This window comes from Neorhizobium alkalisoli, assembly GCF_002968635.1.
GTDB classification, from domain to species: domain Bacteria; phylum Pseudomonadota; class Alphaproteobacteria; order Rhizobiales; family Rhizobiaceae; genus Neorhizobium; species Neorhizobium alkalisoli.
Genome location: NZ_PVBN01000002.1, coordinates 1 through 57,181 on the forward strand (window position 1 = coordinate 1; position 57,181 = coordinate 57,181).

A 57,181-nucleotide genomic window follows, 5' to 3' on the forward strand; every position below is an offset into this window, starting at 1 on the left:
CCGAACGGCAGTTCTCACCGGCCACAACCGCCGCCACAACACGCTCGCGAAGATCATTCGAAAGAGCTCGTGTCATCAGATGCTGGCCTCCGCCCAGCCAGCACCTTGAATCACAAAACCGGCCCACAGGGAATCCCATCAGATTCAGTCAAGCGATGAAACGCTCTAGTTGCCAAGCTCGCCGATGATCTTCTCGGCGTTTGCGGCGAGCACTCCATTGTCTTCCATCTGTCCGGAATGCGGCTTCAGCGGCAGCCCTTCGTAGCGCGGTATGATGTGGAAATGCAGGTGGTAGACGGTCTGGCCGGATGCCGGCTCGTTGAACTGGATCACCGTGACGCCGTCAGCCTCGAAAGCTTCCTTGGCGGCCTTGGCAAGTTTCTGAACGATCGGGATCAGCTTCGAAAGCACTGTCGGATCGGCGTCCAGGATGTTGCGGGACGGGGTTTTGGGGATGACCAGCAGGTGACCCGGTGACTGCGGCATCACGTCCATGAAGGCCAGGGTGTCGTCATCCTCATAAATCCGGTGACAGGGAATTTCGCCGCGCAGGATCTTCGCGAAGATGTTGTTGGTGTCGTAGATCTGGCCGCTCATCTCGGGTCCTCTCCTTGTGTTCTCGTCAATCTTCCTGCTGGCGCTCGCCTTTGCGGAACGGGCTGTGCTCGGACAGATATTCGTTCATATATTCCACCTCGTGTCGCTCCCGCTCCAGATAGTCGGCAACCGCGCGGCGAAGCCCTGGATGGGCGATATAGTGCATGGAATGGGTGGTGACAGGCAGATAGCCGCGTGCCAGCTTGTGCTCCCCTTGCGCGCCGGCCTCGACCCGTTTGAGGCCCCTGGCCAGCGCGAAGTCGATCGCCTGATGATAGCAGACCTCGAAATGCAGGAAGGGATGGTCCTCGATGCAGCCCCAATGCCGGCCGTAGAGTGCGTCCCCGCCGATTAAGTTGATTGCGCCTGCGATGTATTTTCCGTCGCGTTTCGCCATCACCAGCAGGATGTCTTCCGGCATGCGCTCGCCGACCAGAGAATAGAATGAGCGGGTCAGATACGGCTGCCCCCATTTGCGGCTTCCCGTGTCCATATAGAAGTGGAAGAACTGGTCCCAGATATCTTCGGTCAGATCTCGGCCGGTCAGCCAGTCGATCGAAATGCCGTTGTCTAGCGCGGCGCGCCGCTCTTTCCTCAACGCCTTGCGTTTGCGCGAGGCAAGCGTTTCCAGGAACTCCTCGTGATCGGCATAACCTTCGTTGATGAAGTGGAATTGCTTGTCGGTCCTGTGCAGATAGTCGGCATCCTCGAAGGCGGCGAGCTGGTTCTCCGGAATGAAGGTGACATGCGCGGACGAAATTCCAAGCTGGCGTGTCACCTCCTGGAGACCGGCGGCCAGTGTCAGTTCGATTGCTTCCCTGTCGTAACCGGCCGAAACAAGCAGCCGCGGCCCGGTCGCCGGGGTGAAGGGCACGGCGCACTGCAGCTTCGGATAATACCGGCCCCCCGCCCGCTCGAATGCGTCCGCCCAGCCATGGTCGAAGACATATTCGCCCTGGCTATGGCTTTTGAGATATCCGGGAACCGCGCCGATCAGGGCGCCCTTGTCGTCCTCGAGCAGCAGGTGATGACCGTGCCAGCCGGTTCTGGCCGTAGCCGAGCCGGATTCTTCCAGCGAAGACAGGAAGGCATGCGAGAGGAATGGATTGTAGGGCGTTTCGAAAGGCGAGGTTCTGGAACTACCCGAAAGGCGCGACCAGCTTTCGGGGCTGATCGCGCAGAAGGACTTTTCGATGCGGATGGTGAGATTGCCGGTCATATTCTTAAATTAAGCGGCGGGAACCTCCCGCGGGTCAAAACCTTCAAACGTCATCTGGTCTGCATATTTATAGGTATGTTCGCGGCCGTTTACATCCCTCACGGTCCAGGTGATGACCGGAATTCCGCTTTGTCTCTGGGCGGTGATGAAGGTGTTTGGCAAGTGGGGGTAGTGGTAGGAGATGAAGTCGAGGCCGAGCTGCATGGCGTCGTCGTGCCGGAAGAACTCCTCCGGCTTGTCGCCCATGGCGGTCAGGCCGAGCGGATAGGGTGATCCGGCCTTCTTTAGGTCGCGCAGAATGTGATGATCGAAGCTCATCAGTGCCACCTTGCCCTGGTAGCCTTCCAGAATCTCCAGCACCGCCTCTGCAAAGCCGTCGTCCTCGCCTTCGCCGTCGCGGCCCTTGATCTCGATCACCAGCGGCACTCTGCCGGCCACCAGATCGAGCATTCGTTTCAGTGTCGGAATTTTGTCCTTCGTGCCGCCGACGGAAAGCATCCCGAGTTCGGCCGATGTCCGTTCCCGCACGTCGCCCTTGATGCCGCAGAGGCGTTCCAGGTCGTGATCGTGAAAGATCACCGGCACGCTGTCGGCGGCGAGCTGAACGTCGCATTCGATCGCGAAGCCGGCTTCGGCGGCACGATCGAAGGCGGAAAGCGTATTCTCCCAGACCTGTTGGTTCATGTCATGATAGCCGCGATGGGCGACGGGAAGGTCCTTGATCCAGGATACGGCGGTCATGCTTCGATCTCGATGATGGCGTCGACTTCGACGGCGGCGTTCAAGGGCAGGGAGGCCATGCCGACGGCTGCGCGGGCATGTTTGCCTGCGTCGCCCAGAACGTTGGCGATCAGGTTGGAGGCGCCGTTCATGACGAGGTGCTGTTCCACGAAATCCGGGGTGGAGGCGATGAAACCGTTGAGCTTGAGAATGCGGCGGATTCTGCCGAGCTCGCCGCCGAGTGCCGCCTTCGCCTGGGCGAGAATGTTGATGGCGCAGAGTTCGGCGGCCCGCTGCGCGGCAGGTACGTCCACGTCGCGACCGACGAGACCCGTCACCGCCACTTTGCCGCCCTCGAGCGGCAACTGGCCCGAAAGATAGAGCGTATTGCCGCTGATGGTGTAGGGTACATAGTTGGCGGCGGGTGCTGCTGCGACCGGAAGAGTGATCCCCAGTTCCTTCAGGCGCGCTTCGATGGCTTCGGTCATTTTCGACTCCCGTTTTGTTGTAAATTCTTCAAAAATCCTGCATCTAGGCCTTAGCTTGGTCAGATGGCGTTCTTATAACACCGCCGACTGAGTCCAATAGGAGATTATGAATGTTGCGCATGAGCCTAAGGGTGATCCTTGCCGGCGGCGTCAGCCTTTTGGCCTGCGTCTCCGCGGACGCCAACAGCGATAGCGCCTCCCGTGCATTGGTGCCGCACCGCGCAATTTACGACCTGAAGCTCAAGGACGCCTCCGAACGTTCCGGTATCGAAGGCATGGTTGGCCGCATGGTCTACGAGTTCACCGGCTCGGCCTGCACCGGGTTCTCGACCAGTTTCCGGCTCGTCACCAAGATCAATACGGGCGAGGAGACGCGTCTCAGCGACCAGCAGACCACGACCTTCGAGGACATGGCCGCCCGCCAGTTCCATTTCGAGACCAAGTCCTTCACCGACGAGCAGCTCGACAAGCAGATCAGCGGCGATGCGAGCATGGCGGAAAACGGCGTGAAGGTGGAAATCACCCAGCCGGACGGTCGTGAAGTCGATCTGCCCGCGAGCGTTTTTCCGACCGGCCATATGCTGGACGTCATCCAGAATGCCAAGGACGGCAAGAATTTCTTCGAAGCACGCGTCTTCGACGGCTCCGAGGACGGCGATAAGGCGCTGCTCACGACGACCGTCATCGGCAAGCGGCAGGAGCCGGAAAAAGACGATGTCGACGCCGACAAAGCCGGCGAATTTTCCCGGGCGCCGTTCTGGCCGGTAACGATCGCCTATTTCAACGAGGCTGCCCAGGGCGATCCGACACCCGTCTACAATATGTCGTTCAAGCTCTATGAAAACGGCGTCACCCGCGACCTGACCATGGATTATGGCGACTTCGTTCTTTCGGGCAGCCTCACCAAACTGGAACTGCTGAAACAGCAGCAGGATCCGTGCCCGGCCCCGGCCAAGTGATCCGGTCCTATCGTTGCGGCCCGGCCCGGCGATGATCCGAGCTTTTTTGCCGATACCCTTGCTTTTCCGATAAATCGCATGTATGGGCACCGGCATTCCACACGTAAGGCATGGGATCGTCCGGGAGAAATCCGGGCTTTTCCGCCGGTGGCATTCCTGAAGGGTTTGCTGTTCGCCTTGCGGAGGTTCAACCGGAAAAGGAGAAAAAGGCATGGCATTGCCTGATTTCAGCATGCGCCAGCTTCTGGAAGCTGGCGTTCACTTCGGACACCAGACCCATCGCTGGAACCCGAAGATGAAGCCGTATATTTTCGGCGATCGTAACAACATCCACATCATCGACCTGGCTCAGACCGTTCCGATGCTGTCGCGCGCCCTGCAGGTCGTGTCCGACACCGTCGCTCGCGGCGGCCGCGTCCTGTTCGTCGGCACCAAGCGCCAGGCTTCGGAACTCATCGCCGATTCCGCCAAGCGTTCGGCTCAGTATTACGTCAACTCCCGTTGGCTCGGCGGCATGATGACGAACTGGAAGACCATCTCGAACTCGATCCAGCGCCTGCGCAAGCTCGACGAGATCCTCGGTTCGGAAGCTTCGGGCTTCACGAAGAAGGAGCGCCTGAACCTCGAGCGCGAACGCGAGAAGCTCGAAAAGGCTCTCGGCGGTATCCGCGACATGGGCGGCGTTCCGGATCTGATGTTCATCATCGACACCAACAAGGAAAAGATCGCCATCGACGAAGCGAAGCGCCTGGGCATCCCGGTCGTCGCCATCATCGATAGCAACTGCGATCCGGACCTCATCGACTATCCGATCCCGGGCAATGACGACGCTTCGCGTGCCGTCGCTCTTTACTGCGACCTGATCGCTCGCGCCGCCATCGACGGTATCGCCCGTCAGCAGGGCGCCTCGGGCCGCGACATCGGCGCATCCGCCGAAGCTCCGGTCGAGCCCGCCCTCGAAGGCGAAGCCGAAGCTTAAGGCCTGTTTGGAGCGGCGCCTGCCGCTCCGCTTTACGAGTTCGACCGAGGCCAGAGATACCGCTATCCCTGGCCTCAGTTGTTTAAGATTAAGACGATGGTCTCCGCCGGCCTTGCGCCAATCGTCGAGACGATCTCTGTCGTGATGTCCTTCATCACGCTGTCATACTTCCGGGTACATTCGTCCCAAACTTTGGTGTCGCCGACGGTTTTCCGGCAATACCCAACTTAAACCGACAAGAGGCATGAAAATGGCTGAAATCACCGCTGCATTGGTCAAGGAACTGCGCGAAAAGTCCGGCGCAGGCATGATGGACTGCAAAAAGGCGCTCGCTGAAACCAACGGCGATATCGAAGCGGCGATCGACTGGCTGCGCGCCAAGGGCATTGCCAAGGCCGACAAGAAGTCCGGCCGTACCGCTGCCGAAGGCCTGATCGGTGTTGCCAGCGCCGGCACCAAGGCAGTCGTCGTCGAAATCAACTCCGAAACCGACTTCGTGGCCCGCAACGATGCCTTCCAGACCATGGTTCGCAGTGTTGCCGACGTAGCACTCGGCACCAACGGTGCCGTCGATGCCGTCGGCGCGGCGACCGTTCCGGCGACCGGCAAGTCGGTCACCGACACCATCAAGGACGCGGTTGCCACGATCGGCGAAAACATGAGCCTGCGCCGTTCGGCACTGCTCTCGGTCGAGGACGGCGTTGTCGCGACCTATATCCACAATGCTGCTGCCGATCGCGTCGGCAAGCTCGGCGTTCTGGTCGCCCTGAAGTCGACCGGCAACAAGGACGCGCTGAACGCAATTGGCCGTCAGGTTGCCATGCACATCGCAGCGACCAATCCGCTGGCGATCCGTCCGGAGGAAGTCGATGCCGCTGTAGCCGAGCGCGAGCGGAACGTCTTCATCGAGCAGTCCCGCGCCTCCGGCAAGCCGGATGCGATCATCGAGAAGATGGTCGAAGGCCGCATGCGCAAGTTCTTTGAGGAAGTTGCTCTCCTCTCCCAGGCTTTCGTCATCAATCCGGACCTCACCGTCGGTGCTGCCGTGAAGGCTGCCGAAAAGGAAGTCGGCGCTCCGATCGAAGTAACGGGCATGGCCCGCTTGCTGCTCGGTGAAGGCGTCGAAAAGGAAGAGACGGATTTTGCGGCCGAGGTCGCGGCGGTCGCCAAGGGCTGACATCCGCTGATAGGGCTTCGGGAAGTGCGCTGCGCCTACCGGAGCATCGGGAAAACAAGGGGATAGAGTCGCTTATCAATTCTGTGAAAAGATGAGCGGCCGTCTCTAAAGCGATTAAAAACGGAAGGGCACCGGGTGACAAGCCGGTGCCCTTCGTGTATCCGCAAGCCGTTTGTGTCCTCCGCAGGCAATTTTGATTTCAAGGAGCCTTCATGTCGCCCAAGCCAATCTATAAGCGCGTATTGCTTAAGGCCTCCGGAGAAGCCCTTATGGGCAGCCAAGGGTTCGGGATCGATGTCAATGTCGCCGACCGCATCGCTTCGGATATTGCCGAAGCCTGCGCCATCGGCGTCGAGGTTGGTGTGGTCGTCGGCGGCGGCAACATCTTTCGCGGGGTCGCCGTGGCGTCAAAGGGTGGCGACCGGGTGACCGGCGACCACATGGGCATGCTGGCGACGATCATCAACGCTCTGGCGCTGGCAACATCGCTTCGCAAGCTGGATGTGGAGACCGTGGTCCTGTCGGCTATTTCGATGCCGGAAATTTGCGAGAGCTTCTCACAGCGGCGCGCGGTGCACCATATGGCTCAGGGCAGGGTGGTCATCTTTGCCGGCGGCACGGGGAACCCCTTCTTCACCACCGATTCGGCTGCGGCACTGCGCGCCGCCGAAATCGGCGCCGAGGCGATCTTCAAAGGCACGCAGGTCGACGGCATCTATTCGGCCGATCCGAAAAAGGATCCCGCCGCGACGCGTTTCGAGACATTGACCCATGGCGAGGTACTCGGCAAGGGATTGGCGGTGATGGACGTGGCGGCGGTCGCGCTCGCCCGCGAAAACTCTATCCCGATTATCGTGTTCTCGATCCATGAGAAGGGCGGTTTCGCTCAAATCTTGACCGGCGGCGGCCGTAAGACCATCGTAACGGACAATTGAGGCGCGGCGCTGAAAGCCGCCAGATAATGATACGGGAGTAGACGGATGAGTGGAGCAATCGATCTCAACGACATCAAGCGCCGCATGGACGGCGCCATTGCCGCTTTCAAGAGCGATATCGCATCGCTGCGGACCGGCCGAGCCTCGGCCAACATTCTCGATCCGGTGACGGTCGAAGCCTATGGCTCTCGCGTGCCGCTGAACCAGGTGGCCAACATCACCGTTCCGGAGCCGCGCATGCTGGGCGTGTCCATCTGGGACAAGTCGATGGTCAACGCCGTCGACCGCGCGATCCGCGAATCGCATCTCGGCCTCAACCCGATCGTTGACGGCCAGAACCTGCGCATCCCGCTTCCTGAACTTAACGAAGAGCGCCGCAAGTCTCTGGTCAAGGTTGCGCATGATTATGCTGAAAAAGCCAAGGTCGCGATCCGCCATGTACGTCGTGATGGCATGGACGGCCTGAAAAAGGCCGAAAAAGACGGCGTAATCGGTCAGGACGACAGCCGGTCGCAGTCGGAAAGGGTGCAGAAGATGACGGACGATACGATTTCCGAAGTCGACCGCTTGCTTGCCGACAAAGAAAAGGAAATCATGCAGGTCTAGCGCAGGCGCCTCTCCAGCCTGATCCTGGCCGCTAAAGGAACCGCATAAAATATGGCGAATCCCGAACTTGCGATTATTCCTCAACACGTTGCGATCATCATGGATGGCAACGGCCGCTGGGCAAACAAGCGTGGGCTTCCTCGTACGATCGGTCACAGCAAAGGCGTGGAGGCGGTTCGGGAAACTGTACGTGCCGCTGGTGAGGCGGGCGTCAAATACCTGACGCTTTTTGCGTTCTCTTCGGAAAACTGGAGCCGCCCCCATTCGGAGGTCAATGACCTCCTTGGCCTTCTCAGGCGCTTCATCCGCCGCGATCTGGCCGAACTTCACCGTGAGAACGTGCGCATCAGGGTGATTGGCGATCGCGATAACCTGCGGGGCGATATCCTGCCCTTGCTCGTGGAAGCCGAGGAGACGACGCGCCACAATACCGCGCTGACGCTGGTGATCGCTTTCAACTACGGGGCCAGAGACGAGATCGCCAGAGCCGTGGCAAAGCTCGCCCGTGATGTCGAATCGGGCGTTTTGAAAGCGTCGGACATCGACGCCGACATGATCAGCCAGAACCTCGATACCGTCGGCATTCCCGATCCCGACCTCATTATCCGCACAAGCGGTGAGGAACGGCTATCGAATTTTCTGCTGTGGCAGGCCGCCTATTCGGAGCTGGTCTTCCTGCCGGACTACTGGCCGGATTTCGATCGGAATCTGTTTTTTGACGCATTGAAGGTTTTTGCATCCCGCGATCGCCGTTTTGGCGGTCTGTCGAGCAAGGCAGCCGCGGTGGTTGGTTGATGAGCAATGAACTCAGGCTTCGGATCATCTCCGCCCTGATTCTGGCGGCGATCGTGCTGGGGGCAACCTGGACCGGCGGCTTTCCCTTTCGTCTCGTCGCCGCCGCCATGGCGGTTCTGATTTATTACGAGTGGTCGACGGTTACCCGGCTCGATGAGCGGGATTTTCACACCAATGCCTTCAGCTGGGTCGCCGTCCTGCTGATCGCCGTCAATATCGTCTTTGGAGAGAGGGATCTGGCGATCCCGCTGCTCGGCGGATCCGTCATCACCGCGATTCTCCTGGTTCTGTGGCGCAAAGGCAGCTGGTGGTCGCCCGGCGGCATTGTCTACGCGGGGCTGAGCGGCATCTCGCTTTCTGCCATCCGCGCCGACGACCAGGCCGGATTCGTGGCGACGATCTTTATTTTCGCCGTCGTCTGGGCGACCGACATCCTGGCCTATTTCGTCGGCCGTGCGCTCAAGGGTCCCAAGCTGGCGCCGAAGATATCACCCGGAAAAACGTGGTCCGGCGCGATCGGCGGCGCCGTTGCCGGTGTTGTTGCGAGTTCGGCGGTAACCTTGGCCGTCTTTTCGCGACTGTCCTTCTGGACGATCGCGATCGCGTTCGCGCTGTCGGTGGCGAGCCAGGTCGGGGATCTCTTCGAATCGTTCATCAAGCGCCGCTTCGGCGTCAAGGATTCCAGCCACCTCATTCCCGGCCACGGCGGCGTCATGGATCGGGTGGATGGCCTCGTTTTCGCCTGTTTCGCGGCGTTTCTGCTAACTCTTGTCTATACGGCCGCAACAGGCCATCTTGATATACCGGTGGCCGGTTTTCTTTTCGGGCTTTGAGAACTTGTCGCCGTCGCATTTGAAACGGAAACTTTGATGGCCATCCTCAGCTTCGTCACCGGCTATATCATCCCCTTCATTCTCGTCCTGTCGCTGCTCGTGTTCGTGCATGAGATGGGGCACTATCTGGTCGGACGTTGGTGCGGGATTAGATCGACCGCCTTCTCGGTAGGCTTCGGCCCCGAGCTCCTGGGCTTCACCGACCGCCATGGTACACGCTGGAAGATTTCAGCGATTCCTCTCGGCGGTTACGTCAAATTCTACGGCGACGAGGATGTTGCCAGCCTGCCGGACGCCAGCGGCCTCGTCGGCATGACGGAAGAGGAGAAGGCGCAGACGCTGGCCGGCGCGAAACTGTGGAAAAGGGCGGCGACGGTAGCGGCCGGGCCGATCGCCAATTTCCTGCTGGCGATCGCGATCTTCGCCGTATTGTTCAGCGTCTACGGCAAAGTGGTTGCCGATCCTGTCGTTGCCGAGGTTCAGCCCAACAGCGCGGCCCTGGCCGCCGGCGTTCAGCCCGGCGACCGGCTGGTGGCGCTGGACGGTGCACGCATCAGGACCTTTGACGACGTGCGGCGTTACGTTAGCATTCGTCCGGAAACACCGATTGTCGTAACGGTCGACCGCAGCGGCCAGGAAATCGATCTGCCGATGCTGCCGAAGCGTACCGAGATCACCGACCAGTTCGGCAACAAGGTCGAACTGGGGCTGATCGGCATCGTCACCAACGAAGAGCGGGGCAAATTCCGGGTCGAGACGTTCAGCCCGCTGCAGGCGGTGGCGGAAGGCGTCAAGGAGACGGGCCATATCGTCACGGGCACAGTCCGCTATATCGGGAATCTCGTGACGGGCCGCATGAGAGCCGATCAATTGGGGGGGCCTGTGCGCGTTGCGCAGGCTTCCGGTCAGATGGCGACGCTCGGCTTTGCCGCGGTCGTACAGCTTGCAGCCGTTCTGTCCGTTTCAATCGGTCTTCTCAACCTGATGCCGGTTCCAGTTTTGGACGGTGGACATCTCGTTTTCTATGCAATAGAGGCGGTACGTGGCAAACCGCTGGGAGCCGGTGCGCAAGAAATTGCCTTTCGCATCGGTCTCGCAATGGTGCTCAGCCTGATGGTCTTCGCGACCTTCAACGACATCAGCAATCTTATTGGCTGATGCCCTTAAAATCGTTGAAGGAAACTGTTTATTCACCATGTTTGCAACTCTTGCGTGGCCATTGGGTCACGCCTGAGAAGGAAGTAAATAGAAATTAACGCGATACCTTGCTTGTAGGGCAAAAGAAGGTAAAACGACACACGTGGCCGGAGTCGGGCTCCACCCGCCGAGGGACAACGGGAAAAGGTAAGAATTGAAATGAAGGCTGGTTCAAGGTTTTTGAACGCAGTGTCGGCGTTTGCGCTGTCTGCTAGTGTTGTTGCCTCGGGTGCAGGTGTGCTGGTACTTGCTTCCGCACTTTCCGCCGAAGCGGCGGTGATCCGGAGCGTCCAGGTTCGCGGTGCCCAGCGCACGGGGGAAGAAGCCGTTCGTTCCAATCTGACCATTCGTCCTGGTGTCAGCTTTTCGAACAATGATATCGACGAGTCTGTGCGCAAGCTTTATGCGACCGGGTATTTCTCGGATGTCCGCATCAGCGTTTCCGGCAGCGCGCTCGTCGTAACGGTCAACGAGAACCAGCTCGTCAATCAGGTGGTCTTCAACGGCAACCGCAAGATTACCGACGAAAAGCTGCAGGCGGTGGTTCAGACCCAGCCTCTGGGCCCGTACAGCGAAACCATGATCAATGCCGACATCGAGCGCCTGCGCGAAGCTTATCGCGCGATCGGCCGCAGCGATGTCGAGATCACGACGCAGACCGCACCGGTCGGACAGGGCCGTGTCAACCTGGCCTTTGTCGTCAACGAGGGCGATCGCACCAAGATCGCCGACATCAATTTCGTGGGCAACCAGGCCTACGGCGACGGTCGCTTGAAGTCCGTCATCATCACCAAGGAATCCAGCCCGCTGTCGTTCCTGACCCGCAAGGACGTCTACAGCGAGGACAAGCTGCGCGCCGACGAGGAAACGCTGCGCCAGTTCTATTACAATCACGGCTATCCCGATTTCCGCGTCATCTCTTCTGAAGCGGTTCTCGACGAGGCGAACAACAAGTACAACATCACCTTCACCGTAGAAGAAGGCCAGCGTTATGCTTACGGCGGCGTTGGCGTCGAATCGACGGTGGAAGGTGTTGGCAGTGAAGAGCTGCAGGGTCTGGTCGAGACGCGGGAAGGTCGTACCTATGACGCCCGCGAAGTCCAGAAGACCATGGAGGCGATCTCCAAGCGTGTCGCCGCGAAGGGGTATCCCTTTGCACGCGTGACGCCGCGTGGCGACCGCAACATGGAAACGCACACGATCGGCGTGACCTATCTCGTCGATCAGGGCGAGCGTGCCTATGTCGAGCGCATCGAGGTTCGGGGCAATACCCGCACCCGCGACTACGTCATCCGCCGCGAATTCGACTTCAGCGAAGGCGACGCATTCAATCAGGAAATGATTTCGCGCGCCAAGCGTCGTCTGGAAGCCCTTGGTTACTTCACCACGGTCAATATCTCGACCGCTCCGGGCAGCGCTCCGGACCGCGTGGTCGTCGTGGTTGATGTGGAAGACCAGTCGACCGGTTCGTTCGGTATCGGTGCCGGTTATTCCGCCGGCGGCGACGGGTTCATGCTGGAAGCCTCCATCGAGGAAAAGAACTTCCTTGGCCGTGGCCAGTTCATCCGCGTCGCGGTTGGCGGTGGTCTCGAAGAAGCTCGCAGCTACAACATCTCGTTCACGGAACCTTATTTTCTGGGTTACCGTCTCGCGGCAGGCTTCGATCTCTTCAAGAGCTCGACCTCTTCGAACGAATATTACGACTATGACGAGCAGGGCGTCACTTTGCGTGTGACGGCGCCGATCACCGAGGATCTGGCGACGACCTTCCGTTATACCTACAAGGAAATCGATTATAGCCCAGACGGCGATTGGGACGATGTCGGCGGCCCCGGTCCGGAAGATGACAATCTTTCCGCGCCCTATCGCGATCTTGTCGAAAAAGGCGATTTTGTTCAGTCGACGATTTCGCAGACGTTGACCTACAACACGCTCGACAATCAAACGCTGGCGCGCGAGGGGATCTATGCGACCCTTACGCATGAATATGCCGGTCTTGGCGGAGATTCTGAGTTCTACAAGATCTCGGGCCGTGCACGTTACTTCCATCTTCTCTCGACGGAAGCCGACCTCATTGGCTCCGTTGCCGTCGGCGCGGGTCATGTCGTGGGAACGGGTAGCGATCTGAACGTGTTCGATCAGTTCACCATCGGTGGCCGCCAGATCCGCGGCTTCGAGAATGACGGCATCGGTCCGCGTATGCCGAACGGCGATGCGCTGGGCGGCACGACCTACTTTACAGCCTCGGCTGAAATGTCCATGCCTATGCCGGTCTTCCCGGAAGACTTTGGTTTGCGGGCCGCTGTGTTTGCTGACGCCGGGACGCTTTACGGCAATGACGTAGGCAACAGTGCCGGTGCAGTCGGCACGGATATGTCCTGGCGCGCATCCGTGGGCGCCGGCGTGATGTGGGCTTCGCCGTTCGGCAACATTCGCTTCGACTATGCCATTCCGGTCGTCAAGGAAGACTTTGACGAGACCCAGGAATTCCGCTTCAGCATGGCGAACCAGTTCTGATCGTTTCCGCCCGTCTCGACGGGCGGAAATCTGTTCCGGAGCTCTGGCTTTATGGACCAAAACGAATTCTTTCCGCCCCATGATGGCGTGAGCCTGCGCGAGCTGGCCGCCCGTCTTGGGGCCGAACTGCTCGATGAGAGCGCCGGTGGTCGACTGATCCGGTCGATCGCACCGGTAGCCCGCGCTGGTGAGGGGCAGCTCAGCTATATTCTCTCTCGCAAGAGCCGTCATGAACTGGAAACATGTCAGGCCTCCGCCATTCTCTGCGATACGGCGATTAGACCGATTGTTCCGGACCACATTCCAGTTTTGCTTTCCAAGGCGCCTTTGACGGCCTTTGCGATGGCCGGTGCTATTCTGCACCCCATTGCGATGCGACCGGCGCCTGTCACATCCGCACCATCAGGTATTTCGCCTGCGGCCTATGTCGATCCGACGGCGATGCTCGAGCCGGGCGTCGAAGTCGAGCCCATGGCCGTGGTCGGCGCCCGCGCCGAAATCGGCAGCGGCACGCGGATCGGTGCGGGCAGCGTGATCGGCGCGGACGTCAAGATCGGCCGCGATTGTACGATCGCGGCGGGTGCCAGCGTTCTTGCGGCTCTGATCGGCAACGGTGTCATTATCCATAATGGCGCGCGTATCGGCCAGGATGGTTTCGGCAATGCGCCAGGCCCCAGGGGCATGCTGAAGCTCGTTCAGATCGGACGCGTCATTATTCAGGACAATGTAGAGATCGGTGCCAATACCACTGTCGATCGCGGCGCGATGGACGATACCGTCATCGGTGAGGGCACAAAGATCGACAATCAGGTGCAGATTGCGCATAACGTCCGCATTGGTCGGCATTGCGGCATTGCGGCTGGCGTTGGCATTGCTGGATCTGCGAAGATCGGCAATGGCGTGTTGATCGGTGGCGCGGCGGCAATCAACGGGCATATCACCATTGGTGACGGCGTCCAGCTCGCTGCGTTTAGCGGCGTGATCGGTTCGGTGCCTCCCGGCGTTGTCTATGGTGGCATTCCGGCGCGGCCGATGAAGGATTTCCTCCGCGAAATGGCGGATAAAATGGCACAGTCGGACGAGCGCGCAAAGCGCAAAGGAGAGAAGAAAAATGACTGATGAGACCAAGCCGATGCTCGGCGCGGCCGATATTCAGGAAATCATGAAGCTGTTGCCGCACCGCTATCCGTTTCTTCTGGTCGACAAGATCGTTGAGATCGACGGTGACAATTCCGCGATCGGCATCAAGAACGTGACCGCCAGCGAGCCGCATTTCACCGGCCATTTCCCCGATCGGCCGATTATGCCGGGCGTGCTCCTGGTCGAGGGCATGGCCCAGACGGCCGGTGCAATCTGTGCGCGCAAGGAAGGCGAGGGCGGCAATCTGGTGTATTTCATGACGATCGACAACGCCCGCTTCCGCAAGCCGGTGATACCGGGGGATCGGGTGGAATATCATGTCACGAAGCAGAAGCAGCGTGGCAATATCTGGAAGTTTCATTGCGACGCCAAGGTCGATGGCGCACTCGTCGCAGAGGCTGATATCGGCGCGATGATCGTGCGTAAGGACGCGGAATGAGCAAGATTGCTGCCAGCGCGCGGATACACCCCCTTGCTGTGGTCGAGGACGGCGCCGAGATCGGCGAGAATGTCGTTGTCGGCCCGTTTTCGCATGTGGGGTCGCGCGTGGTATTGAAGGATGGCGTCGAGCTGTCCTCGCACGCGGTAGTAGCCGGTAATACGCAGATCGGTCGCAATTGCCGCATTTTTCCGATGGCTGTGATTGGCGGCGTCTCGCAGAGCCTTCACGAGGCGGGAGAGGATTCCTCGCTCATCGTCGGCGACAATTGCACGATGCGCGAAGGCGTGACCATGAACTGCGGCACGGTCGGCGGCGGCGGCAAGACCGTGGTCGGCAGCAATTGCCTCTTCCTTGCCAATTCGCATGTGGCGCATGATTGTCAGCTCGGCAGCGACATCATCATGTCGAACAATGTCATGCTGGCTGGCCACGTCCATGTAGGGGACAAAGCAATCCTCGGCGGCGGCTGCGCCGTGCACCAGTTTACCCGCATCGGCCGCCAAGCTTTCATCGGGGGACTTTCGGCTGTCAACTACGACGTGATCCCATACGGAATGCTGAACGGCAATCCGGGGATCCTGGGCGGCCTGAACGTCGTAGGCATGACACGCTCGGGCGTGGAGCGCGCGACGATCCATACCGTACGCCGTGCCTACAAGCAGATCTTTGAAGGCGCAGGGAATGTCCGCAACAATGCAGCGGCAATCCGCGACGACTACGCCGATTGCAAGGAAGTGATGGAGATCCTCGATTTCATCGCTGCTGACAGCGAGCGCGCACTTTCTTCCCCCTTCCGCAGCAAGAGCTGATCGGCCATGCCGGGCCTCCCGAGCCTTGCGCCGAAGGGGCGACTGGCGATCATCGCGGGGAATGGATTTCTACCGACCTATCTTGCCGAGGCTGCACGGGGCGGCGGAGAAAACCCTTTCATCATCTCGCTCCGCAATGAGTCCGATCAGCGCTTCGATGATTTCGAAGCGGCTACGGCCAGCATTGCCGACATCAAAAGCTTCGAGAGGATCTTCAAGGAAAAGGGCATCGATCGGGTCGTGCTGTCCGGCGGTGTGACCCGAAGGCCCGACTGGCGAGATATCCGGCCGAACTGGAAGGTGCTGCGCAAGCTGCCACTCTTGCTCCGTACGCTGGTCTCCGGTGGAGATGATGCGCTGCTGCAGGTGGCAATCGGCATCATCGAAGCGCAGGGCTGCCGCGTCATAGGTGCCCATGAGGTTGCGCCAGGGCTTCTGGCCAGAACCGGCCGGCTCGGTGCCCATGCTCCTTCGCAGGACGATATTCGCGATATCGAAAAGGCGGCCGAGGCCGCGCGCAGACTGGGCGAACTCGATATCGGCCAGGGGGGCGTGAGTGTCGGCGGTCGCGTCGTGGCGCTTGAAGGCGTCGAGGGAACCGATCGCATGCTCGAGCGCGTTACCGCTCTGCGCGCAGAGGGGCGCATTTCGGCTCGTCGCAAGGGTGTCCTGGTGAAATTGTGCAAACCCCAGCAGGATATGCGCGCGGATCTTCCCACGATAGGTCCTTCCACCGTGGAGAATGCTGTGAAGGCAGGGCTTGCCGGGATCGCCGTGGAGGCCGGGCGGGCACTGGTGCTCGAAGAGCAGAAGATGGTTGCCGCTGCGGACGCTGCGGGTATCTTCGTCTGCGGCATCGACCTTGGTCTGCCGCAGGGAGGATTGTGATGGCGAAGAGCTTGAAGGTTGGCGTCGTCGCCGGTGAAGTCTCGGGCGACCTCCTGGGCGGCGATCTCATTGCGGCGCTGAACGCCGCCCATGAGGGACCCGTCGAATTGGTAGGCGTCGGTGGCGATGCGCTGGCGGCGCAGGGGCTTGCCTCGCTTTTCGATTTTTCCGAACTGTCGATCATGGGACTGACCCAGGTGCTTGCCCGCCTGCCGAACCTGATCAAGCGGATCACCCAGACCGCCAATGCGATCATTGCCGCCAAGCCGGACGTGCTTGTCATCATCGACAGTCCGGATTTCACCCATCGGGTTGCGAAGAAGGTTCGGGCAGCTCTGCCCGATCTGCCGGTCGTGGATTATGTCTGCCCGAGCGTCTGGGCCTGGAAGGAATACCGGGCAACCGCCATGCTTGCCTATGTAGACCATGTTCTGGCGGTTCTGCCGTTCGAGCCGGAAGCGATGAAGAGGCTCGGTGGGCCTGAAACCACTTTCGTCGGCCACCGCCTGACGGACGATCCGGCGCTGCTCCGCGTTCGGAGCATCCGCGCGGAACGCCCGGTGAAGTGGAAGGGAGAGGAAAAGACCATCCTGCTTCTGCCCGGTTCGCGCTCTGCCGAGATCAAGGCGCTTCTGCCGGTTTTTGGGGAAGCCGCGCGTGAATTCGTCTCCCGCAATGGCCCCGCGCGTTTCCTGTTGCCAACGGTGCCGCGACAGGAGGGACTGGTACGCGAGATTGCCGCGGCTTTGCCGATCAAGCCGGAGATCACCGTGGATGCGGATAGCAAGTGGACCGCCTTTACCGAAGCCGACGCCGCAATCGCCGCGTCGGGAACCGTGATCCTTGAGCTTGGCCTGTCGAACGTGCCGGTCGTGTCGGCCTACAAGGCCGATTGGCTGATCACCTTGATGTCGAAGCGCATCAGGATCTGGTCGGGCGCGCTGCCCAATCTGATCGCCGATTATCCGGTGGTCCCGGAATATATAAACGACGTCGTACGCCCGGGCAGTCTGTGCCGCTGGGCCGAACGCCTCTCCTCGGATACCGCCCAGCGGCAGGCGATGATGGAGGGTTTCGATCTGGCCTGGCAGCGCCTGCAGGTGCCGGTCCCACCCGGTGAAGCGGCGGCCGGCATCGTCCTCCAGGTTCTGGACACGAAAAAACCCGGTCATCGCTGACCGGGTTTTTTGTTTGCGCGGCGTTTGGATCAGCGCTTGGAGACCGGCACGTAGTCGCGCTGCGGTTCGCCGGTATAGAGCTGGCGCGGACGGCCGATGCGCTGCTCCGGATCTTCGATCATTTCGGCCCACTGGGCGATCCAGCCGACGGTGCGGGCGAGAGCGAAGAGCACCGTAAACATCGTGGTGGGGAAGCCCATCGCCTTCAGCGTGATGCCCGAATAGAAGTCGATATTCGGGTAAAGCTTCTTCTCGATGAAGTATTCGTCGGTGAGCGCGATGCGCTCCAGCTCCATGGCGACCTGCAGCAGCGGGTCGTCCTTGTGGCCGAGTTCGCCGAGAACCTCATGCGTCGTCTTCTGCATGATCTTGGCGCGCGGATCGTAGTTCTTGTAGACGCGGTGGCCGAAGCCCATCAGGCGGAACGGGTCGCTCTTGTCCTTGGCGCGGGCAATGTATTCCGGAATGCAGTCAACCGAGCCGATTTCCGTCAGCATGTTGAGCGCTGCCTCGTTGGCACCGCCATGCGCCGGACCCCAGAGGCAGGCAATGCCGGCCGCGATGCAGGCGAACGGATTGGCGCCGGAGGAGCCGGCGAGGCGGACCGTCGAGGTCGATGCATTCTGCTCGTGATCGGCGTGCAGGATGAAGATGCGGTCCATGGCGCGCGAAAGCACCGGGTTGACCACATATTCCTCGCAGGGCACGGCAAAACACATGCGCAGGAAGTTGGACGCATAATCCAGATTGTTCTGAGGATAAACGAACGGCTGACCGATGTGGTATTTATAGGCCATCGCAGCGAGCGTCGGCATCTTGGCGATCATCCGCAGGCTGGCGACCATGCGCTGGTGCGGATCGGTGATATCCGTGGAGTCGTGATAGAAAGCCGAGAGCGCGCCAACACAGCCGCACATGACTGCCATCGGATGAGCGTCGCGGCGGAAGCCGGTAAAGAAGCGGCTCATCTGCTCATGGACCATCGTGTGATGGGTAACGCGGTAGTCGAAGTCCTTTTTCTGGGCAGCCGTCGGCAATTCGCCGTAAAGCAGCAGATAGCAGGTCTCCAGGAAGTCGCCATGCTCGGCGAGCTGCTCGATCGGATAACCGCGATGCAGAAGGATGCCCGCGTCGCCGTCGATATAGGTGATCTTGGACTCGCAGGATGCCGTGGAGGTGAAGCCCGGATCGTAAGTAAAGGCACCGGTCTGCTTGTAGAGCGAGCCGATGTCGATCACATCAGGACCGATCGAGCCAGACTTTACCGGCAGGTCGACGTGCTTGTCACCGAGTGCCATATTTGCGCTTTTACCCGTCATGCTGATCCTCCAACCTTTTGGCGGCGTGGCGCCTAAAAAGCGCCACAAGAATTAAGCGTCCAATGCCTTGCTATATGATCCGAAAGCTCATGCCAAGCAGTCCTTGGTAGCATTTTGTGCAGCGCGGCAGGATATGAGGCAGCCCTATATAATTGGGCATCCAACTTCCTAGTGCAACCCGACCGAGCTCTTTGGGATTGCTTAGCTTTTGCCGCCAGTTGACGGCGCGCGAGGAAACGCGCAGGTTGTATTATCGCTCAGTCGGGGCAAATTGGGTCGAGCGTTTCATGCCGGAAGACACAGCGTTTCCGAAGTTGGTGGGGAGCAGGGGGGCGATCTTCCGGCAGGCCCCCGCTTTGCCGGATGCGGGCGCATCCGGACCTCATGCCTTGGAACCCTTTTCGGAACTTCGCCCACGTCTGGAGAAACGCTCGGCGACGTATACCCGCAGCCATTCGCTGCTGCGCGGAATCCGCCGGCTGCACCTCAGTTTTCCCCGCATGTTGGAGGAGGAGGCAGCCCACGGACACGCCTTTCTTTTCGTCCCCGTCCTGGTCGGCGCCGGGGCCGCCGTCTGGTTCGCGCTGCCCGACACGCCGCCGTTCTGGCCTCTCTTCGTAGCCTTCCTCGTCTGCCTGATGCTGGCGGTCGCCACGCGTCATACCTCCGGCATCTTGCGTATCCTTCCTCCCGCTGCCGCACTTTTTCTTGGCGGGACGATGCTTGCTGAACTCGAGACCTGGCGCCGGGGTACCGTTGTTCTCGATTCCCCTGTGACGACCGAGTTGACCGGCGTGGTCGAAAGGCGGGAGGTCGATGCCCGCGGGCGATGGCGTTATATCGTACGCGTCGAGCGTACCTCCGGTCCTGAAATCCGGCGCCCGCCGGAGCGCGTGTCGCTGCTCGCGCGGGCGCGCCACGAGGCGGTGCAGACGTCAGATACGATTAGCGGCAGGGTCCGTTTGTCGCCTCCATCCGGACCGGCGCTTCCGGGCCTCAATGACTTCGCCTTCTCCTCCTATTTCGACGGGATCGGCGCCGTTGGTTTCTTTTACGGAGCTCCGAAAAGGGGCGGCGATCCAGGACTGCCGCATGGATGGCTTTCGGAAGCCGCGCGCCGCCTCTTCGATCTGCGCAGCATGATCGCCGGCCATATCCGCGCTACAGTGCCCGGCGACGCAGGCGCCTTCGCGGCGGCGATCGTCACCGACGAGCGGCGGGCGATTTCCGAGGAGACCGTCGAAGCGCTCAGGCTTTCCGGCCTTGCTCATATCGTCGCGATCTCCGGGCTCAATATGGCGCTTGCCGCGGGTATCTTTTTCGTCGGCGTGCGCACGGTGCTTTCGCTGTTCACGCCACTTGCCCAGGCTTTCCCGGTGAAGAAGCTTGCGGCTTTGGGCGCTCTCCTCATGGCGACCGCCTATTATCTTATTTCCGGCTTCGGCGTCTCCGCCGAGAGGGCCTATATCATGATGGCGGTGATGCTCGTCGCGGTCCTCTTCGACCGGCCGTCCATCAGCCTGCGCAATGTCGCGCTCTCCGCGTTGATCATTATCGCCGTATCTCCCTCGGAAATCCTCGGCCCCAGCTTCCAGATGTCCTTCGCAGCCACCGCTGCGCTGGTCGCCGGTTACGCGCTTTGGAAACATCGATCGGAAAAGCGTGATCCGGAGCGCCTGCCGTTCCGTCACCCTGTGATCATGCCGATGCTGGCCGTCTGGAATTTCACCGCCGGCATTTTTGTCACCTCATTGATTGGCGGAATCTCGACGGCGATTTTTTCAGTCGAGCATTTCCACCGCATCGCCACCTACGGCTTGGCTGCCAACCTCGCCGCCATGCCGGTCATTTCCTTCGTGGTCATGCCGTCGGGGTTGATCGGCATGCTGCTGATGCCCTTCGGGCTCGATGCGCCGTTCCTGAAGCTCATGGGTCTCGGCCTGGAAGCCGTGATCGCGATCGCCAGGCATGTCGCGGCCTGGGGCGGGGACGTGGGCATTGGCCGGCAGCATCCCTGGTTCCTCGTCGTCGCAACGGCGGGTTTCCTTCTGCTGACGCTGCTGAGAACCCGGTTGAGATATCTCGGCATTCCTCTTCTCGCAGCCGGATTGCTGCTGTCATGGCAGGAGCGGTCAAAACCTATTCCGGATATCCTGATCTCGGACGATGGAACCATGATTGCCCTGAAGGGTAGTCCCGGCATCGCCACCAATCGCAGCCGTCCTCCGGACTTTGTTTATGATCAATGGAAGCGGGCGCTTCTGCTTGGAGACCCGGTGAAACCGGAATTGCTGCCCGCGAAAGACAGGTCTCCGGCCGGAGACAAATTGCCGGAAAGCAAGACTGGAGGAAATCCGCTGGCTTCGAACAGCTCCGGCGAGCGCGACGAACTGACGAAGGACGAGGAAGAGACGGCAAGCCGCCAGATGAGGGAGGCACCTGTCGGGCGGTTCATCTGCGCGCCGCGAGCCTGGTGCGCATCAAAAACCGCCGAAGGCGTGATTGTCGTTCATGTGGAGGATGGCCGTTATGCCGGCACTGCCTGTGATGCTGCGCGCATCATCGTCGCTCCACGCGCCCGATTTGACCGCTGCCGTTCCGGAGCGCTGATGATCAACGGCAAAGCGCTCAGGACCGCGGGGGCGCTCGAATTGTTTCTGGACGGTTCCCCGGACATTCGCCGCTGGCGGCTTCACGCAGCGCTCCTTGGTGAGGAGCGCCCGTGGACCCGCCATCGCCATTACGACTGGCGACGTCAGATCTTCGATTCGTCCCTGCCGGAACCGCTCGGCAAGCTGGTCAGTGATAGCGGCGGATGAGGCCGACCAGCTTGCCCTGGATCTTGACCCGATCCGGCGGGAAGATGCGCGTTTCATAGGCCGGATTTGCTGCTTCGAGCGCGATCGATGCCCCACGGCGACGGAAGCGCTTGAGTGTCGCTTCCTCCTCGTCCACCAAGGCGACGATAATATCGCCCGGATTTGCCGTATTGCCGTTTCGGATGATCACGGTATCGCCGTCGAGAATGCCGGCCTCGATCATCGAATCGCCCTTGACCTCGAGCGCATAGTGCTCGCCGGATCCGAGCATCTCGGCGGGGACGGCAATATCATGCGTATTGTTCTGGATGGCAGAGATAGGAACACCGGCGGCGATCCGGCCCATCACGGGAACCGTGGTCGAATTGGAGCTGTCGTCGTTGGCGGCTGGCTTCGCAGGGGCGGCGGCCGGTTGCGGCTTGCCAAGGCTGCCCTCGATGACGCTCGGCGAAAAGCCTCGGCGTGGCTGAAGGCTGGGCGCATAGGCTTCCGGCAACTTGATGACTTCCAGCGCGCGCGCCCTGTTCGGCAGGCGGCGAATGAAGCCGCGTTCCTCGAGCGCGGTGATCAGCCGGTGGATGCCCGACTTCGACGCGAGGTCGAGGGCATCTTTCATTTCGTCGAAGGAGGGCGGTACGCCGGATTCCTTCATGCGTTCGTGAATGAACAGAAGCAATTCCTGCTGTTTGCGCGTGAGCATCGTCGGCACCCTCAAGAGTCGGAAACAAATCAAGAACGAACACTATATGTTCCATATGTGTTCCGCAAGTCCCTAAATTTTCGTGAAGTATGATGATTTTTTCTTCATAGATGTCTGTAACATATCTGCTGCGTTACCACTTGCGCGCGGCGCGCCCGCTGCCATTTTAGCTTCGCGATTCTGAAATTCCTGGGGGCCCAGCTTGAACGCAAGATCGATCGATCATCTCGTACTGCCGGTGGCGGACCTTGCGTTCGCGCGTTCGCGGCTCACCGATCTCGGATTTACTGTTGCGCCGGATGCATTTCATCCTTTCGGCACCGCCAATGCTTGCGTGTTTTTCTCCGATGGCACCTATCTGGAGCCGCTGGCGATCGACAACCGCCGTCACGCGAGCGCTGCTGCGAAGCGGGGCAATGTCTTCACGGCACGCGATCTCGCTTTTCGAAAAGGCCGCAACAAGCAGGGATTTTCGGCCCTGGTCGTCGCGTCACAGGATGTTGCAGCCGATCATGCCCGCTTCAGGCTGCGCGGAATTTCCGCCGGTGACGTTCTGGAGTTTTCGCGCACGGTGACGATGCCCGACGGTTCTGAGACCGAGGCAAGTTTCCGGCTGGCGTTTGCGGGCGATGACCGGGCGCCCGATTTCTTCCTGTTCTCCGTTCAGCGCCTTGTTCCGCTGCCGTCCGACCGAGGCGAATTGGAGCGACATGCCAACACGGTTATCGGCCTGAGCGAGATCATCCTGTCCGCTCCGGCGCCGTCCGACTTCGCTCCTTTGGTCGAGGAAGTGCTGATGGCGCGAGGGGAGGCGGAGCCCGGTTTTCTGAAGCTGGCCGCCGCAAATGCTCGCATCCGGATCTTGGGAAATGAGGATCTGGAGGCGGAATTCGCGCTTCCGTCGGTCGCCGGTGCGGACGGTTTGCATGGCCGCGCGATCATCTTCAAGACGGCCGATCTTGCCGTGACAGAAATCATCCTTGCTGCTAATGACGTGGCATTCGTCCGCCGCGAGGGCCGCGTTCTGGTCTCGGCGGCCCCCGGCCAGGGTGTTTTGTTCGGCTTCGAGGAATAGATTTATGGAAGTTTCTGCCAATCCGCGCGTGCTAGTCGGCGAAGGGGACGGCCAGGTGGTTTTCGCGCAGGATGCGCGCCTGTCGCTGATCGCAGGTCCCTGCCAGATGGAAAGCCGCGACCACGCCTTCATGATCGCCGGCACGCTCAAGGAACTCTGCGGCAAGCTCGGCCTCGGCCTGGTCTACAAGTCGTCCTTCGACAAGGCAAACCGCACTTCGATTGCCGGCAAGCGCGGCATCGGGCTGGAAAACGCGATGGAGATCTTTGCCGATCTGAAGAAGGAATTCGGTTTCCCCGTCCTGACCGACATTCACACCGAAGAACAATGTGCGATGGTCGCCGGGACCGTGGACATCCTGCAGATCCCCGCCTTTCTCAGCCGTCAGACGGACCTCTTGATCGCCGCCGCCAGAACCGGCCGCGTCATCAACGTCAAGAAGGGCCAGTTCCTTGCCCCCTGGGACATGAAGAATGTGCTGGCCAAGTTCACCGCGAGTGGCAATCCGAATGTGCTGCTGTGCGAGCGCGGCGCGTCCTTCGGTTACAACACGCTTGTTTCGGACATGCGGTCGCTGCCGATCATGGCGGCCCTGGGCTCGCCGGTGGTGTTCGATGCCACGCATTCGGTCCAGCAGCCGGGCGGGCAGGGCGGTTCAAGCGGCGGCCAGCGGGAGTTCGTGGAAACGCTGGCGCGCGCCGCCGTTGCGGTCGGTGTTGCCGGGGTGTTTATCGAGACCCACGAGGATCCCGACAACGCCCCGTCCGACGGCCCCAACATGGTGCACCTGAAGGATATGCCGCGGCTGCTTGAAAAACTTCTCGCCTTCGATGCCATCGCAAAGGCGGCCTGAGAAGGTTCTCAGCCAGCCAGTCTCAAGCCCGTCTCTGGCCGGTGACTTCCGGCTGTCGCGGACGCCAGCTTGAAGCGGGATAGCAGGCGGTTGAGCTTGGCCGCCTCCTCGCCGAGTTCATGGCAGGCCGCGCTTGTCTCCTCCACCATCGCAGCGTTCTGCTGCGTCACCGTGTCCATACGGTTGATCGCCGTGTTGACCTCCTGGAGCGCCGTCGACTGCTCCGAGGAGGCACGCATGATCGAGCCGATGTGCTCGGTGACCTTGGCGACCTGGCCGTCGATGTCGCCCAGCGCCTCGCCCGTGCGGTTCACCAGCGAAACCCCGGCTGCCACCTGGTTCGCGGAGGTTTCGATCAACCGCTTGATTTCGTGGGCGAGGTTCGCCGAGCGCCCGGCGAGATCGCGGACTTCCTGCGCGACGACCGCAAAACCCTTGCCGGCCTCGCCGGCGCGGGCTGCCTCGACGCCGGCATTGAGGGCCAGCAGATTCGTCTGAAACGCGATCTCGTCGATCACGTTGATGATGCTGCTGATCTGGGCGGAGGAGGCCTCGATCTGTTCCATCGCCAGCACCGCCTCGCGCACGACGCCCGCAGAATGGGCCGCACCCTTCTGGGCGGCCGTCATCATGGTATTCGCCTCCTGCGCCCTCGCGGTCGCGTTTTTCATGGTGACGGTAATCTGATCGAGCGCCGAGGCTGCCTGCTCCAGCGAAGCCGCCTGATGCTCGGTGCGCTGCGCCAGGTCGTCGGTGCCGTTGGCGATCGCGCCGGAACCCGTCCGCACCGTCTCCGTCGCGCCGGAGATTTCCTGCATCACGGAATAAAGTGTCCGGATGCTGGAGTTGAATTCCTCCCGCAATTCCTCATAGGCCGCCTGGAACGGGTGGTTGATCTGCACGGTCAGGTCGCCGTGCGACAGGCGGGAGAGACCTTCCCGAAGATGTGAAATGACACCCTCTCTTTCGGCCTCTTCGTTCGCTTTGTCCTTCGCGAGCGCCAGGTCCCGTTCCGCCTGCGCCTGCCGATCGGCTTCCTGCCGCAGGCGGATATTGTCGCGCTCCTGCCCGGATTGGCGGAAGACGGTGACGGCATGCGCCATTTCGCCGATCTCGTCCTCGCGGCGGCTGAACGGCACCTCCCGGGAGTAATCGCCGCCTGCCAGCACCGTCATATAATCGCGCATGACAGAGAGGGGCACGATGGCGCGACGGCGAAAGAGATAGAGCCCGCCGACCAGAAGAAGCAGGGAGGTCGCAGCCGCGACAAGCGTGATCGAGGAAAGAAGCTTGGTCTGTTCGGTCGCATCCTTCTCCGCCTCTGCGAGGAAGACATTCGCCATCTCCACGAGTTCGTTGACCGCCGCCTCATGCACATGAAACTGCGTGGCAAGCTTTTCGAAGGCGGCGCCGATGACAGGCGTATTTCCAGCGAGGATTGCAGGCGACAGCTCGTCCTTCATCGTCTTCCAGAAGTCGTCGCCCTTCACAAGCACATCAGCGAGAAGCTTTTGCTTGAGGTCGGCGCTGAGTGCCGTTTCCTGCCAGTATTTTCGGCGGTCCTCGTAGGCCGGCTTCAGGACGGCCGCAACACGCTCGAGATTGGGTTTGGCGGCAGCCGGTCGCTGGACCGCTTCGAGCGCCAGCATATAGCTTTCCACCAGATAGAGAGGTGGCGGCAGGATATCGGCGACGAGGTCCTTGCCGTAGATGATCTGCCGGTACATCTCGCCGTTGACGCGAAGCTTGTTGAATGCGTGATTTTGAATGCCGATCGAAATGACAAGTCCAGTAGTGACCACCCCGGCAAAGATTGCCAGGCTACGCGCGATATTGAGTTTCATCGTTGCTCCCCCACAGAGCCCCTATGGACGGACCGTCCGTCCGCTTGAATGAAAATGCATTTTTCAAACTGCAATCGAGATGACGGGCGGCATTACGCGCCGCATGCCTTGCCGGCTTTTGCTTCTCACCTTCTGTTAACCATAAAACCCAATGGTTAATTCTGAGATAAGCTCGACTTTTGCCAGGCTGCCGCCCTTCAGTCGACCGCCTTCAAAGCCGTGACATATTCTTCCGATACCGCTCTTTCGCTCGGGGCCAGTCCGCGGATTGTATTTTGCACGTCTTCCATTAAGACAGGTTCCCACCAAACCACCACAGCAGGAAGAGCCATGACCGCCATCACCGATATCATCGCCCGTGAAATCCTCGACAGCCGCGGCAACCCCACCGTCGAAGTGGATGTCCATCTCGAAGATGGCTCGATGGGCCGCGCCGCCGTCCCCTCTGGCGCTTCTACCGGCGCGCATGAAGCGGTTGAGCTGCGCGATGGCGGAAAGCGTTATCACGGCAAGGGCGTCGAGAAGGCAGTTGAAGCCGTCAACACCGAAATCTTTGACGCGATCGGCGGATTCGATGCCGAGAGCCAGATCCATATCGACAAGACAATGATCGCCCTCGATGGCACGCCGAACAAGTCGCGCCTCGGCGCCAACGCCATCCTCGGCGTATCGCTCGCCGTCGCCAAGGCAGCGGCCGAAACGACCGGCTTGCCGCTCTATCGCTATGTCGGCGGCCCGAACGCGCACGTGCTTCCCGTACCGATGATGAACATCATCAACGGCGGCGCGCATGCCGACAACCCGATCGACTTCCAGGAATTCATGATCATGCCGGTCGGCGCCGATACCCTGCGCGATGCCGTGCGCATGGGTTCGGAAATCTTCCATGTTCTCAAGAAGGAGCTTGCGGCCCAGGGCCACAATACGAATGTCGGTGACGAAGGCGGCTTTGCGCCGGGCCTGAAAAGCGCTCCGGAAGCTCTCGATTTCATCATGAAGTCGGTCGAAAAGGCCGGTTACAGGCCGGGCGACGACGTCTGCCTCGCACTCGACTGCGCCTCGACGGAATTCTTCAAGAACGGCAAATACGAGATGGAAGGCGAAGGCCGCACGCTGGAGCCGGAAGCCATGGCGGATTACCTTGCCGAGCTTGCAGCAAAATACCCGATCATCTCGATCGAAGACGGCATGGCCGAAGACGATTGGGATGGCTGGAAGTACCTGACGGACAAGATCGGCTCCAGCGTCCAGCTCGTGGGCGACGATCTTTTCGTTACCAATTCCGCTCGCCTTCGCGACGGCATCAAGATGGGCGTGGCAAATTCCATCCTCGTGAAGGTCAATCAGATCGGCTCGCTGTCGGAAACGCTCGACGCGGTCGAAACGGCGCATAAGGCAAACTACACCGCCGTCATGTCGCATCGCTCCGGCGAGACGGAAGATTCGACCATTGCAGATCTTGCCGTCGCCACCAATTGCGGTCAGATCAAAACCGGCTCTCTTTCGCGCTCGGATCGCCTTGCCAAATACAACCAGCTTATCCGCATCGAGGAAATGCTGGGTCCGCAGGCGGCCTATGCCGGCCGCTCCGTCCTCAAGGTCTGAGCCTGCTCTTATTGTTTATTAGTGACTATGAAAGCCCGCGCCGAAAGCGCGGGCTTTTGCATCGAGGCATTGGAAACGATTGCTTAAGCAAGTTCTGCGAATTTTACCTTCTGTTCCGGATCGTTCGCGTGATCCGGCGAATGTGGCAAGGCGTTGAACGGCATGTGGACCAAGCATCATAAAAAAAGAAAATTTGGCCGCCTTGTTCTTCCTGCCATCACCATCGCCTTTCTTTCCTACTTCGGCTATCATTCGGTGCATGGCGATCTGGGGCTGATCGCCACGGAGGAATTCGAACGTCAGCGGCAGGCGCGCGCGGAGGAACTCGGCAAGCTGACCGCAAGACGTGAGGCACTCGAGCGGCAAGTGCGGCTGATGAGTGATGGTTCGCTGGAGAAGGATATGCTGGACGAGATCGCGCGTTATCAGCTCAATGTTTCGCGCCCTGACGAAATCGTCATCTTCGACAGCTACTTCTGAATTAACCAAAAATCAGTTAATTTTACCATTCGTCAATCTTTTCAAGGGGTTGTACGGAATGTGAGCCATGCATTTATGGCATTGCTGGGGCGCGGTTTCTTCCCTATGGTACGCCCCGAAACCAGAATGGGATTCCGGCGATGCAAGCCTCGGCGTCTGTTCCATTCTAAAACGCAGCACACAGGGAGGGATGAATGGCGCCGACTAAAACCGCGTCTGTATCCGGCCGCAAGCCCGCGGCAAGGTCTGCTACCAAAACCAGCTCCAAGCCAGCCAAAAAAGATTTCAACGGCGGCATTTTCGCCGAATTCAACAAGGACCAGGAGCTCACCGCTTATCGCGATATGCTGCTGATCCGCCGTTTCGAGGAAAAGGCCGGCCAGCTTTACGGCATGGGCTTCATCGGCGGTTTCTGTCACCTCTATATCGGCCAGGAAGCTGTCGTCGTCGGCATGCAGATGGCGCTGAAGGAAGGCGATCAGGTCATCACCGGTTATCGCGACCACGGGCACATGCTGGCGACCGGGATGAGCGCGCGCGGTGTCATGGCGGAACTGACGGGTCGTCGGGGTGGCTATTCCAAGGGGAAGGGCGGCTCCATGCACATGTTCTCCAAGGAAAAGCAGTTCTACGGCGGCCACGGCATCGTCGGCGCGCAGGTGTCGCTCGGCACCGGTCTCGCCTTCGCCAACAAATATCGCGGCAACGACAATGTCTCGACCGCCTATTTCGGCGACGGTGCGGCCAACCAGGGGCAGGTCTATGAAAGCTTCAACATGGCCAATCTGTGGAAGCTGCCGGTCGTCTACGTGATCGAGAACAACCGCTACGCCATGGGGACCTCCGTTGCCCGCGCCTCGGCCCAGACCGATTTCTCGCAGCGCGGCGCCTCCTTCGGCATTCCAGGCTTCCAGGTGGATGGCATGGACGTGCGCGCCGTCAAGGCTGCGGCGGATGAGGCAGTCGCCCATTGCCGTGCCGGCAAGGGTCCGATCATCTTGGAAATGCTGACCTACCGCTATCGCGGTCACTCGATGTCCGACCCGGCGAAATATCGCTCCAAGGACGAAGTGCAGAAGATGCGCTCCGAGCACGATCCGATCGAGCAGGTGCGCGCCCGCCTTCTCGAAAAGGGCTGGGCAACCGAGGACGAGCTGAAGGCGATCGACAAGGACGTGCGCGACATCGTCGCCGACTCGGCCGATTTCGCCCAGGCCGATCCGGAGCCGGATGTTTCCGAGCTCTACACCGACATTCTGCTCTGATCGAGGGGAGGGAACTTCATGCCTATCGACATCCTTATGCCCGCCCTTTCCCCGACCATGGAGGAAGGCACGCTCAGCAAGTGGCTGAAACAGGAAGGTGACAAGGTCACCTCCGGCGACGTGATCGCCGAAATCGAGACCGACAAGGCGACCATGGAAGTGGAAGCCGTCGATGAAGGCGTGATCGGCAAGCTGCTGGTTCCGGCCGGCACCGAAAACGTCAAGGTCAATACCAAGATCGCCGTGCTGCTCGCCGAAGGCGAAAGCGCCGATTCCATCGGTTCTTCCGCGCCGGCCGCGCCGAAGGCTGATGCGGACACGCCTGCTGCGACGTCCGATGCTGCCGGCGGCAAGGCTCGTCAATCGGCCGAAGAGCCGACGGCTGCATCTGACAGCAAGGTCCCGGCCCAGCCGAAGCTGGACGTCGCCTCCGATCCGGACATTCCGGCCGGCACCGAAATGGTGACGATGACGGTCCGTGAAGCGCTGCGCGACGCGATGGCCGAAGAAATGCGCCGCGACGAAGACGTCTTCGTGATGGGTGAAGAAGTCGCCGAATATCAGGGCGCCTACAAGATCACCCAAGGTCTCTTGCAGGAGTTCGGTCCGCGCCGCGTGGTTGACACGCCGATCACCGAACACGGTTTTGCCGGTGTCGGCGTCGGTGCGGCCATGGCCGGCCTGAAGCCGATCGTCGAGTTCATGACCTTCAACTTCGCCATGCAGGCGATCGACCACATCATCAACTCCGCCGCCAAGACGCTTTACATGTCCGGCGGCCAGATGGGCGCACCGATCGTCTTCCGCGGCCCGAACGGCGCGGCCGCCCGTGTCGCGGCCCAGCACAGCCAGGATTACGCCGCCTGGTACAGCCAGATACCGGGTCTCAAGGTGGTCATGCCCTACACGGCTGCCGACGCCAAGGGCCTGTTGAAGGCTGCTATCCGCGATCCGAACCCGGTTATCTTCCTGGAAAACGAAATCCTCTACGGCCATTCCTTCGAAGTGCCGAAGCTCGATGACTTCGTTCTGCCGATCGGCAAGGCGCGCATCCACAAGACCGGCAAGGACGTAACCATCGTCTCCTGGGGCATCGGCATGACCTACTCGGTCAAGGCGATTGCGGAACTGGAGAAGGAAGGCATCGACGTCGAGCTGATCGACCTCAGGACCATCCGGCCGATGGATCTGCCGACGGTCATCGAATCGGTCAAGAAGACCGGCCGCCTCGTTACCGTGGAAGAAGGTTATCCGCAGTCGTCCGTCGGTACCGAGATCGCCACCCGCGTCATGCAGCAGGCCTTCGATTATCTCGATGCGCCGATCCTGACGATCGCCGGCAAGGACGTTCCGATGCCTTACGCGGCGAACCTGGAAAAGCTCGCTCTGCCGAATGTCGGCGAAGTCGTCCAGGCGGTCAAAACCGTCTGCTACAAATAAGGGGAGGAGGTTCCGATGCCGATCAACATCACCATGCCTGCCCTTTCGCCGACCATGGAAGAGGGCAATCTTTCCAAATGGCTCGTCAAGGAAGGCGACAAGGTCAAGTCCGGCGATGTGATCGCCGAGATCGAAACCGACAAGGCGACCATGGAAGTGGAAGCCGTCGATGAAGGCACCGTTGCCAAGATCGTCGTGCCGGCCGGCACCGAGGCGGTCAAGGTCAACGCCCTGATCGCGATCCTCGCCGGCGAAGGCGAGGACGTATCGGCGGCTGCGTCGTCGGGCGGTGGGGCTGCTGCCCCGGCGCTGAGGGCCGAGGCTGCGCCTGCTCCCAAGGCGGAAGCGGTTCCGGCACAAAAAGCCTCCGAACCGGCTCCGGCCGCCGTTGCCGCTCCGGCACCGGCTGCTCCCGGCGCTCGCCCCTTCTCTTCACCGCTCGCCCGTCGTCTGGCCAAGGACGCCGGCCTCGACTTGTCGGCGGTTGCCGGCTCCGGTCCGCACGGCCGCGTCGTCAAGGCCGATATCGAAAAGGCTGTCGCTTCCGGTGGCGCAAAGGCCGCTCCGGCAGCAGCCCCGCAGGCAGCTCCCGCCGGTGCTCCAGCTCCGGCAATGGCCAAAGGTCCGTCGGATGAAGCCACGCTCAAGCTCTTCCCCGAGGGCTCCTACGAGCTTCTGCCGCATGACGGCATGCGCAAGACGATCGCCTCGCGCCTTACAGAGTCGACCCAGACGGTTCCGTCCTACACCATCTCGATGGATTGCGAGATCGACGCGCTTCTGAAGCTGCGCGCCGAGATCAACGCGTCGGCACCGGTGAAGAAGACCGAGAAGGGCGAAGTCCCGGCCTTCAAGCTGTCGGTCAACGACTTCATCATCAAGGCGATGGCGCTGGCACTGCGCGAAGTCCCGATGGCGAACGCCTCCTGGACCTCGACTGCCCGCGTCAAGCACAAGCACTCGGATGTCGGTGTTGCCGTATCGATCCCGGACGGCCTGATCACCCCGATCGTTCGCAAGGCGGAAACCAAGACGCTGTCCGTCATCTCCAACGAGGTGAAGGATCTCGCCAAGCGCGCCCGCGACAAGAAGTTGAAGCCGGAGGAATACCAGGGCGGCACGACATCCGTGTCGAACCTCGGCATGTTCGGCGTCTCCTCATTCACCTCGATCGTCAACCTGCCGCAGGCCTCGATCGTCTCGATCGGCGCCGGCGTCGAAAAGCCGGTTGTCAGGAGCGGCAAGATCGAGGTCGGCACGGTGATGACGGCAACCTTCGCCTTCGACCACCGCGTCATCGATGGCGCGCTCGGTGCCGAACTTGCTTCGGCCTTCAAGCGCTACATCGAAAACCCGATGGCGATGCTCGTCTGAGCTGGAGGGCGGCCTCGTGAAGACCGTTCTCTGCTTCGGCGATTCGCTCACCTGGGGTTACGACCCGGAAGCACCCGGCCGGCATGCCATTGAGGACCGCTGGCCGAGCGTTCTGGGTGCGGCGCTCGGCGATCAGGTGACAATCATTGCCGAAGGCCTGAACGGCCGCACGACCGGTTATGACGATCATCTCGCCGATTGCGACCGCAACGGCGTCAGAAATCTGCCGACCGTGCTGCATACCCATATGCCGCTCGATCTGGTGGTCGTCATGCTCGGCACCAACGACATGAAGCCGATGATCGCCGGCACCGCACATGCCGCGCGCGCCGGCGTTCAGCGGCTGGTGGCGCTGATCCGCCGGCACGACTATTCCTTCGAATACGAGGTGCCGGAGATCCTGATCGTTTCGCCGCCGCCGCTTTGCGAAACCGCCGACCCGGTGTTTTCGGCGATCTTCCGGGGCGGCATCGAGCAGTCCGCCATGCTCGCATCGCTATATCGCGATCTTGCGGACGATCTCGGTTGCGGCTTTTTCGACGCTGGATCGGTCGCGAAGACGACGCCGATCGACGGCGTACATCTGACTGCGGAAAATACCCGTGCCATCGGACGCGGCCTCGAGCCCATCGTCCGGATGATGCTTGGGCTTTAGAGAAAATTCCAGAGGCGGGTCGCGTCAGGCTGGCCGCCCAATGAAAAGGCAGGAAAGCAATGGCTCAGTCCTACGACGTCATCGTTATCGGCTCCGGTCCGGGAGGCTATATCGCCGCAATCCGCGCGAGCCAGCTCGGCATGAAAGTTGCTGTCGTCGAGCGCGAACATCTCGCCGGCATCTGCTCCAATTGGGGCTGCATCCCGACCAAGGCGCTGCTGCGCTCGGCCGATGTCATGCACACCGCGAGCCATGCCAAGGATTACGGCCTGACGCTCGAAGGCACGATCAAGCCGGACGTCAAGGCGATCGTCGCCCGTTCACGCGGCATCGCGCATCGCATGAACAACGGCGTCGGCTTCCTGTTCAAGAAGAACAAGGTCGATATCATCTGGGGCGAGGCTAAGGTCACCAAGCCCGGCGAGGTCGTCGTTTCCAAGCCGACCAAGAAGCCGGTCGAGCCGGTCGGCCCGGTGCCGAAGAATACGCTCGGTGAGGGCACCTATACCGCCAAGCACATCATCGTCGCCACCGGCGCCCGCCCTCGCGCGCTGCCAGGCATCGAGCCGGACGGCAAGCTGATCTGGACCTATTTCGAGGCGATGAAGCCCGAGGAGATGCCGAAGTCGCTGCTTGTCATGGGTTCTGGCGCGATCGGCATCGAGTTCGCAAGCTTCTACCGCACCATGGGCGTCGACGTCACCGTCGTCGAGATCATGAGCCAGGTGATGCCGGTCGAGGACGCGGAGATCTCCGCCGTCGCCAAGAAGCAGTTCGAGCGCCAGGGCATGAAGATCCATCTGGAGGCGAAAGTCGCCAAGGTGGAGAAGGGTGCAAACTCGATCACCGCCCATGTCGAGAAGAAGGACGGATCGGTCGAGAAGATCACCGCCGACCGGATGATCTCGGCCGTCGGCGTGCAGGCCAATGTCGAGGGTATCGGCCTTGAGGCGATCGGCGTGAAGACCGACCGAGGCTTCATCGTCATCGACGGCTACGGCAAGACCAACGTTCCGGGCATCTACGCGATCGGCGATGTCGCCGGCCCGCCGCTGCTCGCGCACAAGGCCGAACACGAAGCGGTCATCTGCGTCGAAAAGATTGCCGGCCTGCCGAACGTTCACCCGATGGACAAGCTGAAGATCCCGGGCTGCACCTATTGCAACCCGCAGGTCGCCTCTGTCGGTCTGACGGAAACCAGGGCGAAGGCCGAGGGCCGCGATATCCGCGTCGGCCGCTTCCCCTTCGTGGCCAACGGCAAGGCAATCGCGCTCGGCGAGGACCAGGGGCTGGTGAAAACCATCTTCGACAGGAAGACCGGCGAGCTCATCGGCGCGCATATGGTCGGTGCGGAAGTGACGGAACTCATTCAGGGCTTCGTTGTCGCCATGAACCTGGAGACGACGGAAGAGGAACTGATGCACACCATCTTCCCGCATCCGACGATTTCGGAAACGATGAAGGAAAGCGTGCTCGACGCCTATGGCCGGGCGCTGAACGCCTGATACTCAAGCATTGCGAACGGGCGGGCTACCGCCCATATCTTCTGAAACAACTTTGAACGGGGTAATATTATGGGTGTGGGTTGGTTGGCGGCGATCATTATCGGCGGCCTGGCGGGATGGCTTGCGGGCAAGCTGATGGACGTCCGTTTCGGCATCTTCATGAACATCGTGATCGGCATTGTCGGCGCGATTCTGGCGAACGCCATTTTCACCCGCGCAGGCATCTATGTCGCCAGCGGATGGCTGGGTTACCTGGTCACGGGTTTCATCGGCTCGTGCATTTTGTTATTCGTTGCCAAACTCGTCAGACGCTGACGACATTCCGCGACAATCGCGGTTGAAAGCAGGTTCCTAATGGTCACGATTCTCGACAGGACGACGGTAGGCGAGGAAAAGCGCGTGCGTCATCCGGAAAAGGCGCATCGTCCCGATACGGAGGTGATGCGCAAGCCGGACTGGATCCGCGTGCGGGCGCCGACCTCCAAGGGGTATGCCGAGACGCGTTCGATCGTGAAGGAAAACAAGCTCGTCACCGTCTGCGAGGAAGCCGGCTGCCCGAATATCGGCGAGTGCTGGGACAAGAAGCACGCGACCTTCATGATCATGGGCGAGATCTGTACGCGCGCCTGCGCCTTCTGCAATGTGGCGACCGGCAAGCCGAACGCACTCGACATGGAGGAGCCGGAAAACGTCGCCAAGGCCGTCAGGCAGATGGGGCTTTCCCACGTCGTCATCACCTCGGTCGATCGTGACGATCTGGAGGACGGCGGCGCCGAACATTTCGAAAAGGTGATCTGGGCGATCCGCGCGGCCTCCCCGATGACCACCATCGAGATCCTCACCCCAGATTTCCTGAAGAAGCCGGGTGCATTGGAGCGTGTCGTGGCGGCCAGGCCCGACGTCTTCAACCACAATATGGAAACCGTCCCCGGCAACTATCTGACGGTCCGCCCCGGCGCTCGTTACTTCCACTCCATCCGGCTGCTGCAGCGGGTGAAGGAGCTGGATCCGACCATGTTCACCAAATCGGGCATCATGGTTGGCCTCGGCGAGGAGCGTAATGAAGTGCTGCAGCTCATGGACGATCTGCGCACCGCAGACGTGGATTTCCTGACCATCGGCCAATATCTGCAGCCGACGCGCAAGCACCACAAGGTGATGAGCTTCGTCACCCCGGAGGAGTTCAAGTCCTACGAGACGGTCGCCTATACCAAAGGTTTCCTGATGGTGGCGTCGAGCCCGCTGACCCGCTCATCGCACCATGCCGGCGACGATTTCGCGCGGTTGAAGGCTGCCCGCGAAAAGAAGCTCCTGGCTGCCGCCGAATAGGCGGCATGCCGGATTATTCGGCCGCGTCGATCTTTTCGGTCTTGCTCTGGCCGCGCCGTCTTCCCCGCAGGGTGAAGCGCTGACCGCGTGCTTCGCCTTTCGCCATTTCAATGAGATAGGCAAGCATGGGGAGCTCGTTCATGTCGGCGAGCTGCTTTGCGGATTCGAGCAGCTTTATCATCTGAGAAAAATCGTCCATGGATGCTTCGTTCGATTACGCCAGTGGGTCGCTTGAGTGTGCTCATTGTACGCGTGATTTGCGGCAATGCACCATTGAGTTCGAAATAGCACATTAAATTCCGTTAATCAGAATTTGTTTGCCTAGAGGAGAGACTGGGGCCGCCCGTCCCGGTGTTGAAATCCCGGCGCCAGATGCGCGAACTCCTTGATCTTCTGGAAGCGCGCGCTTAACTGCGGATCATGCCAAAGTTCGAAATCCACCGCCCCGTGAAGCATAGCGCCGACCAGATGTACGCGCTCGTTGCCGATGTCGAGAAATATCCGGAATTCCTGCCGCTCTGTGAAGCGCTGGCAATCCGGTCCAGCAAGGAGCGCGACGGCAAGACGCTTCTGGTTGCCGATATGACGGTCGGCTACAAGGCGATACGCGAGACTTTCACGACCCAGGTTCTGCTCAATCCGGCCGAGCGCGCGATCGACGTCAAATACATCGAGGGACCGTTCAAATATCTCGACAATCGCTGGCGCTTCGCCCCCCCGGCGGATGGTTCTTCGGCCGGCTGCGTGGTGCATTTCTTCATCGACTACGAGTTCAAGAGCATGATTCTCGGCGCCCTGATGGGGTCGATGTTCGACCGCGCTTTCCGAATGTTCGCAGAAGCCTTCGAGAAGCGTGCGGATAAAATCTACGCCTGATTTGCCGGGTTCGTACTGGCGGCGTCGATCAGCATCTCCAGCGCGGTTCTGACAGTTGCGAGACGCACCGCCGTTCGGCCGATATCGCCGTAGCGCATCTCGCGGTGGAAAGTGATACCGGAGCGGTTTCTTGCGGCAAGATGCACCAGGCCGATCGGCTTGTCTGCCGATCCGCCGCTAGGCCCGGCGATGCCCGTCACCGCGACGGCAAGGGTTGCCCTCGATCGGAACAGCGCGCCATGCACCATCTGCAGCGCCGTTTCCCTGGACACCGCGCCGAAAGCGGCCAATGTCGCTTCGGTAACGCCGAGCATATCCATCTTCGCCTGGTTGGTGTAGGTGACGAAGCCGCGGTCGACGACGGCCGAAGAGCCGGATATTTCGGTCAGTGCGCCGGCGATCAGTCCGCCCGTGCAGGACTCGGCCGTTGAGACCATCAGCCCGCGCGCGGAAAAGTCGGCGACGATCCTCCTTGCCTGATCTTCGATGTCGGCGGGAAACAGGGTCACCCGGCATCCCCCCGATAGACGACCGTCGCGGTTGCGATCGCTGCGATGCCCTCGCGGCGGCCGACAAAACCGATCTTCTCGTTGGTCGTCGCCTTGACCGAGCAGCGGTTCAGGGAAATGCCGAGTATCTCGGCAAGATTTTCGCGCATCTCCTGTCGGTGCGGGGCAATCTTCGGAGCTTCGGCAATCAGCGAGATATCCGCATTCATGATCGTGCCACCCCGTTCTCGTACCACCTTTGCGGCATGATCCAGGAAGATCCTGGAGGGTGCACCCCGCCACTGCATGTCGGAGGGCGGGAAATGGTCGCCGATGTCGCCGGCGCCGCAGGTGGCGAGCAGGGCGTCGGTGAGCGCATGCATGGCGACGTCGGCGTCCGAATGGCCGACGAGCCTCTGATCGTGGGGAATGAAGACGCCGCAGAGCGTCACGCCGTCGCCGGGCTCGAGCTGATGCACATCGTAGCCGTTGCCGGTGCGCACGTCGGGCAGCGGGTGGTGCGAGAGTTTTTCGTCGGCCATGGCGATATCCCGCTTCACGGTAAGTTTGATGTTGTCGGCGGAACCCTCCACCAGCATGACCGGCAGGCCTGCCCATTCGGCAATCGAGGCATCGTCGGTGAAATCGTCGCGGCGCAGCGCAGCCGCCTTTTCGTGGGCGGTACGGATCGAGGAGAGGACAAAGCTCTGCGGCGTCTGCGCGGCAAAAAGCCCGGCACGCGGCACCGTCTCGTGAACCAGGTGGTCAGGCCCGCCTCGTTTCAGCGTGTCGGTCACGGGCATGGCGGGCAGAACGCCTTCCTGTCCGCCATCGAGCGATTCGGCGACCCGATCAAGAAGCGTATGATCCACGAACGGCCGCGCGGCGTCGTGGATCATAACATGGGTGGCCTCGGTCGCTGACAAAGCTCTGAGACCCTCGTACACAGAACGCTGCCGGGTATCGCCTCCGAAGGTTGTCACGAACCGCTCTGCACCCGAAAGCTCGGCGACGGCCGCAGCAAACAGCGCTTCGTCGTCCGGATGTATGACGACCACGATCGGGCCGCTCCGCGACCAGCTGAGAAACCGTTCGAGCGTATGGGCGATCACCGGCCTTTTCCCGATGCGCCGGTATTGCTTCGGCCCGTCTTCCGCCGATCCTGCCCGTTCGCCGCGGCCTGCGGCTACGATGATGATGCCGATTGTCATGGAGTTGTCGTCCACGCGCCGTACCCATTTCTGCGTTCCGAAGGATTGACAGGGCGAGAACTATAGAATGAAAAGCGGCTTTTCCAGCAGGCCGCTCAAAAATAACGCAGTTCCGGAATTGCTCTTGGCAAACGCTTCGGGACTGAATAAAAATAGTGCAGCAATCCAATGTGCCCGAAAGATCATCATTTGCATTTTCAAGATCTCGCCAACTCCTTCCACATCGGGCCCGTAGCCATTCGCAACCGTGTGGTCCTGGCGCCGATGTCCGGAGTTACGGATCTGCCGTTCCGGCGGCTCGCCTGGCGTTTCGGGGCCGGCCTGGTCGTGACCGAGATGGTTGCCAGCCGCGAACTGGTGCTGAACCGCGGCGAGTCCTGGGCCCGGCTGAAGCGAGCCGGCATTTCTCCGCATATGGTCCAGCTCGCCGGCCGCGAGGCTCGCTGGATGGCCGAGGCCGCGAAGATTGCCGCCGACAACGGCGCCGACATCATCGACATCAACATGGGCTGCCCGGCCAAGAAGGTCACCGGCGGTTATTCCGGTTCGGCGCTGATGCGTGATCCGGATCTCGCCCTGTCGCTGATCGAGGCGACGGTCAATGCGGTCGATGTCCCGGTGACGCTCAAGATGCGGCTTGGTTGGGACGAAAACTCCATCAACGCACCGGATATCGCTCGCCGTGCCGAGGACGCCGGCATCCAGCTCGTGACGATCCATGGCCGAACCCGCATGCAGTTCTATGAGGGCAGGGCGGATTGGAACGCGATCCGTCTGGTGCGCGACGCGGTCTCGATCCCGCTGATCGCCAACGGCGACGTCGAAACGCCGGAAGATGCCGCCGGCATTCTGGAGCGTTCGGGTGCCGATGCGGTCATGGTCGGAAGAGGCGCGCAAGGACGTCCCTGGCATATCGGCTGGCTCGCCGGCCACGCGGCACCTTCGCAGCCGGAAATCGCCGGTCTTGTCGTCGAACATTATGAAGCGATGCTGGAGCTTTACGGCCGCGAGGCCGGGTTGCGCCATGCACGCAAACATCTCGGTTGGTATCTCGATCGCTTTGCGCCGGATCTGCCGACCGGAGAAAAGGCCGCCATCATGATTTCCAAGGACCCGGCTGAGGTCGCACGCCGGATGACCGCAGCGCTGACCGGAAACACGGCTGTCGGGCGCAAGGAGGCTGCATGAGTTCGCGGGTGCAAGATTCGGCAAGCGGCAATGCGCTCGCCATGGCCGTCCTCAATTCGGTCCAGAATCCGGTGATTCTCGTTGACGCCGAGGGCAGGGTCGCCTTCGCCAACTGGGAGGCGGAGGCCTTCTTCGGCTCCAGCGCGGCGCATCTCGCCAAGAACGAAATTTCCACCTTCATTCCCTTCGGCAGTCCTCTTCTCGCGCTGATCGATCAGGTGCGCGAGCGCAAGGCCCCCGTCAACGAATACAGGGTCGACCTGTCCTCGCCGCGCCTTGGCCAGGAAAAGCTGGTGGACCTCTATGTCGCACCGGTGGTGAGCGAGCCGGGGTCGGTCGTCGTGGTCTTCCAGGAACGCTCCATGGCGGACAAAATCGACCGCCAGCTGACCCATCGTGCCGCCGCTCGATCGGTGACGGGTCTGGCGTCCATGCTGGCGCACGAGATCAAGAACCCGCTGTCGGGCATCCGCGGCGCAGCCCAGCTCCTCGAGACCTCGGTCCCGGACGACGACAGGGCGCTGACGCGGCTGATCTGCGACGAGACGGACCGCATCGTTTCGCTGGTCGACCGCATGGAGGTATTTTCCGACGAACGCCCGGTAGACCGGGTGCCGCTGAATATCCATTCCGTCCTCGATCATGTGAAGGCCGTGGCAAAAGCCGGTTTCGCCCGCGAGATCAAGATTTCCGAAATGTACGATCCGTCGCTGCCGCCGGTCTATGCGAACCGCGACCAGCTCGTGCAGGTCTTCCTGAACCTCATCAAGAATGCCGCGGAAGCCGTCGGCGATCAGCCGGATGGTGAGATCATGCTGACGACCGCCTATCGTCCCGGCATCAAACTCTCTGTCGCCGGTACGCGGGAGAAGATTTCGCTGCCGCTCGAATTCTGCGTCATCGACAACGGTCCCGGCGTGCCGACCGATTTGCTGCCGCATCTTTTTGATCCCTTTATCACGACCAAGACCAATGGGTCCGGTCTCGGCCTTGCCCTGGTTGCCAAGATCATCGGTGCGCATGGCGGCATCGTCGAATGCGACAGCCAGGCGCGCCGCACCACCTTCCGCGTTCTGATGCCCATGCACAAGGAAGAGGCCGCGGACGGCCGCTCCTTGAACTCCACAGGAAGTGAAAAATGACTGCCACGATCCTAGTCGCCGACGACGACGCGGCCATCCGGACAGTTCTGAACCAGGCTCTGACCAGGGCAGGCTACGATGTGCGCATCACCTCGAACGCCGCCACTCTCTGGCGCTGGATTTCGGCCGGCGAGGGCGATCTGGTCGTTACCGATGTGGTCATGCCGGACGAGAACGCCTTCGACCTTCTGCCGCGCATCAAGAAGTCGCGTCCGGAGCTGCCGGTCCTTGTCATGAGCGCCCAGAACACCTTCATGACGGCGATCAAGGCTTCCGAAAAGGGCGCCTATGATTACTTGCCCAAGCCCTTCGATCTTACCGAGCTGATCGCCATTATCGGCCGGGCGCTCGCCGAGCCGAAGCGCAAACCCGCCCGCCTCGACGACGACACGCAGGACGGCATGCCGCTCGTCGGCCGCTCGGCCGCCATGCAGGAAATCTACCGGGTCCTTGCCCGTCTGATGCAGACGGACCTGACGCTGATGATCACCGGCGAGTCCGGCACCGGCAAGGAACTGGTGGCGCGCGCGCTGCACGACTACGGCAAGCGCCGCAACGGCCCGTTCGTCGCGATCAACATGGCCGCCATTCCGCGCGACCTGATCGAATCGGAGCTTTTCGGCCATGAAAAGGGGGCCTTCACCGGCGCCCAAAGCCGCTCGACCGGCCGGTTTGAGCAGGCCGAAGGGGGCACCCTCTTCCTCGACGAGATCGGCGACATGCCGATGGATGCGCAGACTCGTCTTCTGCGCGTCCTGCAGCAAGGCGAATACACCACCGTCGGCGGCCGCACGCCGATCCGTACCGACGTGCGGATCGTCGCGGCGACCAACAAGGATCTGAAACAGCTCATCAACCAGGGTCTCTTCCGCGAAGACCTCTACTACCGCCTGAACGTCGTGCCGCTGCGCCTGCCGCCTTTGCGCGATCGCGCCGAGGATATCCCGGACCTCGTCCGCCATTTCATGCAGATGGCCGAGAAGGAAGGCCTGGATGCCAAGCGCTTCGACAGCGAGGCCCTGGACCTGATGAAGGCCTATGCATGGCCGGGCAATGTGCGTGAGCTGGAAAACCTCGTCCGTCGTCTGATGGCGCTTTACCCGCAGGATGTTATCACCCGGGAGATTATCGAGTCGGAGCTGCGCTCCGAAGTGCCGGACAGCCCGATCGATAAGATGGGAGCACGCACCGGTTCTCTGACGATTGCCCAGGCGGTCGAGGAAAACATGCGGACCTATTTCTCGAGCTTCGGCGACAATCTGCCGCCGCCCGGCCTCTACGACCGGGTCCTGACGGAAATGGAATATCCGCTCATCCTTGCCGCCCTTACCGCCACCCGTGGCAACCAGATCAAGGCGGCCGATTTGCTCGGTCTCAACCGCAACACCCTCCGCAAGAAGATTCGCGAACTCGGCGTCTCTGTCTACCGCAGCTCCCGGGGTGCCTGAGTTAAGTTGTTGAAGCAAGACCGGACTTTGTTCCGGCTGCTTGACAGGAATGGTTCATCGTTGCATTTTCGCCACAATGCGTTGCTTAAAGGCCACGCAGGGCTTGGGGTTTGCTCTTGGAGTGGCGGCTCTTGATGGGGTAGCCGAGCCGTACGGGAAGGTTCTGTCGCTTCGTCCGGTTTTTCCGGGCTGAAACGATCTCCCGCGAGGACTTGGAGATCGGAGTTATCTAATGACGGAAGGCGTGACAGCGCCGATGGCCGAAAACGAGCCGGCAATGTCGGCGCAGGATCGGCGTGCTTCCTTTGCGCTTCCCGGCCTTCTGCTGGCCGGTGGCGCGCTTATCTGCGCATCCCTGACGCTCTTCGTGTTGCTCGGGCTGACGCCGATTGCTCCGAGCACGAACGTTGTCATCGCATCGGCGGTCATCAATTCGCTTTTCATTCTGGGGTTGATGTATCTGATCGGCCGCGAAGTGCTGCGTCTGGTGAAGGCGCGCAATCGCGGCCGCGCAGCCGCGCGTCTGCATGTGCGCATCGTCGTCCTCTTTTCCATCGTTGCCATCACGCCGGCTGTGCTCGTGGCGATCTTTGCCAGCTTGACCTTGAATGTCGGCCTCGACCGCTGGTTTTCGCTGCGTACTCAGTCGATCGTGCAGTCCTCGCAGGACGTTGCTCGCGCCTATATGCTCGAAAACGCGAGCTACCTTCAGGGGCAGACCGTCTCGATGTCGAACGACCTCGAGCGCAACCGTGCCATGTTTTATCTCGACCGCACAGGTTTTGTGGACCTGATGACCCGTCAGGCGCGGGGCCGGGGCATGCTGGGTGCTTTTCTTGTGCGCGAGGACGGTGAGGCAATCGTTCAGGCCGATATCAAGACCGAAAAGCCGCTGCCGGCAATTCCCTCGGACGCGCTGAAGACCGCAGCGGCCGGTCAACCGACGCTTATCCCGCCCGGTGTGACGAACCTCGTCGGCGCCGTCATCAAGCTCGATACCATCCAGGGCGCTTTCCTCTATACGATCCGGGCCGTCGATCCGAAGGTCATAGCGGCCATGCGGCTCATGGAGGAGAACACGGCCGAATACCAGGCGATGGAAGCCGGTCGCACCTCGTTGCAGATCGCGTTCGCCGTGCTCTATCTCGGTTTCGCGCTCATCGTGCTGCTGGCGGCGATCTGGACGGCGATTGCCGTCGCCGACCGCATCGTCCGGCCGATCCGGCTCCTGATCAGCGCGGCCGATAGCGTTGCGACCGGCAATCTCAACGTCGTGGTGCCGGTACGCGCAGCCGACGGCGACGTGGGCAACTTGTCGCGTACCTTCAACAAGATGATCTCCCAGATCCGCAGTCAGCGCGACGAAATCCTCGAGGCGAAGGACGAGGTGGACGACCGCCGCCGCTTCATCGAGGCGGTGCTATCGGGTGTCACAGCGGCCGTGATCGGCGTGGAAGAGGATCGGCGCATCACGATCGTCAATCCTTCCGCCGAAGAACTGCTTGGCGTTTCCGCCGAAGCCCTCATGGGCGAAAAGTTGCAGGATATCGCGCCCGAAATAGATCAGGTGCTGACGGAGGCGAAGACCCGCGCCCGCGGCGATTTCCGCAAGCAGGTGAACCTGATACGCGGCGGCAAGGAACGGACGCTTTCGATGCAGGTCACGCGCGAGGAACAGCGTGCAGCGCAGGAATCCTATGTGGTGACCCTCGACGACATCACGGATCTGGTCATTGCCCAACGTTCGACTGCATGGGCGGATGTGGCAAGACGTATCGCCCACGAGATCAAGAATCCGCTGACCCCGATCCAGCTGTCTGCGGAGCGCCTGAAACGCCGCTACGGCAAGCAGATCGCCGAGGACGACCGTGCAGTTTTTGACCAGTGCACCGATACGATTGTCCGTCAGGTCGGCGATATCGGCCGGATGGTCGACGAATTTTCGGCCTTTGCCCGCATGCCCAAACCCGCCAAGGAGGAAGCCGACCTGCGCGATATCCTGCGCGACGCGATCTTCTTGCGGGAGATGGGCACCACCCACGTGGATTTCGTTCGCGAGCTCGGGGACGAACCGCTTAGGGGCATGTTCGATTCACGCATGCTGGGGCAGGCCTTCGGCAATCTCATCAAGAACGCAGTTGAAGCGATCGAAGCCGTACCGAGCAGCGAAGAGCGGGACGGCCGCAAGGTCAAGGTGCGCTCGGTATTCGATGCCGCCCGCGATGCCTATGTCGTCGACATCATCGACAACGGCAGCGGTCTTCCATCGGAAAACCGGCATCGCATTCTCGAACCCTATATGACCATGCGCGAGAAGGGCACGGGCCTCGGGCTCGCGATCGTCAAGAAGATCATTGAGGAACACGGCGGGCAGCTCGAACTGCATGATGCGCCTGCCGATTTTGATCATGGCAAGGGTGCCATGATCAGGGTTCTGCTGCCGCATGCCCAGCAGGCAGTAGTGCCCGGAACGGATAATAGCAAGGAATTGGCATATGGCGTCTGATATTCTGGTCGTGGATGACGAGGCAGACATTCGCGAAATCGTTTCAGGTATTCTTTCCGACGAGGGTCACGAGACCCGCACCGCGCACGACAGCGACAGCGCACTTGCCACGATTTCGGATCGCGTGCCGCGGCTCGTTTTCCTCGACATCTGGATGCAAGGTTCGAGACTTGACGGCCTGGCGCTGCTGGACGAGATCAAGAGCCGCCACCCGGATCTGCCGGTCGTCATGATCTCCGGCCACGGCAACGTCGAAACCGCCGTCTCCGCCATCAAGCGCGGCGCCTTCGATTTCATCGAAAAGCCCTTCAAGGCCGACCGGCTGATCCTGATCGCCGAGCGGGCGCTGGAAAACTCCAAGCTGAAGCGGGAGGTCACCGAACTCAAGAAGCGCACCGGCGATGCGGCCGAGCTGGTGGGCACGTCTGTTGCGGTTTCGCAGCTCCGGCAGACGATCGAAAAGGTCTCGCCCACCAACAGCCGCATCATGATCCTCGGTCCGTCCGGTTCCGGCAAGGAACTGGTTGCGCGGATGATTCACAAGAAGTCTAGCCGTTCGGCCGGGCCTTTCGTGGCGCTCAATGCCGCGACGATTACGCCGGATCGGATGGAAATCGCCCTTTTCGGCACCGAGGGCGGTCCTGGGCAGCCGCGCAAGATCGGTGCCCTGGAAGAGGCCCATCGCGGTATTCTCTATCTCGACGAGATTGGCGAGATGCCGCGGGAGACCCAGAACAAGATCCTGCGCGTCCTCGTCGACCAGCAGTTCGAACGGGTCGGCGGGTCCAAACGCGTCAAGGTCGATGTCCGCATCATCTCCTCCACCGCCTACAACCTCGAAAGCCTGATCGCCGACGGCTCCTTCCGCGAGGATCTCTATCACCGCCTCGCCGTGGTGCCGGTCAAGGTGCCGGCGCTCGCCGAGCGCCGCGAGGATATTCCTTTCCTGGTGGACATGTTCATGCGGCAGATTTCCGAACAGGCCGGCATCCGGCCGCGGCGGATCGGAGAGGATGCGATGGCGGTTCTCCAGGCGCATGACTGGCCGGGCAACATCCGCCAGCTTCGCAACAATATCGAGCGGCTGATGATCCTTGCCCGCACCGACGGGCCGGATACCGCGATCTCGGCCGACATGCTGCCGACCGACCTCGGCGACATGCTGCCCAAGGTGGCGGGAAAGGGGGATTATCACATCATGACCCTGCCGCTCCGCGAGGCGCGTGAAATGTTCGAGCGCGATTATCTGATCGCCCAGATCAACCGTTTTGGCGGCAACATCTCCCGCACCGCGGAGTTCGTCGGGATGGAACGTTCGGCATTACATCGCAAGCTCAAGTCATTGGGCGTCTGACCGAAAGTCCTGAGCGATGAAAGTCATCATATGCGGCGCGGGGCAGGTGGGTTACGGCATCGCCGAACGGCTGTCGCAGGAAGACAATGACGTCTCGGTCATCGACACCTCCGCATCACTGATCGCGGCGATCACCGAAACCCTCGACGTGAAGGGTTACGTCGGCCACGGCGCGCATCCGGACATGCTGGAAAAGGCTGGCGCCGAAGATGCAGACATGATCATCGCCGTCACTCTTTACGACGAGGTCAACATCGTCGCCTGTGAGGTCGCGCATGCACTGTTTTCGGTGCCGACCAAGATCGCCCGCATCCGGGCCCAGAATTATCTGAAGCCGGAATATGCCGACCTGTTCAGCCGCCAGAACATGTCGATCGATGTGACGATCTCGCCGGAGATCGAGGTCGGCAAGATGGTGCTGCGCCGGATCTCCTTTCCGGGGGCCACGGATGTTGCCAAGTTTGCCGAGGACCATATCGCCATGGTGGCGATCGAGTGCATGGAGGATTGCCCGGTCATAGCCACTCCGCTGCACCAGCTGTCGGATCTCTTTCCGGATCTGATGGCGACAGTGGCCGGCATCTTCCGCAACGGCCGCCTGACGGTGGCCCGGTCATCGGACGAGCTGAATGTCGGCGACCTTGCCTATGTGATCTGCCAGCGCGAGCATATCCGCCGAACGCTCGGCCTGTTCGGCCATGAGGAGCAGGAGGCACGCCGCATCGTCATCGCCGGCGGCGGCAATATCGGCCATTACGTGGCCAGCACGATCGAAGAGTATCAGCCGAGGACGCGGCTGAAGATCATCGAGAGCGACCGCGAACGGGCGGGTGCTGTCTCGGAAAAGCTGCGGAACACCATCGTCCTGCACGGTTCGGCGCTCGACCAGAATATTCTGGCCCAGGCGGATATCCAGGACACCGACCTGATGGTGATGCTGACCAATAACGACCAGATCAATATTTTGGGGGCGGTGCTGGCAAAGTCGCTCGGCTGCAAGTCGAACCTCGTGCTGATCAATTCCTCGTCGCTTCACCAGCTCACCGATTCCGTCGGCATCGACGCGCAGATCAATCCGCGGGCGGTCACCATCTCCCGCGTCCTGCAGCATGTCCGCAAGGGCCGCATCCGCTCCGTCTATGCGGTGCAGAAGGGCGCGGCGGAGGTGATCGAGGCGGAGGCCCTCGAAACCTCGCCGCTGGTCGGCCGGCCGTTCCGCGAGCTCGAGCTGCCCGAGGGGATCCGTATCGGGGCGATCTATCGCGGCGGCACGGTCATTCGTCCGAACGGCGACACCAGGATCAAGGCGCGCGACCGGGTCGTGCTTTTCGCGACTGCCGAGGCTGTGCGGGACGTGGAGCAGCTTTTTCGGGTTTCGATCCAGTATTTCTGATTTTTTGAGGGGACGGTCAATGTCGAGAATTGCCTATGTGAACGGCCAGTATGTCCGCCATTCCGAAGCGGCCGTGCATGTGGAAGACCGCGGCTTTCAGTTCGCAGACGGCGTCTACGAGGTCTGCGAAGTCCGCCATGGCATGATCGTCGACCTGACGCGGCACCTGAACCGCCTCGATCGGTCGTTGCGGGAATTGCACATGGCCCAGCCGATGAGCCGCGCGGCGCTCACATCCGTCATCCGCGAGGTTCTCCGCCGCAACCGGGTCAGGAACGGCATCTTCTATCTGCAGGTGACGCGCGGTGCGGCCCGGCGCGACCACTATTTCCCGGCGGACGGCACGCCGCCGACGATCACGATCACCGCCAAGAGCACCGATCCGGCCGTCGCCGCGAAGAAATACGCCAATGGGATCAAGGTGATCACCGTGCCGGAAAACCGCTGGGACCGAGTCGACATCAAGACGGTAGGGCTTCTGCCGAACGTGCTCGCCAAGCAGCAGGCGAAGGAAACCGGCGCCCAGGACGCGATCTTCGTGGACCGCGACGGCGTGGTCATGGAGGGGGCGTCGTCCAACGTCTGGATCGTCACGCCGGAGGGCGAGCTCGTCACCCGTCCGGCAGAACACGGCATCCTGAAGGGGATCACCCGCACCACGCTCATCGATGTGGCGGAAAAGCTCGCGCTGAAGGTCGTCGAGCGCGAGTTCCAGGTGGACGAGATGATGACTGCGCGCGAAGTCTTTTTCACGTCCGCGACCGGCATCTGCGTGCCGATCGTCGAAATCGACGGTAAGCCCATCGCCAACGGTCATCCCGGTACGGTTTCAGGCAGTATTCGCGACGCCTTTTTCGAGATTGCGGAAAAGACGACGATTTGATAACCAGACAATCAGGGGGAAGGGAATACGAGGGCATTCCCGATCGTCTCTTACCAAGCTTGATCATGTCCCGGCTTATTTACCGGCAAAAAAGAAAGAAGCGGCGCTATGGCGGAACGTTCTCAGAACCTGCAGGATTTATTTTTAAATACCGTTCGCAAGCAGAAGATTTCCCTGACGATATTCCTGATCAACGGGGTTAAACTCACAGGCGTCGTCACGTCATTCGACAATTTCTGCGTCCTTCTTCGCCGTGACGGTCATTCTCAACTCGTGTATAAGCACGCGATCTCGACCATCATGCCGGGGCAGCCGATGCAGATGTTCGAAACCGAAGAGAACGCGTCCTAACAGGACAGAACAGATTTCAAATCGCGATACTTCCAACGAATCCCTAGTTCCGGAGGCTGAAAAGCGCCGGGACGATATGCGCGCAGCCGTGATCGTGCCGGTCCTCAAACAGGCAAGATCGAGAGGCGGGCAGGGCGATTCGTCCGCCGCCCCCGCGCCGCAACGCTCCAGCGAAGCCCGTCTCGAAGAAGCGATCGGCCTTGCCAGGGCCATCGACCTCGAGATCGTGCAAGGGCTGATCGTGCCGATCAGCCAGCCGCGTCCGGCCACCCTCATGGGGACCGGCAAGATCGAGGAGATCAAGGCTCTGCTCGACGAACAGGATGCAGGTCTCGTCATCGTCGATCACCCGCTGACCCCGGTGCAGCAGCGCAATCTCGAAAAGGAACTCGGCGCCAAGGTCATCGACCGCACCGGCCTGATTCTCGAAATCTTCGGCCGTCGTGCCTCCACGAAGGAAGGCACGCTGCAGGTCGATCTGGCGCATCTGAACTACCAGAAAGGCCGCCTGGTCCGTAGCTGGACCCACCTTGAACGTCAGCGCGGTGGCGCGGGCTTCATGGGTGGCCCGGGTGAAACCCAGATCGAAGCCGACCGCCGGCTGCTGCAGGAACGCATCGTCAAGCTCGAACGCGAGCTCGAACAGGTGGTGCGAACCCGCCAGCTCCACCGGGCCAAGCGCCGCAAGGTTCCTCATCCGATCGTCGCGCTGGTGGGCTACACCAACGCCGGAAAATCGACGCTGTTCAACCGCATTACCGGTGCCGGCGTGCTGGCCGAGGACATGCTGTTTGCGACCCTCGACCCGACGCTGCGCCGCATGAAGCTGCCGCATGGCCGAACGGTGATCCTTTCCGATACGGTCGGTTTCATCTCCGATCTGCCGACCCATCTGGTTGCCGCCTTCCGTGCCACGCTGGAAGAAGTGCTCGAAGCCGACCTGATCCTGCATGTGCGCGACATGTCCGATCCGGACAACGCCGCCCAGGCCGGCGACGTGATGCGTATCCTTTCCGATCTCGGCATCGACGAGAAGGAAGGCGCCGAGCGCATCATCGAGATCTGGAACAAGATCGACCGGCTCGACCCTGAGGCCCATGAAGCGATTGCGGATAGGGCGGTGGGCCGCGAAAACGTCATGGCCGTTTCAGCGATAACGGGAGAGGGTATCGATGCGCTGATGGCCGAGATCGCCAGACGGCTGTCCGGCGTGCTCACCGAAACCACGATCACCATTCCTGCCGAACGGCTCGCCGTCGTTTCCTGGGTCTACAGCAATTCCATCGTCGATGACCGGCAGGATAACGAAGACGGATCCGTCACGCTTGACGTACGCATGTCGGAGGCCCAGGCCGCCGAGCTGGAGCGCAAGCTCGGCAACGGACCGAAGCCCGCGAAAGAGGACTGGGAAAGATAAAGCATGCTCCCGAGGCGGCGGGAGCATGCTTCCGGACGCCGGAGTTCCATTTCCCCGGCGTCGCAGCTTCCTGATCGAGACTATTCGATGTCTGCCGCCGCCTGTTCGTCGAGCGCATCGCGAACCTGGTCGATCTTGCCCTCGGCAATTCCGACGCCCAGTACATCCTTCGCCCAGTCGAGCGTCCTGTCGGTGACAGGCTTGCCCGTAAACTCGCCGAGTGCGTCGCGGAGCGCCTCGTCACCGAGAACGGGATCGTCGATCGTCGGGGCGACGCCCATGTCGATCTCGTATTGCGCATAGTCCCGAACATAGGCGGAGACCGCCGTCATCCGCGGATCGCTGGTGTTCAGATAGGCGTTGTAGTTTCTTTTCAGAGAATTGAGGCCTTTGAGCTCGGATGCCGCTGCCGGGGCGGCCGCTGACTTCTTGGTCTGCTTGTCTTCGGCACTACGCCGGGCATTTTCCTTGTGGGACTGGCCTTTCGTGGACGAGGCGCCTTTGTTCTCCTTGGAATCCGACTTGCCGGAGTTACCGTGGTCGGAGTTGCCGTTCCCGCCGCCACCGCCGTTCCCGCCACCATTGCCTCCTCCGCCGCCGTTCCCGCCACCATTGCCGCCGCCATCACCTCCCTTTGCCCATACCATGTCGGAGAAACCCGTCAGGGGAGCGCCAGCCGTAACGGTGGACAGCATGAGAGCGACTGCTGCCGTTGCCAAATAACCGTGCTTGTTCATTGGAGTCTCCTCGCATCATCGTGAATCGCAACCGAGGTTGGCTGATAGAGGAAGATTCCCGCGGTTTTCAGGAAAATGCTACCGGCCTAGGACCAATGCGGTGTGGACTAGCCCATAGGTCCTAGACCCGATAGGGCTTTGGTCCCCGAGGCGACGCGGGCGTCGATGCGGTGCGGCCGATTGGCCAGTTATGCTACCCCTGACCCTGAGCATCTTGGCCGGATGCCCTCATATCCCGACTTCCCGCTCGATCGCCTTCGCCGCCTGCCAAAGCTCTTCCATGCGCTCCAGGGTTGCGGCCTCGAGCGACTGACTCGACTTTTCAAGCTCCGTCTCGATGTAGCTGAACCGGCGGCGGAATTTCGTATTGGTGCCGCGCAACGCATCTTCCGGATCCGCCTTCACGTGCCTGCCGATATTGACGAGCGCGAAGATGAGGTCGCCGAGTTCATCGGCGACCTTGTCCTGCTCGCCCTCGCGTAGCGCCTCGCGCAGCTCGCGGATCTCTTCCTCGATCTTGTCGAGAATGGGTTCAGCCTCGGACCAGTCGAAGCCCACCTTGGCGGCCCGGCTCTGCAGTTTCAGTGCCTCCGTCAGTGCCGGCTGGTTGCGGTGCACGGCGCCCAGAAAGCCATGCTTGAAGTCTTCGGTCGCCGCCGGGCCGAAGGTGAGGGCGCGCTTGGCCCGCCGCTCGGCGCGCTCGCGTTTTTCCTCCGCCTTGATGTCGTCCCACTGCGCCTTCACCGCGTCGGGCGTATCGGCGTCGGAGCGGTCGAAGACATGCGGATGCCGGCGGATCATTTTCCGGGTAATCGCCTCGACCACGTCCTCGAACGAGAATTCCCCTGCTTCCTCCGCCATCCGCGCATGGAAGACCACCTGAAGCAGCAGGTCGCCCAGCTCCTCGCACAAGTCGTCCATGTCACTGCGTTCGATCGCGTCGGCCACTTCATAGGCCTCCTCGATCGTATAGGGCTTGATGGTGGAAAAATTCTGCTCCAGATCCCACGGGCATCCGGTGACCGGTGTGCGCAGCGCCGCCATGATCTCGATCAGCCGCGAAATGTCCTTCGATGGTTCCATTGGAAAATCCCCGACGCTCAGTTGAGCGGTATGCTGTTGCTGCCTTTGCCGGACTGGTAATTGTCCGAGAGCCTCTGATAGGTGGCCTTGATGCGGGCGGTCTGCGCCCTTAATGCGCTGCGCACCGGCTCGGCCTCCGTCTCGACGAGATCGGCGATGAAGTAGGAATTCCAGAAGGCATTGCTGCGCCGGTAGCCGCCGGGCTCCAGGCCAAAGACTTCCTTCAGGATTTTCAGGTCGTGGGGAATGGCGAAGGCGTCGCGCGAATCCTCATGGCTGAAGAACGAATAGAAGTTGTCGAACCCGGCCCAGGTGATGGCCGACATACACATGGTGCATGGTTCGTGAGTTGAAAGGAAAATCAAGTCCTTGGTAGAAAGATCTCGCGTAGTTTCATAAAAGCGCTTCAGCGTGTGCACCTCGCCATGCCAAAGCGGATTTTCAAGCTCGTTGTTGGTCTCGGCAATCACCAGCGACAGGTCCGATTTCCGGAGGATCGCGGCTCCGAAGACCTTGTTGCCAGCGGAGACACCCTTTTCCGTGAGGGGCAGAATGTCGTTTTCTATGGCATCGAGAAGGCGTGCGGCGATTGTCATGGGAACTCTTGTTTGCGGGGTGTCTAGGCAGTTTATGGCGCGGATGAAGCGGTTTGGGGCATAAAACACTTTAGTCTACAGAAAAGCTGGAGAAATATCGTTTGCGGTGGCTTTTGCTCAAGAACCGGTTGATCGTAAAACAGAAATACCGGGTCGCAACCCACTTCGCATATCCATTCCTTCAATTCTGGTGCCTTATTGTGGATAGTGCTGTCATATGATTCAGGATACCCGCATGTCTCCAAGCCAACAACGTCTGTCGGTCTTTCCGGCCTTCTTCCGCGTTAGCGGACGGAGCGTTCTCGTGTTTGGCAATGGGGACGAAGCCTATGCGAAGGCCCGGCTGTTGCGCAACACCGACGCGAAGATCGTCGCCTATGCCTCCGCGCCGGAGCAGGATTACGCCGGCTGGCTGGCAGCTCAGGGCGTCGAGACCGTTCGGGCGGATTTCTCACCGGATCAGGTTAGAGGCGCGGTGATGGTATTCGCCGCGACCGGCGATGCTGCGCTCGACCGTGCGATCGTCGCGGCCGCGCGCGCCGAAAAAATCCCGGCCAATGCGGTCGATCAGCCGGACTTCTGTGATTTTTACACGCCGGCGCTTGTCAACCGCGCGCCGGTGGCGGTGGCGATCGGCACCGAAGGCGCCGGCCCCGTTCTCGCCCAGCTGATCCGGGCGCGCATCGACCAGATGCTGTCGCCGTCGCTCGGCCGTCTTGCGAGCCTCGCTGCAGACTATCGCAATGCCGCCGAGCGCTTCGTGCCGCGCGGCGTGTCGCGCCGCATCTTCTGGAGTCGCTTCTTTTCCGGCGATGTCGCCGAGGCGGTTGACGTGAACGATATCGCCGCCGCGCGCCGTTCCGCCACGGCTCTGCTGTCGACGACCGGTCGCGCTGAAGGCCATGTCTGGCTGGTCGGTGCCGGTCCCGGCGCTGAAGACCTGTTGACGTTGCGCGCCCAGCGCGTGCTGATGGAAGCCGATGCGATCGTTTATGATGCGCTAGTGCCGCAGGCGATCGTCGATATGGGCCGTCGTGATGCGGAGCGCCTGCCGGTCGGCAAGCGCAAGAACTGCCATTCCAAGTCCCAGGACGAGATCAACCGCTTGCTGGTCGAACTCGGCCGCCAAGGCAAGCGCGTCGTGCGGCTGAAGTCCGGTGATCCGCTCGTCTACGGCCGCGCCGGCGAGGAAATGGCTGCCTTGCGGGACGCCGGCGTGTCCTGCGAAATAGTGCCGGGCATTACCTCCGCCTTTGCCGCGGCTGCCGATTTCGAACTGCCGCTGACGTTGCGCGGTGTAGCCTCGTCGCTGATCTTCACGACCGGACACGATCTGACCGGCGATGTATTGCCCGATTGGGCGAGCCTTGCGATATCAGGCGCGACCATAGCCGTGTATATGGGCAGCACCGTTGCAGCCTCGGTCGCGGAGCGCCTGATGGGTGCTGGGCTGGATGCGGAAACGACCGTTGCGGTCGTCGAGAACGCCAGTCGCGCAGACCGCCGGCTCTTCCACGGCGTGTTGAAGGAACTGCCTGACCTGGAAGCCCGCGACGATCTCGCAGGGCCTGTCATGGTGATCATCGGCGAGGCCGTCGCCGGTGCGAATTTCGAAAAGTCCGAGCCGCTTTCTGCCTTCAAGGTTCAGAATGCCAAAAAGGCTCGCGAGGAAATGGGACTGACAAGATGACCGACAAGGTTCTCACCGCCAACCGCCTGTCCGACGGCATTGCCGTCTGGCTCAACGCGAACGGCCACTGGGTGGAAAACCTGCAGGATGCGCTTGTTGCACGCCATGCCGAAGCGGTTGCTTCGCTCGAGGCGATCGGCAAGCGTGATTTTGCAGAGAACAAGGTCGTTGACGTTGCCGTTGTCGACGTGCAGGAGGTTGACGGCAAGCTCTGGCCGATCCGCCTGCGCGAGCGCATCCGTGCCCAGGGCCCGACAATGGAATATGCTGCCGGCTACCGCCCCGCCGATCCGGCCTTTATCGCAGTCTGAGGAAACCATGTATCGTTACGATGAGTTCGACCATGCATTCGTCACCAGCCGCGTGGAGCAGTTCCGCGATCAGGTGGCGCGCCGTCTGGCAGGTGAATTGGCGGAGGATGCCTTCAAGCCGCTGCGCCTGATGAACGGCGTTTATCTTCAGCTGCATGCCTATATGCTGCGTGTCGCAATCCCCTATGGGACGCTGAATGCGCGCCAGATGCGCATGCTCGCCCATATCGCGCGCAAATATGACCGCGGTTACGGGCACTTCACCACCCGCCAGAACATCCAGTACAATTGGCCGAAGCTCTCCGATACGCCGGATATCCTTGCGGAACTGGCAAGCGTCGAGATGCACGCGCTTCAGACCTCGGGCAACTGCATTCGCAACGTGACCGCCGACCATTTCGCCGGCGCTGCGGCCGACGAGGTCGCCGACCCGCGGCCCTACGCGGAGATCCTGCGCCAGTGGTCCTCGGTCCACCCGGAATTTTCCTACCTGCCGCGCAAGTTCAAGATCGCCGTCACCGGTGCGGAGCGCGACCGCGCTGCGATCCAGGTCCACGACATCGGCCTGCATGTCAAGAAGAACGACCAGGGCGAACTTGGCTTCGCCGTCTATGTGGGCGGTGGGCAGGGGCGCACGCCGCTGATCGCCAAGAAGATCCGCGACTTCCTGCCGGAGGCCGACCTGCTGTCCTACGTAACCGCCATCGTGCGGGTCTACAACCTCTTCGGCCGGCGCGACAACAAGTACAAGGCGCGCATCAAGATCCTCGTCCACGAGACCGGCGTCGAAGAAATCACCCGGCAGGTCGAGGAAGAGTTCTCGCATCTGCAGGGCACCGAACTGAAGTTGCCCGAAGCCGACATTCAGGCGATCGCCGCTTATTTCGCCCCGCCCGCCTTGCCGGACCGTCCGGAAGGCTGGGCGCAGCTCGCCGGCTGGAAGAAGCAGGACGAGGCTTTCGGCCGTTGGGTGAGCCAGAACGTCCAGCCGCACAAACATCCCGACTACGGCATGGTGACGATCTCGCTGAAGCCGATCGGCGGCATTCCGGGTGACGCTTCCGACGTGCAGATGGACGTGATCGCCGATCTCGCCGAGGAATACGGTTTCGACGAAATCCGCATCAGCCACGAGCAGAACGTCATCCTGCCGCATGTGGCGCTGGCCGATCTCGAGCCGCTCTACCGCGCGCTCACCGCCCAGAACCTGGCGACCGCCAATGCCGGGCTGATCACCGATATCATCGCCTGTCCCGGGCTGGACTATTGCGCGCTCGCAAACGCCCGCTCGATCCCGGTGGCACAGGAAATCTCCAACCGCTTCGGTGCGCCGGAACGCCAGGCGGAGATCGGCGAGCTGAAGATCAAGATTTCGGGTTGCATCAACGCCTGCGGCCATCACCATGTCGGCCATATCGGTCTTCTGGGTGTGGAGAAGAAGGGCGCCGAGCTCTATCAGATCACGCTTGGCGGCTCCGGCGACGAGCACACCTCGATCGGCGAGATCATCGGCCGCGGTTTCGAGCCCAACAAGGTGACCGATGCGATCGAGACGATTGTCGACACCTATCTCGGCCTTCGCCTCTCGAAGGAGGAGATCTTCCTCGAAGCCTATCGCCGCGTCGGGCCGCAGCCGTTCAAGGATGCGCTCTATGGCGATCCCAAGGCAGAAGCGGCGTAAGGGGGCAGCGTGATGACCAGAGTTTGGAAAGAAACCGGCTTCGTCGCCAACGACCCCTGGGTGATCGAGACGGACGAGCTGAAGGCGGGCGAAGACGACAAGGTGCTGCTGCCGCTCGATCAGCTGATCGAGAGGGCGGAGACGAGCAACGACGTCGGCCTCGGCGTCTTGATCAAGCCGGCCGACGACGTGCGCAAGCTCGAGCCCTATCTCTACCGCCTCGAGATCGTCGCGGTGGAATTCCCGGCCTTCAACGACGGCCGCGCGTTCAGCCATGCCTCGCTGCTGCGCGACCGGCTCGCCTACAAGAACGAGCTGCGCGCCGTCGGCGACGTGCTGATCGACCAGATCCCGCTGATGCTGCGTTGTGGCGTCGACAGTTTTGCGGTGAAGAACGCCACCGCGCTGAAGCGGCTGGAGGAGGGGCGGCTGCCGGGGATTGCGGTGCATTACCAGCCGACCGCCCGCCATGCGGACAAGTCCGGCGGCTACAGCTGGCGCCGCCGCTCCGCCTGATCGGCACGGGAAAGGTGATTTTCCGGCACATATTTTCTCAAGGCACCCGCGACAAAGGCACGCGGGTGCCTTCAAAAGACCGGCCTTATGGTATATTTCGCTTCCGCGAAGGCCATGGGCTAGCGAGCCCGAGACATTGAGACCGAGAGACGGATTGGCATGAACGCTCCAGCGAAGAACGAGGAATTTGCAGTCAAGATCCCGGACGGCGTCTATGCCGAGACGGTGCTGGCGGTAGAGCACTACACCGACCGCCTGTTCCGCTTCCGGATGACGCGGCCGGCCGGCTTCCGCTTCCGCTCGGGCGAATTCGCGATGATCGGCCTGATGGTCGGCGAAAAGCCCGTCTACCGCGCCTATTCGATCGCCAGCCCCGCCTGGGACGAGGAGTTGGAGTTCTTCTCGATCAAGGTGCCGGACGGTCCGCTGACCTCGCATCTCCAGGCGATCAAGCCGGGCGACACCGTGCTGATGCGCAAGAAGCCGACCGGCACGCTGGTGCTCGACGCGTTGACGCCGGGCAAGCGCCTCTACATGTTCTCGACCGGCACCGGGATTGCCCCCTTCG

54 protein-coding genes (1 of these 54 cut by a window edge) are annotated in these 57,181 nt (G+C 61.2%); 41 read left to right on the forward strand and 13 right to left on the reverse strand.

Annotated elements, in window-relative coordinates:
* Positions 1–165 precede the first annotated feature (165 nt).
* From C5L13_RS04505 to C5L13_RS04520, 4 genes are read right to left on the reverse strand one after another with little or no spacing between them, the layout of a single operon-like run.
* Positions 166–597, reverse strand: coding sequence for an HIT family protein (locus tag C5L13_RS04505; RefSeq protein WP_105382088.1), 432 nt, complete (start codon positions 595–597; stop codon positions 166–168).
* 25 nt (positions 598–622) lie between these two features.
* Complete coding sequence (locus C5L13_RS04510) at positions 623–1,816, reverse strand: GNAT family N-acetyltransferase (protein ID WP_105382089.1); 1,194 nt, start codon at positions 1,814–1,816, stop codon at positions 623–625.
* A 9-nt stretch (positions 1,817–1,825) separates the two neighbouring features.
* A complete protein-coding gene (locus C5L13_RS04515; RefSeq protein ID WP_170117208.1) occupies positions 1,826–2,557 on the reverse strand; it encodes a glycerophosphodiester phosphodiesterase in 732 nt (243 codons plus the stop codon).
* Positions 2,554–3,024 (reverse strand): RidA family protein, encoded by a 471-nt coding sequence (locus C5L13_RS04520; protein WP_105382090.1) that lies wholly within the window; start codon positions 3,022–3,024, stop codon positions 2,554–2,556. The genes C5L13_RS04515 and C5L13_RS04520 overlap by 4 nt, the downstream gene beginning before the upstream one ends.
* Positions 3,025–3,134: 110 nt before the next feature.
* Between C5L13_RS04520 and C5L13_RS04525 the strand changes: the two genes are divergently transcribed.
* From C5L13_RS04525 to lpxB, 14 genes are all read left to right on the forward strand, one after another.
* A complete protein-coding gene (locus C5L13_RS04525; RefSeq protein WP_105382091.1) occupies positions 3,135–3,983 on the forward strand; it encodes a cell envelope integrity EipB family protein in 849 nt (282 codons plus the stop codon).
* A 211-nt stretch (positions 3,984–4,194) separates the two neighbouring features.
* Positions 4,195–4,962 (forward strand): 30S ribosomal protein S2, encoded by a 768-nt coding sequence (rpsB, locus tag C5L13_RS04530; RefSeq protein ID WP_105382092.1) that lies wholly within the window; start codon positions 4,195–4,197, stop codon positions 4,960–4,962.
* A gap of 250 nt (positions 4,963–5,212) precedes the next feature.
* Positions 5,213–6,139, forward strand: coding sequence for a translation elongation factor Ts (tsf, locus tag C5L13_RS04535; RefSeq protein WP_105382608.1), 927 nt, complete (start codon positions 5,213–5,215; stop codon positions 6,137–6,139).
* Positions 6,140–6,351: 212 nt separating this feature from the next.
* Positions 6,352–7,074 (forward strand): UMP kinase, encoded by a 723-nt coding sequence (pyrH, locus tag C5L13_RS04540; protein WP_105382093.1) that lies wholly within the window; start codon positions 6,352–6,354, stop codon positions 7,072–7,074.
* 45 nt (positions 7,075–7,119) lie between these two features.
* The gene (gene frr / locus C5L13_RS04545; protein ID WP_105382094.1) at positions 7,120–7,680 is read left to right on the forward strand and encodes a ribosome recycling factor; all 561 of its coding nucleotides are present in this window, start codon (positions 7,120–7,122) and stop codon (positions 7,678–7,680) included.
* Between the two features lie 51 nt (positions 7,681–7,731).
* Positions 7,732–8,475: an isoprenyl transferase gene (locus C5L13_RS04550; RefSeq protein WP_105382095.1), complete on the forward strand. Its 744-nt coding sequence runs from the start codon at positions 7,732–7,734 to the stop codon at positions 8,473–8,475.
* Positions 8,475–9,308, forward strand: coding sequence for a phosphatidate cytidylyltransferase (locus C5L13_RS04555; protein ID WP_105382096.1), 834 nt, complete (start codon positions 8,475–8,477; stop codon positions 9,306–9,308). Before C5L13_RS04550 ends, C5L13_RS04555 begins: the two co-directional genes overlap by 1 nt.
* A gap of 36 nt (positions 9,309–9,344) precedes the next feature.
* Positions 9,345–10,466, forward strand: a complete 1,122-nt coding sequence (gene rseP, locus C5L13_RS04560; protein ID WP_105382097.1) for an RIP metalloprotease RseP — start codon at positions 9,345–9,347, stop codon at positions 10,464–10,466.
* A 198-nt stretch (positions 10,467–10,664) separates the two neighbouring features.
* Entirely contained in the window at positions 10,665–13,022 is a 2,358-nt protein-coding gene (gene bamA / locus C5L13_RS04565; protein WP_105382098.1) for an outer membrane protein assembly factor BamA, read from the forward strand.
* 51 nt (positions 13,023–13,073) lie between these two features.
* The gene (lpxD, locus tag C5L13_RS04570; protein ID WP_105382099.1) at positions 13,074–14,141 is read left to right on the forward strand and encodes a UDP-3-O-(3-hydroxymyristoyl)glucosamine N-acyltransferase; all 1,068 of its coding nucleotides are present in this window, start codon (positions 13,074–13,076) and stop codon (positions 14,139–14,141) included.
* Entirely contained in the window at positions 14,134–14,601 is a 468-nt protein-coding gene (gene fabZ / locus C5L13_RS04575) for a 3-hydroxyacyl-ACP dehydratase FabZ (protein ID WP_105372515.1), read from the forward strand. Before lpxD ends, fabZ begins: the two co-directional genes overlap by 8 nt.
* The gene (gene lpxA / locus C5L13_RS04580; RefSeq protein WP_105382100.1) at positions 14,598–15,413 is read left to right on the forward strand and encodes an acyl-ACP--UDP-N-acetylglucosamine O-acyltransferase; all 816 of its coding nucleotides are present in this window, start codon (positions 14,598–14,600) and stop codon (positions 15,411–15,413) included. Before fabZ ends, lpxA begins: the two co-directional genes overlap by 4 nt.
* 6 nt (positions 15,414–15,419) lie before the next feature.
* The gene (locus C5L13_RS04585; RefSeq protein WP_105382101.1) at positions 15,420–16,301 is read left to right on the forward strand and encodes an LpxI family protein; all 882 of its coding nucleotides are present in this window, start codon (positions 15,420–15,422) and stop codon (positions 16,299–16,301) included.
* Positions 16,301–17,479 carry a lipid-A-disaccharide synthase gene (gene lpxB / locus C5L13_RS04590; RefSeq protein WP_105382102.1) on the forward strand — a complete coding sequence of 393 codons (1,179 nt, stop codon included), beginning with the start codon at positions 16,301–16,303 and terminating at the stop codon, positions 17,477–17,479. Before C5L13_RS04585 ends, lpxB begins: the two co-directional genes overlap by 1 nt.
* Positions 17,480–17,508: 29 nt before the next feature.
* Here lpxB and gltA read toward each other — a convergent pair whose 3' ends face one another.
* Positions 17,509–18,798, reverse strand: a complete 1,290-nt coding sequence (gltA, locus tag C5L13_RS04595; protein WP_105382103.1) for a citrate synthase — start codon at positions 18,796–18,798, stop codon at positions 17,509–17,511.
* 287 nt (positions 18,799–19,085) lie between these two features.
* Here gltA and C5L13_RS04600 point away from each other — a divergent pair, with 287 nt between their 5' ends.
* A complete protein-coding gene (locus C5L13_RS04600) occupies positions 19,086–21,617 on the forward strand; it encodes a ComEC/Rec2 family competence protein (protein WP_105382609.1) in 2,532 nt (843 codons plus the stop codon).
* Here C5L13_RS04600 and lexA read toward each other — a convergent pair.
* A complete protein-coding gene (gene lexA, locus C5L13_RS04605) occupies positions 21,598–22,317 on the reverse strand; it encodes a transcriptional repressor LexA (RefSeq protein WP_105382104.1) in 720 nt (239 codons plus the stop codon). The two genes, C5L13_RS04600 and lexA, sit on opposite strands and share 20 nt — an antisense overlap.
* Positions 22,318–22,519: 202 nt before the next feature.
* Between lexA and C5L13_RS04610 the strand changes: the two genes are divergently transcribed.
* The gene (locus C5L13_RS04610; RefSeq protein WP_105382105.1) at positions 22,520–23,392 is read left to right on the forward strand and encodes a VOC family protein; all 873 of its coding nucleotides are present in this window, start codon (positions 22,520–22,522) and stop codon (positions 23,390–23,392) included.
* Positions 23,393–23,396: 4 nt separating this feature from the next.
* Positions 23,397–24,245 (forward strand): 3-deoxy-8-phosphooctulonate synthase, encoded by an 849-nt coding sequence (kdsA, locus tag C5L13_RS04615; RefSeq protein ID WP_105382106.1) that lies wholly within the window; start codon positions 23,397–23,399, stop codon positions 24,243–24,245.
* Positions 24,246–24,253: 8 nt separating this feature from the next.
* Here kdsA and C5L13_RS04620 read toward each other — a convergent pair whose 3' ends face one another.
* A complete protein-coding gene (locus tag C5L13_RS04620) occupies positions 24,254–26,089 on the reverse strand; it encodes a methyl-accepting chemotaxis protein (protein ID WP_105382107.1) in 1,836 nt (611 codons plus the stop codon).
* Between the two features lie 330 nt (positions 26,090–26,419).
* On the opposite strand from C5L13_RS04620, the gene eno reads away from it, so the two are divergent.
* From eno to lipA, 9 genes are all read left to right on the forward strand, one after another.
* Positions 26,420–27,694, forward strand: coding sequence for a phosphopyruvate hydratase (eno, locus tag C5L13_RS04625; RefSeq protein ID WP_105382108.1), 1,275 nt, complete (start codon positions 26,420–26,422; stop codon positions 27,692–27,694).
* A gap of 162 nt (positions 27,695–27,856) precedes the next feature.
* Complete coding sequence (locus C5L13_RS04630; protein WP_105382109.1) at positions 27,857–28,174, forward strand: FtsB family cell division protein; 318 nt, start codon at positions 27,857–27,859, stop codon at positions 28,172–28,174.
* Positions 28,175–28,368: 194 nt separating this feature from the next.
* Complete coding sequence (pdhA, locus tag C5L13_RS04635) at positions 28,369–29,439, forward strand: pyruvate dehydrogenase (acetyl-transferring) E1 component subunit alpha (protein ID WP_105382110.1); 1,071 nt, start codon at positions 28,369–28,371, stop codon at positions 29,437–29,439.
* A gap of 18 nt (positions 29,440–29,457) precedes the next feature.
* Entirely contained in the window at positions 29,458–30,879 is a 1,422-nt protein-coding gene (locus C5L13_RS04640) for a pyruvate dehydrogenase complex E1 component subunit beta (protein ID WP_105382111.1), read from the forward strand.
* 15 nt (positions 30,880–30,894) lie between these two features.
* A complete protein-coding gene (locus tag C5L13_RS04645; RefSeq protein ID WP_105382112.1) occupies positions 30,895–32,253 on the forward strand; it encodes a pyruvate dehydrogenase complex dihydrolipoamide acetyltransferase in 1,359 nt (452 codons plus the stop codon).
* Between the two features lie 16 nt (positions 32,254–32,269).
* Complete coding sequence (locus C5L13_RS04650; protein ID WP_105382113.1) at positions 32,270–32,908, forward strand: SGNH/GDSL hydrolase family protein; 639 nt, start codon at positions 32,270–32,272, stop codon at positions 32,906–32,908.
* Between the two features lie 59 nt (positions 32,909–32,967).
* Positions 32,968–34,413, forward strand: a complete 1,446-nt coding sequence (lpdA, locus tag C5L13_RS04655; RefSeq protein WP_105382114.1) for a dihydrolipoyl dehydrogenase — start codon at positions 32,968–32,970, stop codon at positions 34,411–34,413.
* Between the two features lie 66 nt (positions 34,414–34,479).
* On the forward strand, positions 34,480–34,728 hold the full coding sequence (locus C5L13_RS04660; RefSeq protein WP_105382115.1) for a GlsB/YeaQ/YmgE family stress response membrane protein: 249 nt from the start codon (positions 34,480–34,482) through the stop codon (positions 34,726–34,728).
* 39 nt (positions 34,729–34,767) lie between these two features.
* Positions 34,768–35,742 carry a lipoyl synthase gene (lipA, locus tag C5L13_RS04665; RefSeq protein ID WP_105382116.1) on the forward strand — a complete coding sequence of 325 codons (975 nt, stop codon included), beginning with the start codon at positions 34,768–34,770 and terminating at the stop codon, positions 35,740–35,742.
* Positions 35,743–35,755: 13 nt separating this feature from the next.
* Here the strand turns inward: lipA and C5L13_RS04670 are convergent, their stop codons facing one another.
* Positions 35,756–35,941: a hypothetical protein gene (locus C5L13_RS04670; protein ID WP_105382117.1), complete on the reverse strand. Its 186-nt coding sequence runs from the start codon at positions 35,939–35,941 to the stop codon at positions 35,756–35,758.
* Between the two features lie 221 nt (positions 35,942–36,162).
* Between C5L13_RS04670 and C5L13_RS04675 the strand changes: the two genes are divergently transcribed.
* Positions 36,163–36,618: a type II toxin-antitoxin system RatA family toxin gene (locus C5L13_RS04675; protein ID WP_105382118.1), complete on the forward strand. Its 456-nt coding sequence runs from the start codon at positions 36,163–36,165 to the stop codon at positions 36,616–36,618.
* On the opposite strand, the gene C5L13_RS04680 is transcribed toward C5L13_RS04675, so the two are convergent.
* Together C5L13_RS04680 and C5L13_RS04685 are read right to left on the reverse strand one after the other, a co-directional pair.
* Complete coding sequence (locus C5L13_RS04680; RefSeq protein ID WP_105382119.1) at positions 36,609–37,127, reverse strand: CinA family protein; 519 nt, start codon at positions 37,125–37,127, stop codon at positions 36,609–36,611. The two genes, C5L13_RS04675 and C5L13_RS04680, sit on opposite strands and share 10 nt — an antisense overlap.
* Entirely contained in the window at positions 37,124–38,317 is a 1,194-nt protein-coding gene (locus C5L13_RS04685) for a bifunctional 2-C-methyl-D-erythritol 4-phosphate cytidylyltransferase/2-C-methyl-D-erythritol 2,4-cyclodiphosphate synthase (protein WP_105382120.1), read from the reverse strand. The genes C5L13_RS04680 and C5L13_RS04685 overlap by 4 nt, the downstream gene beginning before the upstream one ends.
* A 168-nt stretch (positions 38,318–38,485) precedes the next feature.
* Here C5L13_RS04685 and dusB point away from each other — a divergent pair, with 168 nt between their 5' ends.
* The 9 genes from dusB (at position 38,486) to hflX (ending at position 49,999) form a co-directional block, all read left to right on the forward strand.
* Positions 38,486–39,505: a tRNA dihydrouridine synthase DusB gene (dusB, locus tag C5L13_RS04690; RefSeq protein ID WP_105382121.1), complete on the forward strand. Its 1,020-nt coding sequence runs from the start codon at positions 38,486–38,488 to the stop codon at positions 39,503–39,505.
* Positions 39,502–40,647 (forward strand): two-component system sensor histidine kinase NtrB, encoded by a 1,146-nt coding sequence (locus tag C5L13_RS04695; RefSeq protein ID WP_105382122.1) that lies wholly within the window; start codon positions 39,502–39,504, stop codon positions 40,645–40,647. The genes dusB and C5L13_RS04695 overlap by 4 nt, the downstream gene beginning before the upstream one ends.
* Positions 40,644–42,095: a nitrogen regulation protein NR(I) gene (gene ntrC / locus C5L13_RS04700; protein WP_105382123.1), complete on the forward strand. Its 1,452-nt coding sequence runs from the start codon at positions 40,644–40,646 to the stop codon at positions 42,093–42,095. Before C5L13_RS04695 ends, ntrC begins: the two co-directional genes overlap by 4 nt.
* Before the next feature lie 232 nt (positions 42,096–42,327).
* Entirely contained in the window at positions 42,328–44,601 is a 2,274-nt protein-coding gene (locus C5L13_RS04705; RefSeq protein ID WP_105382124.1) for a sensor histidine kinase NtrY-like, read from the forward strand.
* Complete coding sequence (gene ntrX / locus C5L13_RS04710) at positions 44,591–45,955, forward strand: nitrogen assimilation response regulator NtrX (protein WP_105382125.1); 1,365 nt, start codon at positions 44,591–44,593, stop codon at positions 45,953–45,955. Before C5L13_RS04705 ends, ntrX begins: the two co-directional genes overlap by 11 nt.
* 16 nt (positions 45,956–45,971) lie before the next feature.
* The gene (gene trkA, locus C5L13_RS04715) at positions 45,972–47,348 is read left to right on the forward strand and encodes a Trk system potassium transporter TrkA (RefSeq protein WP_105382126.1); all 1,377 of its coding nucleotides are present in this window, start codon (positions 45,972–45,974) and stop codon (positions 47,346–47,348) included.
* Positions 47,349–47,367: 19 nt separating this feature from the next.
* Entirely contained in the window at positions 47,368–48,231 is an 864-nt protein-coding gene (locus tag C5L13_RS04720) for a D-amino-acid transaminase (protein ID WP_105382127.1), read from the forward strand.
* Positions 48,232–48,339: 108 nt separating this feature from the next.
* Positions 48,340–48,582: an RNA chaperone Hfq gene (gene hfq / locus C5L13_RS04725; protein ID WP_105382128.1), complete on the forward strand. Its 243-nt coding sequence runs from the start codon at positions 48,340–48,342 to the stop codon at positions 48,580–48,582.
* 76 nt (positions 48,583–48,658) lie between these two features.
* Positions 48,659–49,999: a GTPase HflX gene (hflX, locus tag C5L13_RS04730; protein ID WP_105382129.1), complete on the forward strand. Its 1,341-nt coding sequence runs from the start codon at positions 48,659–48,661 to the stop codon at positions 49,997–49,999.
* Positions 50,000–50,079: 80 nt separating this feature from the next.
* Here hflX and C5L13_RS28910 read toward each other — a convergent pair whose 3' ends face one another.
* The 3 genes from C5L13_RS28910 to C5L13_RS04750 form a co-directional block, all read right to left on the reverse strand.
* The gene (locus tag C5L13_RS28910) at positions 50,080–50,736 is read right to left on the reverse strand and encodes a hypothetical protein (RefSeq protein WP_170117206.1); all 657 of its coding nucleotides are present in this window, start codon (positions 50,734–50,736) and stop codon (positions 50,080–50,082) included.
* 228 nt (positions 50,737–50,964) lie between these two features.
* On the reverse strand, positions 50,965–51,819 hold the full coding sequence (mazG, locus tag C5L13_RS04745) for a nucleoside triphosphate pyrophosphohydrolase (RefSeq protein ID WP_105382132.1): 855 nt from the start codon (positions 51,817–51,819) through the stop codon (positions 50,965–50,967).
* Between the two features lie 17 nt (positions 51,820–51,836).
* The gene (locus tag C5L13_RS04750; RefSeq protein WP_105382133.1) at positions 51,837–52,415 is read right to left on the reverse strand and encodes a nucleoside deaminase; all 579 of its coding nucleotides are present in this window, start codon (positions 52,413–52,415) and stop codon (positions 51,837–51,839) included.
* Positions 52,416–52,650: 235 nt separating this feature from the next.
* On the opposite strand from C5L13_RS04750, the gene cysG reads away from it, so the two are divergent.
* The 5 genes from cysG to C5L13_RS04775 all read left to right on the forward strand — a co-directional run.
* Positions 52,651–54,105, forward strand: coding sequence for a siroheme synthase CysG (cysG, locus tag C5L13_RS04755; RefSeq protein ID WP_105382610.1), 1,455 nt, complete (start codon positions 52,651–52,653; stop codon positions 54,103–54,105).
* Positions 54,102–54,416, forward strand: a complete 315-nt coding sequence (locus C5L13_RS04760; RefSeq protein ID WP_105382134.1) for a DUF2849 domain-containing protein — start codon at positions 54,102–54,104, stop codon at positions 54,414–54,416. Before cysG ends, C5L13_RS04760 begins: the two co-directional genes overlap by 4 nt.
* A 7-nt stretch (positions 54,417–54,423) precedes the next feature.
* Positions 54,424–56,097, forward strand: coding sequence for a nitrite/sulfite reductase (locus C5L13_RS04765; protein ID WP_105382135.1), 1,674 nt, complete (start codon positions 54,424–54,426; stop codon positions 56,095–56,097).
* A gap of 12 nt (positions 56,098–56,109) precedes the next feature.
* Entirely contained in the window at positions 56,110–56,613 is a 504-nt protein-coding gene (locus C5L13_RS04770; protein ID WP_105382136.1) for a DUF934 domain-containing protein, read from the forward strand.
* Positions 56,614–56,772: 159 nt separating this feature from the next.
* Positions 56,773–57,181: the 5' portion of a ferredoxin--NADP reductase gene (locus C5L13_RS04775; protein WP_105382137.1), read on the forward strand. It continues 404 nt past the right edge of the window; only the first 409 of its 813 coding nucleotides appear in the window; it begins with the start codon at positions 56,773–56,775; the stop codon falls past the right edge of the window.

Coding starts and splice junctions, on each gene's coding strand:
- C5L13_RS04555 (WP_105382096.1), top strand. CDS start 8,475: ATGAGCAATGAACTCAGGCTTCGGATCATCTCCGCCCTGATTCTGGCG.
- C5L13_RS04515 (WP_170117208.1), bottom strand. CDS start 2,557: ATGACCGCCGTATCCTGGATCAAGGACCTTCCCGTCGCCCATCGCGGC.
- rseP (WP_105382097.1), top strand. CDS start 9,345: ATGGCCATCCTCAGCTTCGTCACCGGCTATATCATCCCCTTCATTCTC.
- tsf (WP_105382608.1), top strand. CDS start 5,213: ATGGCTGAAATCACCGCTGCATTGGTCAAGGAACTGCGCGAAAAGTCC.
- gltA (WP_105382103.1), bottom strand. CDS start 18,798: ATGACGGGTAAAAGCGCAAATATGGCACTCGGTGACAAGCACGTCGAC.
- lpxD (WP_105382099.1), top strand. CDS start 13,074: ATGGACCAAAACGAATTCTTTCCGCCCCATGATGGCGTGAGCCTGCGC.
- bamA (WP_105382098.1), top strand. CDS start 10,665: ATGAAGGCTGGTTCAAGGTTTTTGAACGCAGTGTCGGCGTTTGCGCTG.
- lpxA (WP_105382100.1), top strand. CDS start 14,598: ATGAGCAAGATTGCTGCCAGCGCGCGGATACACCCCCTTGCTGTGGTC.
- C5L13_RS04585 (WP_105382101.1), top strand. CDS start 15,420: ATGCCGGGCCTCCCGAGCCTTGCGCCGAAGGGGCGACTGGCGATCATC.
- cysG (WP_105382610.1), top strand. CDS start 52,651: ATGTCTCCAAGCCAACAACGTCTGTCGGTCTTTCCGGCCTTCTTCCGC.
- C5L13_RS04675 (WP_105382118.1), top strand. CDS start 36,163: ATGCCAAAGTTCGAAATCCACCGCCCCGTGAAGCATAGCGCCGACCAG.
- C5L13_RS04705 (WP_105382124.1), top strand. CDS start 42,328: ATGACGGAAGGCGTGACAGCGCCGATGGCCGAAAACGAGCCGGCAATG.
- lpxB (WP_105382102.1), top strand. CDS start 16,301: ATGGCGAAGAGCTTGAAGGTTGGCGTCGTCGCCGGTGAAGTCTCGGGC.
- C5L13_RS04645 (WP_105382112.1), top strand. CDS start 30,895: ATGCCGATCAACATCACCATGCCTGCCCTTTCGCCGACCATGGAAGAG.
- hflX (WP_105382129.1), top strand. CDS start 48,659: ATGCGCGCAGCCGTGATCGTGCCGGTCCTCAAACAGGCAAGATCGAGA.
- C5L13_RS04630 (WP_105382109.1), top strand. CDS start 27,857: ATGTGGACCAAGCATCATAAAAAAAGAAAATTTGGCCGCCTTGTTCTT.
- C5L13_RS04670 (WP_105382117.1), bottom strand. CDS start 35,941: ATGGACGATTTTTCTCAGATGATAAAGCTGCTCGAATCCGCAAAGCAG.
- mazG (WP_105382132.1), bottom strand. CDS start 51,819: ATGGAACCATCGAAGGACATTTCGCGGCTGATCGAGATCATGGCGGCG.
- lpdA (WP_105382114.1), top strand. CDS start 32,968: ATGGCTCAGTCCTACGACGTCATCGTTATCGGCTCCGGTCCGGGAGGC.
- C5L13_RS28910 (WP_170117206.1), bottom strand. CDS start 50,736: ATGAACAAGCACGGTTATTTGGCAACGGCAGCAGTCGCTCTCATGCTG.
- C5L13_RS04695 (WP_105382122.1), top strand. CDS start 39,502: ATGAGTTCGCGGGTGCAAGATTCGGCAAGCGGCAATGCGCTCGCCATG.
- C5L13_RS04620 (WP_105382107.1), bottom strand. CDS start 26,089: ATGAAACTCAATATCGCGCGTAGCCTGGCAATCTTTGCCGGGGTGGTC.
- C5L13_RS04600 (WP_105382609.1), top strand. CDS start 19,086: ATGCCGGAAGACACAGCGTTTCCGAAGTTGGTGGGGAGCAGGGGGGCG.
- pdhA (WP_105382110.1), top strand. CDS start 28,369: ATGGCGCCGACTAAAACCGCGTCTGTATCCGGCCGCAAGCCCGCGGCA.
- frr (WP_105382094.1), top strand. CDS start 7,120: ATGAGTGGAGCAATCGATCTCAACGACATCAAGCGCCGCATGGACGGC.
- dusB (WP_105382121.1), top strand. CDS start 38,486: ATGTGCCCGAAAGATCATCATTTGCATTTTCAAGATCTCGCCAACTCC.
- C5L13_RS04525 (WP_105382091.1), top strand. CDS start 3,135: ATGTTGCGCATGAGCCTAAGGGTGATCCTTGCCGGCGGCGTCAGCCTT.
- rpsB (WP_105382092.1), top strand. CDS start 4,195: ATGGCATTGCCTGATTTCAGCATGCGCCAGCTTCTGGAAGCTGGCGTT.
- ntrC (WP_105382123.1), top strand. CDS start 40,644: ATGACTGCCACGATCCTAGTCGCCGACGACGACGCGGCCATCCGGACA.
- eno (WP_105382108.1), top strand. CDS start 26,420: ATGACCGCCATCACCGATATCATCGCCCGTGAAATCCTCGACAGCCGC.
- ntrX (WP_105382125.1), top strand. CDS start 44,591: ATGGCGTCTGATATTCTGGTCGTGGATGACGAGGCAGACATTCGCGAA.
- lipA (WP_105382116.1), top strand. CDS start 34,768: ATGGTCACGATTCTCGACAGGACGACGGTAGGCGAGGAAAAGCGCGTG.
- C5L13_RS04720 (WP_105382127.1), top strand. CDS start 47,368: ATGTCGAGAATTGCCTATGTGAACGGCCAGTATGTCCGCCATTCCGAA.
- trkA (WP_105382126.1), top strand. CDS start 45,972: ATGAAAGTCATCATATGCGGCGCGGGGCAGGTGGGTTACGGCATCGCC.
- C5L13_RS04750 (WP_105382133.1), bottom strand. CDS start 52,415: ATGACAATCGCCGCACGCCTTCTCGATGCCATAGAAAACGACATTCTG.
- lexA (WP_105382104.1), bottom strand. CDS start 22,317: ATGCTCACGCGCAAACAGCAGGAATTGCTTCTGTTCATTCACGAACGC.
- C5L13_RS04685 (WP_105382120.1), bottom strand. CDS start 38,317: ATGACAATCGGCATCATCATCGTAGCCGCAGGCCGCGGCGAACGGGCA.
- C5L13_RS04760 (WP_105382134.1), top strand. CDS start 54,102: ATGACCGACAAGGTTCTCACCGCCAACCGCCTGTCCGACGGCATTGCC.
- pyrH (WP_105382093.1), top strand. CDS start 6,352: ATGTCGCCCAAGCCAATCTATAAGCGCGTATTGCTTAAGGCCTCCGGA.
- C5L13_RS04550 (WP_105382095.1), top strand. CDS start 7,732: ATGGCGAATCCCGAACTTGCGATTATTCCTCAACACGTTGCGATCATC.
- C5L13_RS04765 (WP_105382135.1), top strand. CDS start 54,424: ATGTATCGTTACGATGAGTTCGACCATGCATTCGTCACCAGCCGCGTG.
- C5L13_RS04505 (WP_105382088.1), bottom strand. CDS start 597: ATGAGCGGCCAGATCTACGACACCAACAACATCTTCGCGAAGATCCTG.
- C5L13_RS04510 (WP_105382089.1), bottom strand. CDS start 1,816: ATGACCGGCAATCTCACCATCCGCATCGAAAAGTCCTTCTGCGCGATC.
- hfq (WP_105382128.1), top strand. CDS start 48,340: ATGGCGGAACGTTCTCAGAACCTGCAGGATTTATTTTTAAATACCGTT.
- C5L13_RS04640 (WP_105382111.1), top strand. CDS start 29,458: ATGCCTATCGACATCCTTATGCCCGCCCTTTCCCCGACCATGGAGGAA.
- C5L13_RS04770 (WP_105382136.1), top strand. CDS start 56,110: ATGACCAGAGTTTGGAAAGAAACCGGCTTCGTCGCCAACGACCCCTGG.
- kdsA (WP_105382106.1), top strand. CDS start 23,397: ATGGAAGTTTCTGCCAATCCGCGCGTGCTAGTCGGCGAAGGGGACGGC.
- C5L13_RS04520 (WP_105382090.1), bottom strand. CDS start 3,024: ATGACCGAAGCCATCGAAGCGCGCCTGAAGGAACTGGGGATCACTCTT.
- fabZ (WP_105372515.1), top strand. CDS start 14,134: ATGACTGATGAGACCAAGCCGATGCTCGGCGCGGCCGATATTCAGGAA.